Consider the following 55,924-nt stretch of genomic DNA (forward strand, 5'->3'; position numbering starts at 1 on the left):
TCTCCGTCCCGGACCGTCGCGGGCCCGGCGGCGGGGCAACCTGCAAAAACTTACCGGCTTCGTTCCGCTCCGTCAACTTCGCGTTGATCGGGGCCTCGTGGAGCTGGTGCCGGGCGCGCGACAACTCCCGTCGGTTGGCCTTGCGGCCCGAGGAGGGAGTCGCTCACCGCGACGAGAAGAACGTTAGCAGTGGTCCGGTCAGGAGCCAAAATCGGGTGGGGTGCTAGCCCGGAGCGGGGCGGCCGGGCGGTACACGGACACCGTCCGCTCCCCCGTCGACCAGAACCGCCAGGGCCGCTCAGCGGCGGCCCGCAGGCCCACGCGGGGACCGGTCGAGACGTGGTCGGGCGGCGTACCGGGCGTCAGCGTGATCGGCCCCCGGGCCAGGTCCGTGCCGTCGTGGTCCAACCGGATGCCGAGGGCGTTGCACAGGCGGGCCGGGCCGCGCGCCAGGTCGCGGTCGGAGGAGCCGAGCCGGCGTTCGCGCGCAATCTCGATGCCGTCGACGATCTCTCCGGCGCGCAGCAGGACGGCGCTCGCGGTCCCTTCCTCGCCGCAGACGACGTTGCAGCAGACGTGCATCCCGTAGGTGAAGTAGCAGTAGAGGTGGCCGGCCGGGCCGAACATCGTCGCGTTGCGCTTGGTCCTCCCGCGGAAGGCGTGGGAGCCCGGGTCGTGCGCGCCGTCGTACGCCTCCACCTCGGTGAGGCGGACGGCGACGTCGCCGTGCCGGAGGATCGCACCCAGCAGCAGCGGGGCGACCTCCAGCACGGGGCCGGCGAGGAGACGGCTGAGGTCAGGCGAGCCGGGCACGGTGTCCGTCGACGCGGGCGGTGAGCTCGGCGAGCTGCTCGCGGACCCGGACGGGCGCGGTGCCGCCGCGGCCGTCGCGGGAGGCGACCGAGCCCTCGACGGTGAGCACCTCACGGACGCCGGGCGTCAGCGCCGGGGAGATCTCGGCGAACTGCTCGTCGGTCAGCTGGTCGAGCTCGATGCCGAGCTCCTCGCAGCGGCGCACGCACGCGCCGGCCAGCTCGTGGGCGATGCGGAACGGGACACCCTCGCGGACGAGCCACTCGGCGATGTCGGTCGCGAGCGAGAAGCCCTGCGGCGCGAGCTCGCCCATCCGCGCGGTGTCGAAGGTGAGCGTGGCGACCATGCCGGTGAACGCCGGGAGCAGCACCTCGAGGGTGTCGACGGAGTCGAAGACCGGCTCCTTGTCCTCCTGGAGATCGCGGTTGTACGCGAGCGGGAGCGCCTTGAGCGTGGCGAGCAGGCCCGCGAGGTTGCCGATCAGGCGACCGGCCTTCCCGCGCGCGAGCTCGGCGATGTCGGGGTTCTTCTTCTGCGGCATGATGCTCGACCCCGTCGACCAGGAGTCGTGCAGCGTCACGAACCCGAACTCGCGGGTCGACCAGAGGATGACCTCCTCCGCGATCCGGCTGACGTCCACGCCGATCTGGGCGGCGACGAAGGCGAACTCGGCGACGAAGTCGCGGGACGCCGTGCCGTCGATGGAGTTCGCGCTCGAGCCCGTGAACCCGAGCTCTTCGGCGACCCCCTCCGGGTCGAGGCCGAGGCTGGAGCCGGCGAGGGCACCGGAGCCGTACGGCGAGTCGGCGGCCACTCGCGCGTCCCAGTCCTCCAGCCGGTCGACGTCGCGCAGCAGCGCCCAGCAGTGCGCCTGGAGGTGGTGTGCGAGCAGGACCGGCTGGGCGTGCTGGAGGTGGGTGCGGCCGGGCATGATCGCGTCGCCGGCTTCGCGGGCCTGGCCGGCGAGCGCCTCGACGAGGTCGAGCACCTGGTCGGCGACGATCGCGGCGTGGTCGCGCAGGAACACCTTGAACAGCGTGGCGATCTGGTCGTTGCGGCTCCGGCCGGCGCGGATCCGGCCGCCCACGTCGGCGCCGACCTCCTCGACCAGCAGCCGCTCGAGCGCGCCGTGCACGTCCTCGTCGGTCGGGTCCGGGACGAGCTCGCCGGCGGCGTACCGCTCCCCCAGCGCCTCCAGGCCGCGCAGCAGCTCGGCGTGGTCCGCGTCGGTGAGCAGGCCGGCGCTGTGCAGGGCGTTGGCGTGGGCGCGCGAGCCCGCGAGGTCGTAGGGCGTCAGCCGCCAGTCGAAGTGGGTCGATCGCGAGAGCTCGTCGAGCTCGGGCGAGGGGCCGCCCGCGAAGCGACCGCCCCACAGCTTGCCGGTGTTGGTGCTCACTGCTGTCCTCTCACGGCGGTGATGGCGCTGGTCATGATGTCAGGCAGGCCCGGCGGCCGGACCGGGACGCCGTCAAGCGCCGCGGGCCGCCACCAACCCGCGCCGAGGACGGTGCCGACCTCCTCCGGCTCGAGTCCCTCGAAGCTGATCTCGACGGTCCGGTCCAGCGGCACCGCGAAGTAGGTGTGGTCGCCGACGTAGTCGACGCCGGCCCAGGAGTAGGCCTGGTGGTCCTGGAAGACCGGGCCGATCAGGGCGGCGGCGTCCGTCCTGATCCCCGCCTCCTCCCACAGCTCCCGGACCGCGGCCGCCCGCAGGGACTCGTGCGGCTCGGCGGCGCCACCGATGCTCGACCAGTAGGGCACACCCGGGTAGGCGGGGTCCTGCTCCTCCAGGAGCAGGACCGCACCGTCCGGGCTGACCGGCAGCACACGCGCGGTCGCGCGAGGGGTCGGAGCCATCAGTCGGTGCCGAACTCCATCGCGGCGTGGTCGAGCGCGATCTCGTCCTCGGTCTTCGCGGCCGGGTTCGCGGCGATCCGGTCGGCGCCTCCGGCCTCCAGCTCGCCGTAGAGCGTGCCGTGCTCGACGAGCACCTGGCCCTGGTCGAGCGGCTGCGCGGCGTACTGCTCGAGCTTGGCACGCGAGTCGGCGATGTCCAGGTTGCGCATGGTCAGCTGGCCGATCCGGTCCAGCGGGCCGAAGGCGGCGTTCTCGGTGCGCTCCATCGAGAGCTTGTCGGGGTGGTAGGAGAACGCCGGGCCCTCGGTGCGCAGGATCGTGTAGTCCTCGCCGCGCCGCAGCCGCAGCGTGACCTCGCCGGTGACCAGGGAGGCGATCCAGCGCTGGATCGACTCGCGCAGCATCAGCGCCTGCGGGTCCAGCCAGCGGCCCTGGTAGAGCAGGACGCCGAGCCGGCGGCCCTCCGCGTGGTAGCTGGCGATGGTGTCCTCGTTGTGGATCGCGTTGAGCAGCCGCTCGTACGCCGCCCACAGCAGCGCCATGCCCGGCGCCTCGTAGATGCCGCGGGACTTGGCCTCGATGATCCGGTTCTCGATCTGGTCGGACATGCCCAGGCCGTGCCGGCCGCCGATGGCGTTGGCCTCGTGGACCAGCGCGACCGGGTCGCTGAACGTCTGGCCGTTGATGGAGACCGGGCGCCCCTCGCGGAACGCGATGGTGACGTCCTCGGTCGCGATCTCCACGGCCGGGTCCCAGAACTTCACGCCCATGATCGGCTCGACGGTCTCCAGCGAGACGTCGAGGTGCTCGAGGGTCTTGGCCTCGTGGGTGGCGCCCCAGATGTTCGCGTCGGTGGAGTACGCCTTCTCCTGGGAGTCGCGGTAGGGCAGGTCGTGCTCGGTGAGCCACTGGCTCATCTCGGCGCGGCCGCCGAGCTCGGTGACGAAGTCGTGGTCGAGCCACGGCTTGTAGATGCGCAGGTCGGGGTTCGCGAGCAGGCCGTAGCGGTAGAACCGCTCGATGTCGTTGCCCTTGAACGTCGACCCGTCGCCCCAGATGTCCACGCCGTCCTCGTGCATGGCGCGGACCAGCATGGTGCCGGTCACCGCGCGGCCGAGCGGCGTGGTGTTGAAGTACGCGCGACCGCCGGAGCGGATGTGGAAGGCGCCGCACGCCATCGCGGCGAGGCCCTCCTCGACCAGCTGGCGGCGGCAGTCGACGGCGCGGGCGATCTCGGCGCCGTACTGCTGCGCGCGGTCGGGTACGCCGGAGATGTCGGGCTCGTCGTACTGGCCGATGTCGGCGGTGTAGGTGCACGGGATCGCGCCCTTGTCGCGCATCCACGCCACGGCCACCGAGGTGTCCAGCCCTCCCGAGAACGCGATGCCGACGCGTTCGCCGACGGGGAGGGACGTCAGGACCTTGCTCACTGGGGTTCTTCCTTCGTGTTCGTGTGGTGGGAGTCGGCCAGGGCGAGGAACCGCCGGGCGAGGTCGTCGCCGCCCATCGGCTCGCGGCCGATCACCAGGACCGTGTCGTCCCCGGCGATGGTGCCGAGGATCTCGGGGAACTCTGCCTTGTCGAAGGCGGAGGCGAGGAACTGGGCGGCGCCCGGCGGGGTCCGCAGCACGACCAGGTTGGCGCTGGCGTCGGCGCTCACGAGGAGCTCCCCGCACAGCCGGGCCAGCCGGGCCTGGGCGGCGGCCGTCTCGACGGGCGCCGCCGGTCGTCGGTCGCCGCCCTCGGCGGGCACGGCGTAGATGAGGGCGCCCGAGGGCGCGCGGACCTTGATGGCGTCGAGCTCGACCAGGTCGCGCGAGAGCGTGGCCTGGGTGACCCGCATGTCGCTCTCGGCGAGCAGCTCGGCCAGGTCGGACTGGGAGCGCACCTCGCGGTGGGTGACCAGCTCGACGATGCGCTGGTGGCGGGCGCTCTTGGTGCCGGGTCGCTGCACGGTGTTCATCGGTGCGCCTCCTCCAGCAAGAACGTGAGGATCGCCTTCTGGGCGTGCCGACGGTTCTCGGCCTCGTCCCAGACCACGCTCTGGATGCCGTCGATGACCTCGGCGTCGACCTCCTTGCCGCGGTAGGCCGGCAGGCAGTGCAGCGCGATCGCGTCGGGCTTCGCTCGGTCGAAGAGGGAGGACGTCAGCGCGAACGGCCCGAACACCTGCTCGCGCGAAGCGGCCTCCTCCTCCTTGCCCATCGAGACCCAGGTATCCGTGACGACCACGTCGGCGCCGGCGACGGCGGCGACCGGGTCCGAGCCGACGCTGGCCGAGCCACCAGTCCTGGCGGCGATCGCGGCCGCGCGCTCGACCATATCGGTCTCGGGCAGGTAGTCCGCCGGGGAGGCGATCCGGACGTGCATGCCGGCGGTCGCCCCGGCGAGCAGCCAGGAGTTGCCCATGTTGGAGGCGCCGTCGCCGACGAAGGTCGCGGTCAGGCCGGCGAGCTGCGGCTTGTGCTCCCGGATCGTGAGCAGGTCGGCGAGCAGCTGGCAGGGGTGGAAGTCGTCGGTCAGCGCGTTGACCACCGGTACGCCGGCGTGCTCAGCCATCTCCTCGAGCCGCGCCTGCGCGTAGGTGCGCCACACGATCATCGAGGCCTGCCGCCCGAGCACGCGGGCCACGTCGTGGACCGACTCCCGGACGCCGATGCCGGCGAGCGCGCCGTCGACGAGCATCGGGAACCCTCCGAGCTCGGCGATGCCGGCGGCGAACGACGCCTGGGTGCGCAGCGTCTGCTTGTCGAAGATCATCGCGACGGTCTTCGGCCCGGCGAGGGGCTTGGCGTCGTACGGTGCACGCTTGAGCTCGGCGGCCAGGTCGAGGACCCGCGCCTGCTCCTCGGGCGTGAGGTCGTCGTCGGCGAGGAAGTGCCGGATCCCGGGGGCGCTCATCAGAAGGCCTCGTCGAGGATCGCGGGCCAGGCGGCCAGGAACGCGTTGGCGTCGTCCTCGGTGAGGACGAGGGGCGGCGCGAGGCGGATCCGCCTCGGCGTCGCGTTGTTGACGATGAAGCCGGCCTGCTGCGCGGCGGCGACGACCTCGGCGGCCTTGTCCTCGGCCAGGTCGAGCCCGATCAGCAGGCCCTCTCCCCTGACCTCGGTCACCCGGGGGTCTGCGGCGAGCCCGTCGCGGAGCTTCTGGCCCAGCACGGTGACGTGCTCGAGCAGGTCCTCGTCCTCGATGGCGCCGATCACGGCGAGGGCGGCCGCGCAGGCGACCGGGTTGCCGCCGAACGTCGTGCCGTGGTTGCCGGGCTGGAGCAGCTCGCCCGCGGCACCGATCCCGATGCAGGCGCCGATCGGGAAGCCGCCGCCGAGGCCCTTGGCCAGCGTGACCAGGTCGGGCCTGACCCCGGTGTGCGCGAACCACTGCCCGGTGCGGCCCATGCCGCACTGGACCTCGTCGAACCACAGCAGCGCGCCGTGGTCGTCCGCGACCGCCCGGGCGGCCGCGAGATAGCCCTCGGGCGCCACGTTGACGCCGGCCTCGCCCTGGATCGGCTCGAGCAGGATCGCCGCGGTCTGGTCGGTCACGGCGGCGGCGAGCGCCTCGGCGTCCCCGAACGGGACGAAGGTGACATGGCCCGGGAGCGGCTCGAACGGAGCGCGGTAGGCCTCCTTCGAGGTCAGCGCCAGGGCGCCCATGGTCCGGCCGTGGAAGGAGTCCTCGGCGACCACGACGTGGGTGCGCCCGGTACGCCGGGTGAGCTTGAACGCGGCCTCGTTGGCCTCGGTCCCGGAGTTGGTGAAGAACACCTTGCCGCCGCCGGCTCCGGCGCCGAGCAGGTCGAGCAGCTTCTCCGCCAGCTCGACCTGGGGCTCGGAGGTGAAGAAGTTCGAGACGTGGCCGAGGGTCTGCAGCTGGTGGGTGACGGCCTCGACCAGCGCCGGGTGGCCGTGGCCGAGCGCGTTGACCGCGATGCCACCGAGCAGGTCGACGTACTCCTTGCCGTCGGCGTCCCACACGTGCGCTCCGGCGCCGCGGGTCAGCACGAGCTTCGGGGGCCCGAAGGTGTTCATGAGGGAGGCGGCGTACCGCTCGTGGAGATCGCTCGCTGCGTTCACTGGGAGTCCCTCGCCTTCCGGGTCTTCGTCTCGACGCCGGGGAGCACCTGGGTGCCGACGCCCTCGTTGGTGAAGAGCTCGAGCAGCACGGCGTGCGGCTCGCGGCCGTCGACGACCGTGGCGCGCGGGACGCCCTGCTCGACGGCCTGGAGGCAGGCGCCCATCTTCGGGATCATCCCGGAGGCCAGCGTGGGCAGGATCTCCGCGAGCGCCTCGGGGCTGATCTCGCCGATGACGTCGTCGGAGTTGCCCCAGTCCAGGAACAGGCCCTCGACGTCGGTGAGCACGAGCAGCTTCTCCGCACCGAGGGCGACCGCGAGGGCCGCGGCGGCGGAGTCGGCGTTGACGTTGTGCACGCGCCCGTGGACGTCGGGGGCGACGCTGGACACGACCGGGATCCGGCCGGCCTCGATCAGGTCGAGGACGGACTCGGGGCGGACGTCGGTCACCTCGCCGACCAGACCGAGGTCGACCTCCTCGCCGTCGACCACGGTGCCGGTGGTCGTGGCGGTGAACAGGCCGGCGTCCTCGCCGGAGCACCCGACCGCCAGGGGGCCGTGCTCGTTGATGAGCCCGACGAGCTCGCGCTGGACCTGGCCGACCAGGACCATCCGGACGACGTCCATCGCCTCGGGCGTGGTGACCCGGAGGCCGCCGCGGAACTCGGACTCGATGCCGAGCCGGTCGAGCATCGTGGAGATCTGCGGGCCGCCGCCGTGGACGACGACCGGCTTGAAGCCAGCGAACCGCAGGAACGCGATGTCCTCGGCGAACGCCTGCTTGAGCGTGTCGTCGGTCATGGCGTTGCCGCCGTACTTCACCACGACGATCTTGCCGTGGTAGCGCTTCAGCCACGGCAGCGCGGCCGCGAGCGTGCGGGCCTTCGCCGGGTCGGGCTTGGACGGGTCGTGGTGGGTGTGCTCGATCGTCATGAGGAGTAGGCGCTGTTCTCGTGGACGTAGGCGTGGGTGAGGTCGTTGGTCCAGATGGTCGCCCGCTCGGACCCGGCTTTGAGGTCGATGGTCACGCTGACCTCGCGCGGCTTGAGGTCGACGGTCGCGGGGTCGGCGTGCGGCGTCGACTGCTTGCAGACCCACACGCCGTTCATCGCCACGTCGAGGTCGGCCGGGTCGAACTGGGCGTCGGTGGTGCCGATGCTGGCCAGGACGCGGCCCCAGTTCGGGTCGTTGCCGAAGACCGCCGCCTTGAAGAGGTTCGACCGGGCGACGCTGCGGCCGACCTGGACCGCCTCGTCCTCGGTCGCCGCGTTGAGCACGGTGATCGCGATCTCGTGGTCGGCGCCCTCGGCGTCCTTGAGCAGCTGCATCGCCAGGTCCGTGCAGGCCTGGGTGAGCGCCGCGGTGAAGTCGTCGAGCGACGGGGTGATGCCGCTGGCGCCGCTGGCCATCACCGTCACGGTGTCGTTGGTCGACATGCAGCCGTCGGAGTCGAGCCGGTCGAAGCTGACCCGGGTCGCCGCCCGCAGGGCCGTGTCGAGGTCGGCGGCCGGGACGACGGCGTCGGTGGTCAGCACGACCAGCATGGTCGCGAGCTGCGGCGCGAGCATGCCCGCGCCCTTGGCCATGCCCCCGATGCTCCAGCCGGCGCCCTCGACGACGACCTGCTTGCTCACCGAGTCGGTGGTCATGATCGCGTGCGCCGCGTCGTCTCCCCCGTCGGCGCTGAGGGCGTCGTACGCCGCCCGGGCTCCGGCGAGGACCTGGCTGCGGTCGTTGGTGAGACCGATGAGGCCGGTCGAGCACACCACGACGTCGATCGCGCCGATGCCGAGCTGGCCGGCGACGGACTCGGCGACCGCGTGGGTGGTCTGGAAGCCCTCCGGGCCGGTGTAGCAGTTGGCGCCGCCGGAGTTCAGGAACACCGCCTTCACGGTGCCGTCCTTGACGACCTCCTGGCTCCAGAGGACGGGGTTGGCCTTGCAGCGGTTGGCGGTGAAGACGCTGGCGGAGTCGAAGGTCGGACCGTCGTTGACGACGAGGGCGACGTCCTTGGCTCCGGTGGACTTCAGGCCGGCGGCGACGCCGGCGGCCCGGAAGCCCTTGGGGGTGGTGGTGCTCATTACGGGGCTACTCCTACGGTCGAGAGGCCCAGCCCTTCGTCGAGGCCGAGCGCGAGGTTCATGCACTGGACGGCAGCGCCGGCGGTGCCCTTGGACAGGTTGTCCACGGCACCGACGGCGACCATTCGTCGTGCGTCCTCGTCGACCGTCACCTGGAGGTGGACGGCGTTGGAGCCGGTGACCGACTTCGTCTGGGGCCACTGGCCCTGCGGGAGCAGGTGGATGAACGGCTCGTCGGCGTAGGCCTTGGCGTAGACCTCGTAGGCGTCGTCGGCGGTCACGCCGTCGCGGACGTTCGCCGTGCAGGTCGCGAGGATGCCGCGCGGCATCGGGACCAGCAGCGGGGTGAAGCTCACCCGGACGGTGCCGGCCGGATCGCCCAGCAGCTGCGAGAGGTTCTGGGTGATCTCGGGGGTGTGCCGGTGGACGCCGCCGACGCCGTAGGCGCTGGCGTTGCCCATGATCTCGCTGCCGAGCAGGTGCGGCTTGGCCGCCTTGCCCGCGCCCGAGGTGCCGGAGGCGGCGACGACGGTGACGTCGGGCTCGACGATGCCCGCGGCGACGGCCGGGGCGAGCGAGAGCGTGGAGACGGTCGGGTAGCAGCCGGGGACCGCGATCCGCGTGGCCGTCCGGAGGATCTCGCGCTGGCCCGGGAGCTCGGGGAGGCCGTAGGGCCAGGTGCCGGCGTGGTCGCCGCCGTAGAACTTCGTCCACGCGGCGCTGTCGGCGAGCCGGAAGTCGGCGCCGCAGTCGATGACGACGGTGCTGGGGTCGGCGTCGCCCAACTGGGCGGCGATCGCCCCCGACTCCCCGTGCGGGAGCGCGAGGAAGACCACATCGTGCCCCCGGAGGGTTTCGAGAGAGGTCTCGTCGAGCACCCTGTCCGCGAGGGGCACGAGGTGCGGCTGCAGGGCCCCGAGCGGCTGGCCCGCGTTGGACGCCCCGGTGAGGGCGCCGATCTCGACGTCGGGGTGGCCGAGGAGCAGGCGCAGGAGCTCACCTCCGGCGTACCCACTGGCTCCGGCGACGGCGATCCTGGTCGACATGTGCATGACTATACATTGCCGTGCATGAGCATGTGACTCGTTTCCCGCGTGTCGGGCCTCACCCGACGGTCCCGACGCTGGCGCGGCTCCCCTCCGATGGGCGACCGGCGGCGCCTGTCGGAGCCGGCGGTCGCCCTTTCGGCGCAATTGCGCGGTTTGGACGACTCCGGCGTGGCTCGGGCTGCCCTTGCGGCGCAATTGCGACGCTTGGGCGCTGGCGGCGCGGCCCGGCGGCGAGGCGGTCGCCCCGCACCTCCGCGGGCCGCCCGTGCCCCGGCGACCACCTGACCGGCCACGGACCCGTCAGGCCCGCTGGACGGCTCCGATCCGTTCGGCGGCGAGCGCGACGGCTGCGTCGCGGGCGGCCGCGGTCTCCTCCTCGGTCAGCGTCCGGTCGGGGGCGCGGAACCGCAGCGCGAAGGCCAGCGACTTGTGGCCGTCGGTCACCTGGTCGCCGGTGTAGACGTCGAAGAGCCGGATCGACTCCAGGAGCTCACCGGCGCCCTCGCGCAGCGCCGCCTCGACCTCGGCCGCGGCCACCGTGTCGGCGACGACGAGCGCGACGTCCTCCTTGGCGAGCGGGTAGGTCGAGAAGTCGGGCCCGGGCGTGACGTCGCGGGCGTGCCGCATCAGCAGGTCGAGGTCGATCTCGACCGCCGCGCTGCGGGCGGGGAGGCCGAACGCCTGGCAGACCTTCGGGTGCAGCTCGCCGGCGTGGCCGAGCTCGGCGTCCCCGACGACGAGCCGGGCACACCGGCCGGGGTGCCACGGCGCCCGGGTCGCGGCGGCCACCTCGACCTCGACCCCGAGCTCGGTGCCGAGGCGACGGACCAGGCCGATCGCGTCCGACCAGCCGGCGTCGCGGCCAGCGCCCCACCAGCCGGCGCGCTCGCGCTCGCCCGCGAGGACGATCGCCAGGTGCAGCGGCTGGTCGGGGATCGCGGCGAACAGCTTCTCGAGCTCGTCGTCGCTCGGGCGCCAGTCGACACCGAAGATCGGCGCGGGGCCGCGGTCGGTCGGGAAGGCCACGCTGCCGGTCTCGAACAGCGACACCGCGGTCGCGCCGCGGGCGACGTTGCGGGCGCCGGCCTTGAGCAGCCCGGGCAGCAGCGTCGTGGTGTACGACGGCTCCTCGCTGGAGAGCGGGTTCGCGAGCCGGACCGTGACGCGGCGGCTGTCGTCGGCCGGCAGGCCGAGCGCGTCGAACGCGGCGTCGCCGACGAACGGGAAGCTCACGACCTCCACGCAGCCCGCGCCCGCGAGGGTGCGTCCCACGCGGCGGCGCAGTCGCTGCTCACGGGTCAGGCCGCGGCCGGCGGCCTCGCGCGGCAGGACCGACGGCACCTGGTCGTAGCCGACGATCCGGGCGACCTCCTCGACCAGGTCGAAGGGGTCGGTCAGGTCGGGGCGCCACGGCGGCGGGACGTAGCCGGCGTCGGTGACCGAGCAGCCGACCGCCAGCAGGTTGGCCTCGGCGGTCTCGGCGGGGATGTCGATGCCGGTGATGCGCGCCGGCAGGTCCAGCGGCATCGCGACGGCCGCCGGCAGGGGGCTCTCCCCCACGACCGTGACGCCGGGGTCGGCCTCGCCACCGCCGTACGTCGTCAGCAGCTCGACCACGCGGTCGGCGGCTGCGGGAGTGATCGTCGGGTCGACACCGCGCTCGTTGCGCTTGCCGGCCTCCGAGCTGATCTTGTGGCGCTTGCCGGTGCGGAACATCGAGGTCGCGTCCCAGTGGGCCGCCTCGACCAGGATGTCGGTGGTGGTCTCCGACATCTCAGTGGTCTCGCCGCCCATGACGCCGCCGAGGCCGATGATTCCGGAGTCGTCGGTGACCACGAGGTCCTCGGGCGAGAGTGCCCGGTCGGTGCCGTCGAGCGTCGTGAGGCGCTCGCCCGCGCGGGCGCGGCGCACCCGGATCGTGCCCTGGAGCTTGTCGGCGTCGTAGCCGTGGATCGGCCGGCCGGTCTCGAGCATCACGTAGTTGGTGACGTCGACGGCCAGCGAGATCGGACGCATGCCGGACTGGGTGAGGCGGCGCGCCATCCAGTCCGGGGTGGCCGCGGTGGGGTCGAAGCCGGTGACCTGGCGGGCCACGAACACGGGGCAGCCGGCCGGGTCGTCGATCTCGACCGGGTAGCCGGCGTCGTTCGGCTCGGGGACGGCGCGCTCCGCCGGGTCGCGGTACGGCGCGTCGTAGGCCAGCGCCGCCTCCCGGGCGACGCCGCGCAGCGAGAGCGCGTAGGCGCGGTCGGGGTTGATCTCGAACTCGATGACCTCCTCGCGGAGGCCGAGCACGTCGAAGGCGTCGTCGCCGGGCTCGCCGGCGTCGGCGGGCAGCACGATGATGCCGTCGTGGTCCTCGCCGAGGCCGAGCTCGCGGGCCGAGCAGATCATGCCCGCGGAGACGTGGCCGTAGGTCTTGCGCGCGGAGATCGCGAAGTTCCCGGGCAACACGCCGCCCGGGAGGATCACGACGACCAGGTCGCCCGGCGCGAAGTTGTGGGCGCCGCAGACGATGCCCTGGGGCTCGCCGGTGCCGTTGGCGTCGCCGACGTCGACGGTGCACCAGTTGATGGTCTTGCCGTTCTTCTGCGGCTCGGGCTCCATCGTGAGCACGCGGCCGACGACCAGCGGGCCGGTGATGTCCGCGCCGGCGCGCTCGATGGCCTCGAGCTTGAGCCCGAGCGCGGTCAGCCGCTGGGCGAGGTCCTCGGTGGTCGTGCCGTCCGGCAGGTCGACGTACTCACGGATCCAGGAGACAGGGGTCTTCACAGGTCACTTCCGAATGCGGTGGTGAAGCGGATGTCGCCCTCGAAGAGCTCGCGCAGGTCCTCGATGCCCTGGCGGAACATCAGGGTCCGGTCGATGCCCATGCCGAACGCGAAGCCGGTGTAGCGCTGGGCGTCGACGCCGCACGCGGTGAGGACGCGCGGGTTCACGACGCCGCAGCCGCCCCACTCGATCCAGCCCTCGCCGCGGCAGGTGCGGCAGGTCGCGCCGTCGAGCACGCCGGCGCCCCGGCATACGAAGCAGACCAGGTCGACCTCGGCGCTGGGCTCGGTGAACGGGAAGTACGACGGGCGGAAGCGCGTGCTGATGCCCTCGCCGAACATCTGGGCGGCGAAGTGGTCGAGCGTGCCCTTCAGGTGCGCCATCGTGATGCCCTCGTCGATGGCCAGGCCCTCGACCTGGTGGAACATCGGGCTGTGCGTGGCGTCGTACTCGTCGGTGCGGAACACGCGGCCCGGGCAGACGACGTAGATCGGCGGCGTGCGGGTGAGCATGGTGCGCGCCTGGACCGGGCTCGTGTGCGTCCGCAGCACGAGGTGGTCCTCGGGCGGGTCGGTCCAGAAGGTGTCCTGCATGGTGCGGGCGGGGTGGTCCGGACCCAGGTTGAGCGCGTCGAAGTTGAGCCACTCGGCCTCGATGACCGGACCCTCGGCGACCTCCCAGCCCATCGCGACGAAGATGTCGGCGATCAGCTCGGAGCCGGTCGTCAGCGGGTGCCGGGCACCGGTGGGCACGCGGTCGGTCGGGAGCGTGACGTCGACGGTCTCCTCGACGAGCATGCGCTCCTCGTGCTCGGCCTCCAGCACCTCCTGGCGCGCGGCGAGCGCCTGGTTGACCGCGCCGCGGGCCTGGCCGATGCGCTGGCCGGCCTCCTTGCGGGCCTGGGGCGGCAGCGCGCCGATCTCGCGGTTCGCGAGCGCCAGCGGCGAGCGGTCGCCGGCGTGCTCGAGGCGGACCTGCTTCAGCTCGGCGAGGTCGCCGGCGCCGGCGATCGCGGCCAGGGCAGCGTCGCGGGCGGCCGCGACCTGCTCGGCCTCGAGCGGCGTGACCTGCACGGGGTCGTAGTCGGTGTTGGGGCCTGACACGGGGACGAGTCTAGGAAGCCTGGCGGTGGCGGCGCGAACCGGTTCACCATCGTCGGCTGTGAGCAGCTCGCCCGGAGAGCCGGATCGCGCCTCCGAGCGGCTGACAACGGACCCGGAGCACCAGCTCCCGAGGGGTCGATGCCCTGGAGTACAGACCGGATCCATCACCAGCGGCGACCCGCCACGCCAGGTCGCCCGGGCCAGGGTGAGGGTCGCGGTGGGCGCTGGTGGTGCCGATGAGCTTCGTGCTGGTCGCGACGGTCAGGGCCCAGGAGGGCCGGCTGTACCACTCCCCGCCTCGAGCTCGGATGCGGGCAGCGTCACCGTCAGCCGGGCTCCCCCGCCGTCGGCGCCGCCGACCGTGACGGTCCCGCCTTGCGCGTCGACCAGGCCGTTCACCAGGTAGAGACCGAGACCGGAGCCGCCGCTGTGGCCGGACTTCCAGAACTTCGTGAAGACCCGCCTCCGCAGGTCCGGGGCGATGCCGTCGCCCTCGTCCTCGACGACCAGCTGCAACCCGGGCGCGACCGGCGCGAGCGTGAGCCGGACCGTGCCCGACCCGTGCCGGACCGCGTTCTCGACCAGGTTGGTCACGACCTGCACGAACTTGTCCGGGTCGACCGTGATCTGGGGCAGGGGCCCGGTCACCTCGACCAGGATCGGACGGCTGGTGCTCGCCCCGACCGACTCGACCACCCGGCGTACGAGCACCTCGGCGTCGACCGGGCGCGGGTGCATCTGGAGGCGGCCGGTGTCGATGCGCGCGACGTCGAGCAGCTCGGCGATCAACCGGCTGAGCCGGTCCGCGTCGGCGCTGACGGTGGTGAGCATCAGCCGCTTCTGCTCGTCGTTGAGCTTGTCCCACCGCGCGAGCAGGGCCTGCACGAAGCCCTTCACCCCGGTCAGGGGCGAGCGCAGCTCGTGCGCGACGGTGGCGACCAGGTCGGAGCGCTCGCGGTCGAGCCGGGCCCGACCGCGGCCGGAGCGGATGCTGACCGCGACCTGGTCGACCGGCTGGTCGAGTGCCGGGCGGTGCAGCCGGGCGACCACGAGAACCTCGGTGCCGTCGGGCAGCAGCCAGGACTGCTCGGGCACGGCCGTGCGTGTCGCGAGCCCCTCGTAGGGGCAGTTGGTCGAGCACCAGTCGCGGCCGTCGATGTCCCGGAGCGCGAGCACGTCGGCCAGCGGCCGGCCGACGGCGTCCTCGACGCCGAGGATCCGGGCGGCCACGGTGTTGATCGCGGTGACGGTGCCGCCGGGGCCGGCGATGACGGCGCCGTCCGCGAGTGCGTCCAGGCCGTCCACGCGGATCACCCTAGCGGCGGTGGACGCGGGCGGAGGCGTAGAGGCAGAGCGCGGCGGCGGTGGAGAGGTTGAGGCTCTCGGCGCGGCCGTGGATCGGGATGCGGACCCGGTGGTCGGCGAGGTCGGCGAGCTCGGGTGGGAGGCCCCACGCCTCGTTGCCGAACAGCCACGCGGTGGGCGCGGCGAGCAGGTCGTCGACGTGGTCGAGGTCGACCTCACCGTCGCCGTCGGCGGCCAGCACCTGCAGGCCCGCGGCCTGGAGCGTGCGTACAGCGGTGGCCGGGTCGGGCTCGAGCACGACCGGGAGGTGGAACAGGCTGCCGACGCTGGCGCGGACCGTCTTGGGGTTGTACGGGTCGACCGAGTGGCCGGCCAGCACGACGGCGTCGGCGCCGGCCGCGTCGGCGCAGCGGATGACCGTGCCGGCGTTGCCGGGGTCGCGGACGTCGGCGCAGAGGGCGACGAGCCGCGGCGCGGGCGGCACCTCGCCGTCCAGGAACCGGCAGACCGCGACCACACCCGCGGGGTTCACGCTGTCGCTGAGCGACGCGAGCGCGCGCTCGTCGACGAGGGTCCAGGCCGGGGCGGCGTCCGCCAGGTCGGCGTACTGCTCGGTCGCGGCGGGGGTCGCGAAGACCTCGACCACGCAGTCCTGTCCCGAACCCAGGACGGCCTCGAGGGCGCCCTCGACGGCCTTCGGGCCGTCGGCAAGGAAGAGCCGCCGCTCGGAGCGTTCCGAGCGGCGGCTGAGCTTCCGGCTCTCCTTGACGCGGGCGTTGCCCGCGGTCAGTGGAGTGTTCAGGCCGAGGCCTCGGCCTTGGGCGCGTTGACGTCCTCGGGCAGGGCGGCCTTGGCGGTCTCGACGAGCGCGTTGAACGCGGCGATGTCGTTGACGGCCAGGTCGGCGAGGATCTTGCGGTCGACCTCGACACCGGCCAGGCTCAGGCCCTGGATGAACCGGTTGTAGGTCAGGCCCTGCGCACGCGCGGCGGCGTTGATGCGCTGGATCCAGAGGCGACGGAAGTTGCCCTTGTTCTTGCGGCGGTCGTTGTAGCTGTAGACCAGGGAGTGGGTGACCTGCTCCTTGGCCTTGCGGTAGAGCCGCGAGCGCTGGCCGCGGTAACCGCTGGCGCGCTCGAGGACGACCCGGCGCTTCTTCTGGGCGTTCACTGCCCGCTTGACGCGTGCCACTGTCTTACTCCTTGTTGCTTGTCACAGATGGGGGTGCGGGCGAGGGTCAGAGACCCAGCATCTTCTTCGCGCGCGGGACGTCGGCCTTGGCCACCTCGACCGTGCCGGTCATCCGGCGGGTCACCTTAGAGGGCTTCTTCTCCAGGTTGTGACGCTTGCCGGCCTTCTCGCGCAGGATCTTGCCCGAGCCGGTCACGCGGAAGCGCTTGCTCGCACCGGAGTGCGTCTTGTTCTTCGGCATCTTGATATCTCTCTGTCTCGTCCTGCTGCGACCACGGCAGGGGCGACTCCCGGTCATCCCCCACCGCGTCGGTGTGGTCTCAGGCCTCGATCTCAGGGTCGAGGTTCTCGGAGCGGCGGCGCTCCTTCTTCTGGGCGACGGGCCCAGCCGCGTGCGCGGCGTCCCGCTCGGCCTGCTCGCTGGCCACGGCCGCGGCGCGCTCGGCGGCCTTGGCCTCCTTCTCGGCCTGCTGGTCGACCTTGGCGTCGGCCTTCTTCTTGTGGGGGCCGAGCACCATGATCATGTTGCGGCCGTCCTGCTTGGGGGCCGACTCGACGAAGCCCAGGTCCGTCACGTCCTCGGCGAGCCGCTGGAGCAGCCGGAAGCCCAGCTCGGGCCGGTGCTGCTCACGACCGCGGAACATGATCGTGATCTTGACCTTGTCGCCGGCGCGCAGGAACCGGACGACGTGACCCTTCTTGGTCTCGTAGTCGTGCGCGTCGATCTTCGGACGAAGCTTCATCTCCTTGATGATCACGTTCGTCTGGTTGCGACGTGCCTCACGGGCCTTCTGCGCGTTCTCGTACTTGAACTTGCCGTAGTCCATGAGCTTGCAGACGGGCGGCTTGCCCTGCGGCGCGATCTCGACGAGGTCGAGGTCCGCCTCCTGGGCCAGCTTGAGGGCCTGCTCCGTGGGGACGATGCCCACGGTCTCCCCGTTGGGTCCAACAAGCCGGACCTCGGGAACCCGGATCCGCTCGTTGATACGCAGCTCGGTGCTGATGTGTCCTCCTGGTGGCAATGTGGCCGGACTCCTGGTGCGGATCCGGCTCCCCCGAGGGCTCCGGAACGACAAAAGGCTTCCGCTGACAGAGCAAGCGGAAGCCAGTCCGACGTCTCCCCCCCACGGGGGCACGCCACCTAGGGAGGCTCTCTCGTGCACAGCGTGTGTGCACAGGCGTGCGAGCCTCTCCAAACCGGAACCCGACGACCTGTGGTGCAGGGCGGTCGATGCGGGTGGGAGGCATCGTGCTCGCCTCCGCTTGCGGATCTGCTCCGGCACGGGTGCCGGAACTGATCGGTCAACGCTAGAGACTAGCCGAAGATTCCCCGTCAGCCGAATCGTCAGCCGAATCGTCAGCCGAATCGTCAGCCGAATCGTCAGCGCGGTCCTCCGGCCGGATCCAGGCGGCCTGGTCCCCCACCCGGACGAGCGTCCAGCCGGCCGCGAGGCGTTCGAGGTCCTCCCCCTCGACCACGAACCGCACCGGTCCGGCCACGTCGACGACCAGCGCCGCCGCGCCGTCCTGGAGCGCCGAGCGGGCGGCGAGCGCGGTCGTCGCGGGCACGGGACGGCCCTCGGGGTTCCACGCCGTGAGCGTGGCCGTGCCGGTGAAGGCGAGCAGCGCCAGGCGGCCGTCGGCGCCCTGGAGGAGCACGGTCGCCATGTCGCTCGACTTGTCGTGGGCGAGCCCCTGCTCGTCGTACTCCACCTCGCCGAGGACGGCCACGACCGGTACGAGGAGCCGACTGTGCGCGAGCACGGCCAGGGCCTCGGCGTACGTCGCCCGCCCGGAGGCCCAGGCGGCGAGCACCTCGGCCAGGGCGGCCGGGGCGGAGCCGTCGTCGCCGGCGTACCCCGGGTCGGGGATGACGCGGTTCTCGCCGGGCTCGATCACGGCCCCATTGTCGCGGTGTCGTCGCACTCCCGGCCAATCGGGCGTGTGGGACTCTGGAGGGGTGGACGACGCAGCCTGGGCAGCCCTGACGCTCAGCCTCACCGTGCTGGGCGGGATCTGGACGTGGATCTCGTTCCGGCGCCGCGGGCTGGTCGCCGGCGCGCGCGCCCTCGGGTTCACGCTGCTGCCGCTCGCGACGTACCTGACCAAGACCCTGCAGATGTTCACCGAGATCGGGCAGGCGATCGGGAGCTGGGCGACCCGTCTGGTGTTCAGCCCGGTCGTGTGGGCCGGCTTCCTGCTCGGCGGCGCGGGGATCGTGCTCATCGTCGGGTCCGGCATGGTGCGCTCGCGCCGGCTCCGGACCGCGCCGGAAGGGTCCGCCCGGGAGCTCCCGCGGGGCGAGGGCGTCGGCAGCCGCCCGGCCATCGGCACCGACTCCGAGGAGGACGAGATCGAGGCCATCCTGCGCAAACGGGGCATTCGTTGAGCTCGAGCACGTCCGTGGACCGCAACCACCTGTGGTCCCGCCTGAACGACGCCGTCGCGAAGCAGGGCGTGCCGCTGCCGACCCCGGTCTTCGTGGTCGACCTCGACGCGTTCGACGCCAACGCCGACGACCTCGTGCGCCGCGCGCACGGCAAGCCGGTCCGGGTCGCGTCCAAGTCGCTGCGGGTGCCCGCGTTGATCGAGCGGGCGCTCGCCCACCCCGGCTTCGCGGGGGTCCTCGGCTTCACCCTGCGTGAGGCGCTGTGGCTGCACGAGCAGCGGATCTGCGACGACATCGTGATCGCCTACCCGACCGTCGACCGCGGGGCGCTCGCCGACCTGCTCGCCTCACCCGAGGCAGCGGCGGCGATCACGCTCATGGTCGACTCGGTCGCCCATCTCGACGTCGTCGACTCCGTGCGGTTCGGGCCCGACGTCGAGGTCCGCGTCGCCGTCGACGTCGACGCTGGCCTCCAGGTCGGCGGCAGGCACGTCGGCCCGAAGCGCTCGCCCCTGCTCGACACCGGCGACGTGCTCGCGCTCGCGCGGGAGATCGACCGTCGCCCGGGTTTCCGGCTGGTCGGCGCGATGACCTACGAGGGCCAGGTCGCCGGCCTCCAGGACGCGGTCCCGACCGCGCGGGCGAGGTCCGCCATCCTGCGCCGGGTCAAGGCGCTGTCGGTGACCCAGCTGCGGGTGCGCCGCCGGCAGGTCGCCGCTGCGCTGGCGACCGTGGCCGAGCTCGAGTTCTGGAACGGCGGCGGCTCGGGCTCGGTCGAGTCGACCGCCTCGGACCCGGTGGTCACCGAGGTCGCCGCCGGGTCGGGGCTGCTCGTGCCGACGCTGTTCGACCACTACCGCTCCTTCGACCCGCGACCGGCGTCGTACTTCGGCCTGCCGGTCACGCGGAAGCCGACGCCGGAGATGGCGACCGTGCACGGTGGCGGGCTGGTGGCCTCCGGCCCCATCGGTCCCGACCGGCTCCCGACGCCGTGGGCCCCGGTCGGCCTCCACCTCACCGGCCTGGAGGGCGCCGGCGAGGTGCAGACCCCGCTGACCGGTCCGTCGGCGGCGAAGCTCGAGATCGGCGACCTGGTGTGGTTCCGCTCCGGCAAGTCCGGCGAGGTCATCGAGCACGCGACGACCGTGCACCTGCTCGCGGGCGACGCGTTCGAGGCGTCGGTCCCGAGCTACCGCGGCTGTGGTCAGTCCTTCTGACGCCTCCCGGGTGCTCGAGCTCGCGGGCTCGCGGCCCCCGACGCTCGGCACCGGACGACTGATCTGTGTCGACGGGCCGTCGGGATCGGGCAAGACCACGCTGGCCGAGGCGCTGGAGGCGCCCGTGGTGCACATGGACGAGCTGATCGAGGGCTGGTCGGGGCTCCGCACCGTCGACGCCCAGCTGGAGGGGCTGCTGCGCCCGCTCGCGGCCGGCGAGCCGGGTCGCTACCGTCGCTACGACTGGCACGCCGGGGCGTACGCCGAGGTGGTGACCGTGGCGCCCGCACCGCTGCTGGTGCTCGAGGGCGTGGGCGCGGGGTCGCTCGTCGTCGCCGACCTGATGACCACGCTGGTCTGGATCGAGGCGCCGCTGGACGTGCGGATGGCGCGCGGGATCGAGCGGGACGGCGAGGCGTTCGCGCCGCACTGGGAGGCATGGGCGGCCGAGGAGGTCGAGCACTTCGCCCGGCACGGGACGCGCGAGCGGGCGGACCTCCTGCTGCGGTCCTAGGGTTCGGCCCGCGATCCGGATCGCGCCCTTAGGGTGCTCCCATGCTTCCCCCGTCCGGCGACCAGTTCGAGATCAGCGCAGGTGGCTACCGCGCCGTCGTCACCGAGAGCGGGGGCGCCCTGCGGGTGCTCGAGCACGACGGCGTACCGCTGGTGGACGGGTTCGCCGAGGACGAGATGGCGCCGGGCGGGCGCGGCCAGTTGCTGGTGCCGTGGCGGCCCAACCGGATCCGCGACGGCGCCTACTCCTTCGACGGCCGCGACCTCCAGCTGCCGCTGACCGAGCCGTCGCTGCACAACGCCTCGCACGGCCTCGCCCGGTGGGCGGCCTGGTCGCTGGAGGAGCACACGGCCGCCTCGGTGGCGCTGACCTACCGGCTGATGGCGCAGACCGGCTACCCGTGGACGCTCGACCTGCGGGTCGTCTACGACCTCTCGGCCGACGGCCTGACCGTCACGCAGTCGGCGACGAACCTGGCCGGCTCCCCCGCGCCGTACGCGAGCGGGGCGCATCCGTACCTCTCCGTCGGCGCCGGTACGGTCGACGGGTGGGAGCTCACGCTGCCCGCGTCGACGCGGTCGCTGGTCGATGAGCGGCTGCTGCCGATGGGCCGGGAGTCGGTGGAGGGCACGGACTTCGACTTCCGGATCGCCCGGCCGGTCAGGTCGGTGGGCTTCAACGACGCGTTCACCGACCTGGTCCGGGACGACGACGGCGTCGCGACCGTGCTGCTGAGCTCGCCGGAGGACGGCCGCTCGGTCGCGCTGTGGGTCGACGAGCACCACGGCTGGCTCCAGGTGTTCAGCGCCGACGACGTGCCCGGGACCGCCCGGCGGTCGCTGGCGGTGGAGCCGATGACCGCGCAGGCCGACGCGTTCCGCTCCGGCGAGGACCTGGTCGCGATCGCGCCGGGCGACGACTTCGCCGCCTCCTGGGGCATCCGCGTGGCGGGCTAGGGCGTGTCTCCTAAGTTGCGAGCCAGATGGTGATGGCGCGTAGTACGACGGCACCTCGGTAGGTCGTGGCGAGCTTGTCGTAGCGGGTGGCGATGCCTCGCCATTGCTTGTGGTCGTTGAAGGATCGCTCGATCACGTTGCGGCCCTTGTACGCCTCCGCGTCGAGTGCCGGCGGCCTGCCGCCGGCCGAGCCGCGTCGCTTGCGATGCGCGATCTGGTCTGAGGGCTGCGGGATCACGGCCTTGATCCCACGGCTGCGTAGCGCGGCGCGGTTTCCCCGCGAGGAGTAGGCCTTGTCCCCGATGACCGCGGCCGGGCGAGTGCGCGGTCGACCGCGACCGATCCGGTCCACGGCGAGCTGGGCCAGCAGCGGCTGCAGCATCGTGGAGTCGCCGGCCTGACCGGCGGTGAGAGCGATGGCGAGCGGGCGGCCGTGGCCATCAACGAGCTGGTGGATCTTGGTCGACAACCCTCCGCGGGAGCGTCCGATCGCATGGTCGAGCGGCTCGACCCCCGGAACCAGATTCTTGTAGTTCGACTCAGCCCCCTGTGCGGGCCGCGGCTCGCGCGGCACGTGCCGCCCGAGAGTCACCGACCGGCTGCTCGACACGCCGCGCGTTGGTGGCGTGCTGGTGAGCGCGGTTGATCGTGGAATCCACGCTGACCATCCAGTCGATCTCGCCCGCCGCATCGGCCTCGGCCAACAGGCGAGCGTGGATCTTGTCCCACGTGCCGTCGGTCGAGAACCGGTGGTGTCGCTTCCAGATCGTCTGCCACGGACCGAACGAGGCCGGCAGATCACGCCACGCGATCCCCGTGCGGAAGCGGTAGATCACGCCCTCGACCACCTGGCGGTGGTCACGAAACGGCCGCGACTTCACCCCATCCGAAGACGGCATCAACGACGCGATCCGCTCCCACTGAGCATCGCTAAGGACCCGTTCACGAGACATGCACTCACCAAATCAGCTAATCACCGCTGAACTAGGGAGACACGCCCTAGTCCCCCCGGGACCGCCGCGCGGTCCGGTAGGCGGGCTCGCGCAGGCGGGTGACCCAGGAGTACTGGCGCAGGCCCGGCACCTGGTTCAGGACCGGGTCGAAGTCGATGCGGGCGTCGCTGGGCCGGCCGAGGTAGAGCGTGCCGAACTCGTGCCACGGCCGCGCCGGGTGGGACCACGACAGGCGGTACTCGTCCGGGCCGACGCTGTCGGCGCCCAGCACGATCGGCCCGCTGTCCCCGGCGTACGGCAGCAGCGTCGTCAGCGGTCTTCCGTCGGGCTGCCGGCTCGCGGTCAGGACGTGCCGGGTGACGCGGCCGGCGCCCGTGCTCGCGAGGAGCACGTCGGCGGGGCCGTTCTCGCCGTGCACGCGCAGCGCCAGCCCGTGGATGTCCGGGAGCCGGTCGGGCAGGCCGATCGCCCGGGAGAGCCGGACCTCGACCGGGTCCTCCCCCGGCTCGTCGAGCCACGCGACGCCGCTGCGGGGGCCGCGCCCGTGCCGCTCGAGCCGGCCGACCCGGACCTCCCCGTCGGGGTGCAGCGGCTTGGCGGCCGGCCGCAGCGCCGCGAGGGCTCCCGCGGCGGTGGCCAGGACACGTCCGCCGGCGCCGGCGACCACGGTGAGTGCGCTCATGGGTCCCGGGTACCCGGTGCGGTCCCGGTCGAACGTCGGGGTGGTGGCGTGGTGGGCTGGGGTGGGTCGCCGCCGATTCATCAGCTGATTCATCAGCCGATTCATCACGGTAGGTGGGCGAATCGTCACTCCCCTGCCTGGGCATGGCGAGGGGAGTGCGGACTCACCTGCCTACCGTGATGAATCGGCACGGGCGGCGACGAGCCACAGCGGAGCCTCAGGCCGACCGGGCCGCCACGACCGCACGCAGCTCGCGCGCGGACTGCTTGGCCCGCGAGCCGTCGGAGCCCTGGATGCCCATGGCGGCCACGGTCGAGCCGTCGGCGAGGTCGAGGGTGACCCAGGGGGCGCCCGGCGGCAGGTGCACCCCGACCACCTGGGCGTAGTCGTACTTCCGCCTGCGGTATCCGTTGACCACGACCAGCCGCTCGGGCTCGGCGACCACACGGGAGCGCATGAGCGCGAACCCGAGCAAGGCGCCGACCAGGGCGATCGCGAGGACCGTGCCGCGCTGGAGCCAGCCGAACCGGGCCTGGGTCTCCGCGTCGAAGCCCAGCCAGGTCACGACGACGATCAGCGCCAGGCCCAGGCCGAGCACCGTCCCGGCCATGCGGACGCCGAACGGGCGCCACGTGTGCGGGAGCGTCACGGGATCAGAGGCGGCAGGCATGGATGTCCGTCACCAGGATGCCGCGGGCGCCGATGTCGAAGAGCTCGTCCATCAGCCGCTGGGCGCCGGCGCGCGGCACCATCGCGCGCACCGCCGACCAGCCCTCGCGATGGAGCGGGGCCACGGTCGGGCTCTCGATGCCCGGCGTGAGGCGGACGGCGTCGGCCACGCGGTCGGTCGGGATGTCGTAGTCCATCATCACGTAGCTGCGCGCCACGAGGACGCCCTCGAGGCGACGCTTGAAGACCTCGAAGCCGTCCGGGACCGCGCCGCTGCGGGTGACCAGCACCGCCTCGGAGTCGAGGATCGTCTCGCCGAAGGTCTCCAGCCCGGCCTGGCGCAGCGTGCCGCCCGTCTCGACGACGTCGGCGATCACATCGGCGACGCCGAGCTGGATGCTCGTCTCGACCGCGCCGTCGAGGCGGGTGACGGTCGCGTCGATGCCGCGCTCCTCGAGGAAGGCCCGGACCACGCCGACGTAGGACGTCGCGATGCGGAGCCCCGTGAGCTGCGACAGGTCGGTGTAGACGCCGCTGGGACCGGCGAAGCGGAACCGGCTGCGGCCGAAGCCGAGGCCCATCACCTCGTCGGCCTTGGCGCCGGAGTCGGTGAGCAGGTCGCGGCCGGTGATGCCGACGTCGAGGGTGCCCTCGCCGACGTACAGCGCGATGTCGCGCGGGCGCAGGTAGAAGAACTCGACGCCGTTCTCGGTGTCGATCAGCGTGAGCTGCTTGGAGTCCTCGCGCTGCCGGTAGCCGGCCTCGCGGAGGATCTCGGAGGCCGAGAGGGAGAGCGAGCCCTTGTTCGGGACCGCGATGCGGAGCAGTGCCATCTGGTGCTTCCTAGAGGTGGGCGTAGACGTCGTCGAGCTCGATGCCGCTGGCCAGCATGAGGACCTGGGCGTGGTAGAGCAGCTGGCTGATCTCCTCGGCCGTCCGCTCCGGGCCCTCGTGCACGGCGGCCATCCAGGACTCGGCGGCCTCCTCGACCAGCTTCTTCCCGGTGGCATGGACGCCGGCGTCGAGCTGGCGCACGGTGCCGGATCCCTCGGGACGGGACCGCGCCTTCTCGCTCAGCTCGGCCCAGAGCTCGTCGAACGTCTTCACGGCCTCAACCCTACGGCGTACGGCTCCGCAGCTTCGCCAGGGTCCGGGCGGTGAGCAGCGCGGCGGACGTCGCCTCGTAGCCCTTGTCCTCCTTGGACCCCTCGAGTCCGGCGCGGTCGAGGGCCTGCGCGTCGTCGTCGCAGGTGAGCACCCCGAAGCCGACCGCGACCGTGTGGTCGAGGGCGACCCGGGTCAGGCCGTCGGTGGCGGCGTTGCAGACGTACTCGAAGTGCGGGGTGCCGCCGCGGACCACGACGCCGAGGGCGACGACGGCGTCGTACCCCTGCGCGGCGAGCGCGGCCGCGACGACCGGCAGCTCGAAGGTGCCGGGGACCCGGACGGTCTCGGCGGTCGCGTTGAAGGCGGCCAGCGCGCGCTGGGTGCCGGCGAGCAGTCCGTCCATGACCGGGGTGTGCCAGCTGGCCGCGACCACCGCGACCTTGAGGCCGCTGGCGTCGAAGGTCTCGGCGTCGGGTGCTCCGTGTCCGGCCATGTCAGGCTCCGTTCTGGGTGAGATCGTCGTTCAGGTGGGGCAGGTCGTGCCCCATCCGGTCCCGCTTGGTCAGCAGGTACGCGATGTTGTGGTCGTTGGGGTGCGGCGTCAGCGGGACCCGGGTGGCGACGTGCACGCCGAAGTCCTCGAGGTTGTCGACCTTGTCGGGGTTGTTGGTCATCAGCCGGACGCTGGTCACGCCGAGGTCGCGCAGGACCTGGGTGGCGGTGCCGTAGTGCCGCGCGTCGGCGGGCAGGCCGAGGTCCAGGTTGGCGTCGACGGTGTCCCGGCCACCGTCCTGGAGCTGGTAGGCCTGGAGCTTCGCGACCAGGCCGATGCCGCGGCCCTCGTGACCGCGGAGGTAGACCACCACGCCGCGGCCCTCCTCGACCACGCGCGCGAGTGCCTCGTCGAGCTGCGGACCGCAGTCGCAACGGTGGCTGCCGAAGACGTCGCCGGTCAGGCACTCGGAGTGCACGCGGGTGAGGACCGGGTCCGGGCCGGACACGTCGCCGTAGACGAGCGCGATGTGCTCGGAGTCGTCGACCGTGATGCGATAGCCGTACGCCGTGAAGTCGCCGTGCTTCGTGGGCAGCCGGGTCTCGGCGACCCGCTCGACGAGGGTCTCGTGGCGGCGGCGGTAGCGAACCAGGTCGTCGATGGAGATCATCGCGAGCCCGTGCTCGTCGGCGAACTCCCGCAGCTCGGGCGCCCGCTTCATCGTGCCGTCGTCGTTGACGACCTCGACCAGCACGCCGGCCGGGGTCAGGCCCGCGAGCTTGGCCAGGTCGACGGCCGCCTCGGTGTGGCCGCGGCGGACCAGCACTCCGCCCTCGCGGTAGCGCAGGGGGAAGACGTGCCCGGGCCGGGTGATCTCCCACGGCTCGGTGGCGGAGTCGGCCAGGACCCGGGCGGTGTGCGCGCGGTCGGCGGCCGAGATGCCGGTGCTGACCCCGTCGCGGGCGTCGACCGAGATCGTGTACGCCGTGCGCAGCTTGTCCTTGTTGTGCGGGGTCATCAGCGGGATCTCGAGCCGGTCGAGCATGTCGGCGGGCATCGGGACGCAGATCACGCCGCTGCTGTGCCGGATCGTGAACGCCATCAGCTCGGGCGTCGCCTTGCTGGCGGCGAAGATGATGTCGCCCTCGTTCTCGCGGGTCTCGTCGTCGACCACGACGACCGCCTTGCCCGCGGCGATGTCGGCGATCGCGCGCTCGACCGTGTCGAGGCGGATCGAGTCCTGCACGCTCATGCGCGTACTCGCTTCGCTCCGTGCGCGCATGAGGCACATGGCACGCAGTGTTGGATGATTCGCTCGCTTCGCTCGCTCATGCTGCTGCTCCTTCGTGCGCCGCCGGGGCGGACATGGCCGTGCGGCGCTCGACGCGCCACCAGGTGAGGAATCCGACGACGCAGAAGCCGCCGTAGAACAGGTACATCGCGGCCGTCGGGTGGTAACCGGCCTGGATCAGCGTGCCGTGCAGGAGCCAGTCGAGCATCAGGCGCTCCCCTCCCGGTAGGCCAAGAGCTTCTCCACGTGCTTGGCGATGACGTCGACCTCGAGGTTGACCCGCTCCCCCGGCTGCCGGGAGCCGAGCGTGGTGCGGGCCAGGGTCTCGGGGATCAGGCTGACCATGAACGACTCGTCCCGGGCCTCGACGACGGTGAGGCTGACGCCGTCCACGGTGATCGAGCCCTTGTCGACGAGGTAGCGGGTGAGCCCGGCCGGCAGCGCGATCTCGACGACCTCCCAGTGCTCGCTGGGGATCCGGCTCACGACGGTGCCGACGCCGTCGACGTGGCCCTGGACGATGTGACCGCCGAGCCGGGTGTGGGCCGTGACCGCGCGCTCCAGGTTGACGGTGTCACCGGCCTGCACGCCGTACAGGCTGGTCTTGTCGAGCGTCTCCTGCATGACGTCCGCGGTCCAGGTGTCGGCGGTGCGCTCGGCGACCGTGAGGCAGCAGCCGTTGACGGCGATCGAGTCACCGAGGCCGGCGTCCTCGAGCACGGTGGCCGCGCGGACGGTGAGCCGGATGGCGTCGCCCTGGTCCTCGACCGCCGCGACGGTGCCGAGCTCCTCGACGATTCCGGTGAACATGGTCAGTTGCCTCGTTTCGGGGTGTCGGGGGCGAGGGTGAGGCGCACGTTGTGCTCTTCGTCGTGTTCCGGGTCGTCGAGGAGGGTGACGTCGACGACGCGGGGACGGAGCGCCTCGGAGATCGTGGTGATGCCGAGGTCGGCGACGGCGCTGCGGCCGGCGCCGAGCAGCATGGGAGCGACGTAGGCGACGATCTGGTCGACCAGGCCGGCCCGGAGGTACGCCGCCGCCAGGGTCGGGCCGCCCTCGAGGAAGACGTGACGGCGACCGAGCGCGAACAGCTGCTCCAGGGCGGCCTGCGGGTCGCGGGTGCGCAGGTGGACGGTCTCCGCGTCCTCGTTGAGGACGCGCCGGCCGGGGTCGAGGTCGCGCTCCCCCATCACCGCGCGCAGCGGCTGGTGCGCGAGCGGCTGGTCGTGGTCGTCGCGGACGGTCAGCAGCGGATCGTCGACGGCCACCGTGTTCGTGCCGACGAGCATCACGTCGCAGGTCGCGCGGAGCCGGTGGGTGTCGCGCCGGGCGGCCGGCGAGCTCACCCAGCGGCTGGTCCCGTCGGCGGCGGCGCTGCGACCGTCGAGCGTGGTGGCGAACTTCCACGTGACGAACGGGCGTCCGTGCTCGAGGCCGAAGGTCCAGAACCGGTTCAGGAGCCCCGACTCGTCCGCGAGGAGGCCGGACTCGACGTCGACGCCCGCTGCGCGGAGGGTGCCGGCGCCGCCGGCGGCCTCCGGGTTGGGGTCGGGCTGGGCGTACACCACGCGGCGGACGCCGGCCGCGACCAGTGCCTCCGCGCACGGGCCGGTGCGGCCGTGGTGGTTGCACGGCTCGAGCGTGACGACGGCGGTGGTGCCGCGGGCCTGCTCTCCGGCCTGCGCGAGGGCGTCGGCCTCGGCGTGCGGCGTACCGGCGCCGCGGTGGAAGCCCTCGGCCACGATGGCGCCGGCGTCGTCGAGGAGGACGCAGCCGACGCGCGGGTTCGGGCCCAGCGGGACGCCCGGGGTCGCCGCGAGCACGAGGGCGCGCCGCATCGCGGCCTGCTCGGCCGGTGTGCTGCTCCCCGTGGTCCCGGTGGTCCCCGTGGTCACTGTCGCTGGCCCCTCGTGTCCGGTCGCGGACTCCGGGGCTGGACGGTGCGTTCACGTACGGGGTACGTGACGTCACCTGCGTGCGCTTCCCATCCGGACTTTGACCGTCGGTCCAGGAGTTCCACCTGGTCAACCGGTCACTGGCGGTGACCGGGTCGCGGACTTCCGAGCGAAGCGAGGAAGCTTCGAACGGTTCACCGCCGGTTCGGAGTTACACCGACCCCAGAGCACGCGAGTTCTACAACTCGTCGGGTCGAGTCTGCCACAGACGTCCCGACCCGGGTCGCGTGAGTCCGGTCACGGAGACGTGTCGGAGGCTCAGCTCAGGTCGTCGTTCAGGTCGTCGCGGCCTGGGCGCGAGCGCGCAGCTCGGCCACCATGCGGTCCGGGTCGTCGGCGGAGTAGACCGCCGAGCCGGCCACGAACACGTCGGCACCGGCCTCCGCGCAGCGCTCGATGGTCTCCAGGCTCACGCCGCCGTCGACCTGGAGCCACGTCTCGACGCCGTGCTTGTCCATCAGCTCGCGGGCGCGGCGGATCTTGGGCAGGCACAGGTCGAGGAACTTCTGTCCGCCGAAGCCGGGCTCGACCGTCATCACCAGCACCATGTCGAGCTCGGGCAGGAGGTCCTCGTAGGGGTCGATCGGCGTCGCGGGCTTGAGCGCCATCGAAGCCCGGGCGCCGTGAGCACGGATCTCGCGGGCCAGCCGGACCGGCGCCTTCGCGGCCTCGACGTGGAAGGTCACCGAGCCGCAGCCCGCCTCGACGTACGCGAGCGCGTTGCGGTCGGCGTCCTCGATCATCAGGTGGGCGTCGAGCGGCACGTCGGTGCTCCGTGCGAGCGCCTCGACCATCGTCGGGCCGAAGGTGAGGTTCGGGACGAAGTGGTTGTCCATGACGTCGACGTGCACCCAGTCCGCGCTGCCGATCCGCGCGACCTCCTCGCCGAGGCGCGCGAAGTCGGCGTTGAGGATGCTCGGGGTGATCTGGATGTGGCCCACGGACGGTCAGTCTAGGGGTGCGAGGAGGCCGTCCTCGACGAGTTCGAGGGACAGTGTGCGATAGCCCACCTCATCGAACAGCACGGTCAGCCGGTCCTCCTCGACATCGGTCACGACGCCGGTGCCGAACTCCTCGTGGCGCACCTTGTCCTGCACGGCGTACGGCGCGTACGCGCGGTCGACCGGGTCGGGCGCGGCGCCCGCCCGGCAGGTGTCGCACACGCCGCAGCGGTGCTCGAGCCGCTCCCCGAAGTAGCCGACGAGGAACTCCGCGCGGCAGCGGTCGGTCTCGGCGTAGGCCCGGACCATCTCCACCCGCGAGCGCTCCAGCATGCGGTGGGACTCGGCGAGCTCGAGGACGCCGTCGACCGGCTCGGCGTCCGGGCGGGACTGGCGCACCAGCTCGAGCAGGTTGAGCATGCGCCCGGTCTTGCGCGGGCCCATGCCGGTCGCGTCGGCGACCGCGCGGGGCTCGGTGCCGGCCTCCTCGGTGGCGGCGACGACGGCCTGCACGTCCTTTCGCTTCGGCACGCCGGCGCTGAAGAACCGGCCGAGGCCGAGGTCCTCGGGCCGGTAGTGCAGCGTGCAGGTCGCCGGCTCGCCGTCGCGGCCGGCCCGGCCGACCTCCTGGTAGTAGGTGTCGAGGGACTCCGGAGCCTGGGCGTGCAGCACCCAGCGGATGTCGGGCTTGTCGATGCCCATGCCGAACGCCGAGGTCGCGACCACGACGTCCTGCTCCCCCGTCATGAACGCCTCGTGCGCCTGCGCGCGGCGTCGGTGGCCGAGTCCGGCGTGGTAGACGGTCGCCCGGCGTCCGCGCTCGACGAGCTCGGCGGCGTACTCCTCGGCCGCGGGGCGGGTGCGGCAGTAGACGATGCCGGAGCACTCGCCGGCGACGGCGGCGTCGAGCACGGCCGAGCGTTGGTCGGCGGCGTCGACGTGGCGGACCACCCGGGGCCGGCCGACCCCCTCGAGCAGGTCGCCGAGCCGGAAGTAGTCGGGCCGGAAGTCGTGCCCCCAGGCCGACACGCAGTGCGCCTCGTCGACCGCGACCAGGCTCGGCCTCAGCTCCGCGACGCGGTCGCGGACCTCGGGGTTGGCGAGCTGCTCGGGTGCGAGGAAGAGGAACTCCAGGCTCCCGGCGGCCGCGGCCTCGAGGACCTCGCGCCGCGCGGACTCGGACTCCGCCGAGCTGATCCGGCCCGCGCGGACGCCGGCGCCGGAGGACTCGATGCTCTCGATCTGGTCCTGTTGGAGCGCGAGCAGCGGCGAGACCACGAGCGTCGGGCCGTCGATGAGCAGCCCGGCGAGCTGGTAGACCAGCGACTTCCCCGAGCCGGTCGGCGCGATCAGCAGCACGTCGTGACCGTCGAGGAGGGCGGCGGTCGCCTCCGCCTGTCCGGGCAGCAGGGACTCGTGCCCGAAGGCCTCCCGGGCGCGGTCGCGGACGGTGCGGACGAGGTCGGCGCGGCTGGTCACGTCGCGGAGTTCCCCGCGACGGGCCAGCTCAGGCCCGCCCGAGGGGGTGAACGGCCGGGCCCGTCCGCCGTCGAGCGGTCCGCTGCTCAGTCCTCGGGGTCGGCAGGGGGCTCCGCGCCGGCGCGCTCGTCCCGCTCGGCCCACTCCAGCAGCGGGCTGATGTCGAAGACGTGGTCGTCGATGTCGGCGTGCAGGTCGCCGAGCTCGGCGAAGCGCTGCGGCACCGTGAAGATCGTGAAGTCGCGGGGGTCGACGTCGTCGACCTCGTCCCAGCGGATCGGCGTGGAGACGCGGGCGTCGGGCAGGCCGCGGACGGAGTACGCCGCCGCGATGGTGTGGTCGCGGGCGTTCTGGTTGTAGTCCACGAACAGGTGGTGCGGGTCGCGGTCCTTGGTCCACCACGTCGTCGTCACGTCGTCGGGCGCCCGGCGCTCGACCTCGCGGGCGAAGGCCAGGGCCGCTCGGCGTACGTCCTTGAAGCCGTGCTCGGGCTTGATCCGGACGTAGACGTGCATGCCCTTGCTGCCGCTGGTCTTGGGGAAGCCGACCGCGCCGAGCTCGTCGAGCACCTCGTGGGCGACGTGGGCGGCCCGGCGGACGGTCTCGTAGTCGGTCAGCGGGCCGGGGTCGAGGTCGATGCGCCACTCGTCGGGCTTCTCGGTGTCCTCGCGGCGGCTGTTCCAGGGGTGGAACTCGACGGTCGACATCTGCACCGCCCAGATGACCGAGCCGAGCTCGGTGACGCAGAGCTCGTCCGCGGTGCGGTTCCAGCGCGGGAAGGTGAGGCGCACGGTCTCCACCCACGGCGGGGCGCCGGCGGGCAGCCGCTTCTGGTGCACCTTGTCGCCGGCCAGGCCCTTCGGGAACCGGTGCAGCATGCAGGGGCGCTCGAACAGCGCGTTGACGATGCCGGGGCCGACGGCCAGGTAGTACTGGACGAGGTCCAGCTTGGTCGCACCGCTCTCCGGGAAGTAGACGCGGTCCGGGTTGGACACCCGCACGACCCGGTCGTCGACCTCGATCTCCACCGCGGGCGGCTTGGACGGCATGTCGGACACCCTAGGACGTACCTGCAACAGAATCGGGCGGTCGAGGCGTCGAAGGGGTGTGAGGACCGACGAGGCCGAGGAGTTCGCCGAGCTGGTGCGCGCGACCGGCACCCAGATGCACCGTGCGGCGCTGCTGCTGACCGGCGACCACCACCTCGCCGAGGACCTGACCCAGACTGCGTTCGCCAAGGTGTTCGCGTCGTGGAGGCGGGTGTTGCGTGCCGACAACCCGGTGGCCTACACCCGGACGACGCTGCTCAACACCTTCCTGTCGCACCGGCGGCTACGGCGTACCTCCGAGGTGCCGTCGGGCGCCGCGACCGCCGCCGAGGGCGCGGCGCCCCAGCACGACCCGACGGCCCGGATGGACCTGCTCGCGGCGCTGGCGACGCTCTCGCCGCAGGACCGGGCGGTGCTGGTGCTCCGCTACTGGGAGGACCGCAGCGTCGCGGACACCGCGCGCGACCTCGGCCTCACCGAGACCGCGGTGCGCACCCGATCCCGACGCGCGCTGGAGCGGCTCCGCCCAGTCGTCGGCGCCGACCTCACCGAGAGGACACCCTCATGACCGACCCGACGCCGTTCGGCACCGCCCTGCACGAGCGGGTGCGCGACGAGCACCCCGACCTCGACCGGCTGGTCCGCTCCTCGACCGCGGCCGGCACCCGGCTCCGTCGGCGGCGCCAGGCGGGACTCGCCCTCGCCGCGGCCGCCGGTGTGGCCGTGGTCGCCGTGGGCGTGGCCGCCCTCCAGGGCCCGGGCCGTACGACGAGCGACGGGCTGCCGATCGCCACCCAGCCGACCTCCGCGCCCGTCACGGAGCCCGACACGGCCCAGGACCGCAGCACGCCGTCCGGGCGGGAGAGCGAGCTCGAGAAGCTGTCCGCCGACGCCAGCCGGCAGGCCCAGCTGTTGGGCGCACCCGTCCGCGTCACGGCCGAGGGCTGGGAGTGCGACCAGCCCGCGGACGAGAAGTACACCTGCAGCAAGGTGGGCGCCTTCGTCGTGGTGAACTGGCGCGACGCTGCGAGCCACGACGACTACCTCGACCCGGGCAAGGCCGACGTCCTCGACGGCGTGCACACCTTCGTCAGCGACGTCCACGGCCAGCTGTTCGCGACGGTCGCGCCCGCGCAGGGGACCACGCAGGCCGAGGTGGACGAGGTCGGCGCGAGCCTGCTCTGGGTGGCGGGCTGAGCTACGCGGTCTTCCGCAGCAGCGCCATGAACATGGCGTCGGTGCCGTGGCGGTGCGGCCACAGCTGGATCGTGCCGTCGATGGGCCCGGCGCAGTCGGGGACGTCGGGCAGCAGCGGCCGGGCGTCCTCGAGCCGGACGTCGCGTCGGCCGTCGAGCACCGACCCCACCACGCCGTTGGTCTCGGCGAGCACCGGGGAGCAGGTCGCGTAGAGGACGACGCCGCCCGGGCGGACCAGGTCGAGCGCGGCGGAGACGAGGCGCCGCTGGAGCAGCACCAGGGCGAGCAGGTCGTCGGCCCGCCGGCGCCAGCGCGCCTCCGGGCGGCGGCGCAGCGCACCGAGGCCGGTGCAGGGGGCGTCGACGAGGACGCGGTCGAAGGCGTCGTGGCGGTACGGCGGCGCGGTGCCGTCGCCCGTGACGATCCCCGCGACGCCGTCGGCCCCGCGCAGCGCGCGCCCGACCAGCCCGGCGCGGTGCTCCTGGCGCTCGTTGGCGACCAGCCGGGCGCCCCGCTGGGCGGCGAGCGCGGCGAGCAGGGCCGCCTTGCCGCCGGGCCCGGCGCAGAGGTCGAGCCAGGTCTGGTCCCGCCCCTCGAGGGGCGCCGCGGCGAGCGTGGCCGCGACCAGCTGCGAGCCCTCGTCCTGGACACCGGCGCGGCCCTCGGCCACGGCCGGGACCCCGCCCGGGTCGCCACCCGGCAGGATCACGCCGTACGGCGAGTAGGGGGTGGGCTCCCCCGGCAGCTCGTCCCGGGTCGACCGCCCGGGCCGGGCGACGAGGGTGACCTTGGGCGGCTCGTTGTCGGCCGCGAGCAGTGCGAAGAGCTCGTCCGGTCCGACGGCCGAGCGCAGCTCGTCGACCACCCAGCGCGGGTGGCTGTAGGCGATCTCCGCGTAGCGGGTCGGCGCGGTGCCCGGGTCCGGGGTCACCCGGTCGACCCAGGACTCCAGGTCCTGCTGGGCGACCTTGCGGAGCACGGCGTTGGCGAAGCCGCCCGCTCCCGAGCTGCTCCGCGCCCGGACCAGGTCGACGGTGGTGCTGATCGCGGCGTGGGTCGGGACGCGCATCGAGAGGAGCTGGTGCGTGCCGAGGCGGAGCGCGTCGAGCACCTTCGCCTCGACCTTGCTCAGCGGCCGGTCGATGCAGGCGGCCAGGATGGCGTCGTACGTCCCCCGCCTGCGGATGGTCCCCGAGGCGAGCTCGGTGGCGAACCCAGCGTCACGACCCGTGAGCTGGTGCTGGCGCAGCACCGCGGGCAGCACGAGGTTGGTGTAGGCGCCGTCGACCCGGACGGCCTTGAGGACGTCGAGCGCGGCCAGGCGCACCGGGTCCACCGGCGGACGGGAGCCGGGCCGCCCCCTGCGCGGTTCAGTCATCCCACGCGGGCTTCCTCGGTTCCCGAGAAGCTGACCGCGTACTCATGCATCCGACCGTATAGAACTGCGGTTCACCCCGCACGAGAACTCACCCCGAAGCTCGCACCGGTTTCGACGCGGGCGCCGCGGGCCCAGTCGGCGGCGGGCATCTGCTTCCGCCCGTTCGGCTTGACCTCACCGAGGCGTACGGCGGTGGTGCCGGTGCCGACCAGCACCTCGGACTTCCCGACCGCGAGCTCGCCCGGGGGCAGCACCGTGTCGGTGAGCGCGACCGGGCCGAGCTTGAACCGCTCCCCCTCCCAGGTCGTCCAGGCACCGGGCGCCGGCGTGCACGCGCGGACCTGCCGGTCGACGTGGACCGCCGGGTGGCGCCAGTCGACCTCGGCGTCCGCGACCTCCACCTTGGGGGCGAACGAGACGCCCTCGGCCTGCTGCGGGCGGGCTTCGAGCGAGCCGTCCTCGATCCCGTCCATGGTGGCGACCAGCAGGCCCGCGCCGCCCTCGGCGAGCCGGGCCAGCAGCGTGCCGGCGGTGTCGTCGGGGCGGATCCGCTCGGTCATGATGCCGAACACCGGGCCGGCGTCGAGCTCCTTGACGATGCGGAACGTGGTCGCCGCGGTGACCTCGTCCCCCGCCCAGATCGAGTGCTGGACCGGGGCGGCGCCGCGCCAGTGCGGGAGCGCGGAGAAGTGCAGGTTCACCCAGCCGTGCGGCGGGATGTCGAGCGCGGACTGCGGCAGCAGGGCACCGTAGGCGACCACCGGGCAGCAGTCCGGCTCCAGCGCGCGCAGCCGCTCCTGGAACTCCGGGTCGCGCGGGTGGTCCGGCTTCAGCACGGGGATCCCGAGCTCCTCGGCGCGCTGGGCGACCGGGCTCGCGACGAGCCTGCGGCCCCGGCCGGCGGGCGCGTCCGGACGCGTCACCACGCCGACCACGTCGTGGTCGGAGGCGACCAGGGCGTCGAGCGACGGAACGGCGACCTCGGGGGTGCCGGCGAGGACGAGGCGCATCAGCGCGGGCCCTCCGTCCCCTGGCCGTCGCGAGCGGCGCATCCGCGGGATGCCTCGCCAGGCGGAGGAAGGAGGCGGGACGGAGTCCCGGCGACTGACGACAACGCAGCGAGGCGCCCGCGGGGCGGCGCGCAGCAGGTCATGGGGGCGGTGGGTCCGCGCATCAGAATGCGCGACCGAGCGTGGGGTGCGGGGAGACCTTGACCGTCGGCTGCTCCAGGCCGAACCACTCGGACTCGCGGATCGCCCTCATCGCCGCCTTGCGTGCGTCGGCGTCGAGCCGGTCGATGAACAGCACGCCGTCGAGGTGGTCGGTCTCGTGCTGGATCGCGCGGGCCAGCAGGTCGCTGCCCTCGATCACCACCGGCTCGCCGTGCACGTCGAAGCCGCGGGCGACGACCAGCCGGGCACGCTTGCAGTCGAAGCTGAGCTCCGGGATCGACAGGCAGCCCTCGGGGCCGTCCTGGATCTCCTCGCCGAGGTCGAGCGTGGGGTTCACCAGGTGGCCCACCTCACCGTCGACGTTCCAGGTGAAGACCCGCAGGCCGACGCCGATCTGCGGCGCGGCCAGGCCGGCGCCGGGCGCCTCCAGCATCGTGTCCGTGAGGTCCTCGACGAGTCGCCGCAGCTCCTTGTCGAAGTCGACGACCTCGAGAGCGGGCTTGCGGAGGATCGGGTCCCCGAACAGGCGGATCGGCTGGATGGCCACGGTCTCATCCTAGTGAGGGTCGCCTCAGCCGGGTCACAGGGTCGGCGGGTCGACCTGGATGCGGACCGCGTCGAGCTTGCGGCTCGACCGCACCCGCTGGAGCTCGCCCAGCGCGGCGGACAGGCCGGCGCCGAACTGGCGCGGCACCCGGACCACGACACGGGACTCCTCGCCTCCCGATGCGTCGAGGTCAACGGGTCCCAGCACCTCGGCGCCCTCCGGTGCCGCGAGGAGCGTGACGGCGTCGTCGACGGCGCCCGGCTCGCCGGTGATCGTGGCCAGCCGGCTCGCGGGCGGCAGGTGGGCCTCCATCCGCTGGCCGGTCTCGCGGGCGGCGTACCCGGCGGCGTCCCAGCGCACCAGCGCCTGGAGCGCCGGGTGGGCGGGGTCGCCGACGGCCACGACCCGGCCACCGGGACGGGCCAGCGCGGCGGCGTTCAGCCAGCGGCGCAGCGCCTCCTCCTCCGCGCGCAGGTCGACGCGCGAGAGCAGCAGCCAGGTGTCGAGCAGCACGACGGCGGCGTACCCGCCCACGGCCACGGGCTCGGCCCCCGGCGTGGCCACCACGACGTGCGGCTCGGCGCCGGTGGTGGCGAGCACCCGCTCCCCGGAGCTCTGGCGGACGGTGACGCCGGGGAACGCGCGGCCGAGCTCCTCGGCCGTGCGCGCGTCGCCGAGCACCGGGGCCCGCAGCCCCCGATGGCCGCACTCCGCGCAGGCCCAGTCCTCGGCGACCGTGCCGCACCAGCGGCAGGCCGGCGGCGTCGTCGGTCCGGTGAGCGCCAGTGGGCCCTGGCAGGCCGCGCAGCGGGCGGGGGTGCGGCAGCGCTCGCAGGCCAGCGAGGTGACGTAGCCCAGCCGCGGGGTCTGCACCAGCACGGGGCCGGCGGCCAGCGCGTCGCGGACGGCCTGGTGGACCTCGGTCGGGATGCGGCCGCCGTGCGAGCGGGCACCGGCCTCCCCCACGATCGCCACGGTGACCCGGCGCCGCGTCGCCCGATCGGCGACCAGCTCGCGGGCCCAGCCGGTGCGGAGGAGGTACTCGCCCTCGACGGTCCGCGCGAACCCGCCCACCAGCGCGGCGGCGCCCTCGCGCTCGGCCCGCAGCAGCAGCGTCTCGCGGGTGTGGGGGTAGGGCGCGCGCGGCTCGGCGTGGAGGTCGTCGCCGTCGTCCCAGACGACCACGAGCCCGAGGTCGTGGACGGGCGCGAAGCTCGCCCCGCGGGTACCGACCACGACCCGGCGGGAGCCGCGGCTCACCGCGAGGAAGTCGGCGTAGCGCCGCGCCGGGCCGGCGTCGGCCGTGAGCGCCACGTGCTGGTCCGCACCGAGGACGACGGCAAGGGCTGCATCCACCCGCGCGACGTCCTTGCCGTCCGGGACGCACACCAGCGCGCCCCGGCCGCTCGCGACGGTCGCGGCGACGGCGTGCGCGACCAGCAGCGCCCAGTCGGTCGCCGGCCCCGCCGACCAGACCGCCCGCGGACTGCCGCCGCCGGCGAGGTGCCGGAGGTACGCCGCCGCCGGCTCGTGACCCGCCCAGGCCCCCTCGGCGGCGGCGGGGTCCCACGCCGCGGGACCCGGGGCGGGCGGGCTCGGCTGCTGCTCGGTGGTGGCGTGGCGTGCGGGAACCGCGAGCCGCAGGACGTCGGAGCGCGTGCCGGCGTACCGCTCGGCGAGCTCGCCGGCCAGCGCGGCCACCTGGGGCGCGAGGACCGGCTCCGGGCTGACCACCCGGCGCAGCGGGGCGAGCCGGCCGGCGTGGTCGGACGCGGCGGCCCGCTCGAGCAGGAACCCGTCGACGTCCTGCCCGGCGAACCGCACCTTCACCCGGGCGCCCGGCTGGGCGGCGTCGGCCATCGAGGCCGGGACCGCGTAGTCGAAGGTGCGGTCGAGGTGGGCCAGCGGCACGTCCACGAGCACCCGGGCGACGGGATCGACCTCCGCCGGCGCGGCCTGGGCGGCCTTGCGGGCCTTGGTCTCGCGGGCGCGCGCCTGGGACGCCTTGACCTGCTGACGGACCAGCCCGGGCAGGAGCTCGGGCTGGTCGTCGGGCAGGTCGGTCACGGGCGCAGTTCTACCAGCGGCCGCCGACGCCCGGGTGACCGCAGGGACTCACGCCCCGGCGGCCGCCTTCAGCGCGTCCGCGCGGTCGGTGCGCTCCCAGGTGAACTCCGGGAGCTCGCGGCCGAAGTGGCCGTACGCCGCGGTCTTGGCGTAGATCGGGCGCAGCAGGTCGAGGTCGCGGATGATCGCGGCCGGGCGCAGGTCGAAGACCTCGAGCACGGCCTGCTGGATCTGCTCGTCCGGGACGGTGCCGGTGCCGAAGGTCTCCACGAAGACGCCGACGGGCTGCGCCTTGCCGATCGCGTAGGCGACCTGGACCTCGCAGCGCCGCGCCAGGCCGGCGGCGACGACGTTCTTGGCCACCCAGCGCATCGCGTACGCCGCCGAGCGGTCGACCTTCGACGGGTCCTTGCCCGAGAACGCACCGCCGCCGTGGCGGGCCATGCCGCCGTAGGTGTCGACGATGATCTTGCGGCCGGTGAGGCCGGCGTCGCCCATGGGCCCGCCGACCACGAAGCGGCCGGTCGGGTTCACGAGCAGCCGGTAGCCCTCCGACGGCAGGTCGAAGGTGGCCAGCACCGGGTCGATGACGTGCTTCTTCACGTCGGCCTCGAGGGTGTCGAGCTCGGTGTCGTCGTCGTGCTGGGAGGAGAGGACGACGGTGTCGACGCGCACGGGGCGGTTGTCCTCGTCGTACTCGATGGTGACCTGGGTCTTCCCGTCCGGGCGCAGGTAGGGCAGCGTGCCGTCCTTGCGCACGGCGGTGAGCTGCTCGGCCAGGCGCTGGGCGATCACGATCGGGAGCGGCATGAGCACGTCGGTGTCGTCGCAGGCGTAGCCGAACATCAGGCCCTGGTCGCCCGCGCCCTGCTTGTCCATGGCGTCCACGGAGCCGGTGCGGCTCTCGTGGCCGGTGTCGACGCCCTGCGCGATGTCGCCGGACTGGCCGCCGATCGCGACCATGACGCCGCAGGAGTGGCCGTCGAAGCCCTTGACGGAGGAGTCGTAGCCGATCGCGAGGATCCGGTCACGGACCTTCTGCTTGATGTCGACGTAGCCGCTGGTCGTCACCTCGCCGGCGACCACGACGAGGCCGGTCGTGAGCAGCGTCTCGACCGCGACCCGGCTGTGCGGGTCCTGCTCGAGCATGGCGTCGAGCACCGAGTCGCTGATCTGGTCGGCGATCTTGTCGGGGTGACCCTCGGTCACAGACTCCGAGGTGAACAGGCGTCCGGTCATGCGCACACCCTAACCAGAGAGAAGTCGTCGGGTTACTTCGTCCCAGATGACATGCGCGAGAGCGCCCTTCGAGCCGCGCGGGACCTCGACGGCCGCGCCGTCCGCCGCCAGGATGACGGCCTCGTTCTCGGGACTGCCGAACACCGCTCCCCCGCTGACGTCGTTGACGACCAGCAGGTCGCAGCCCTTGCGGGCGAGCTTGGCGCGGGCCAGGTCGAGCACCGTGCCGGTGTCGTCGCCCGTCTCCGCCGCGAAGCCCACGATCACCTGGCCCTCCCGGGCCCGCTGGGTGCTGATCTCGTGGAGGATGTCGGGGTTCTGGACCAGCGTGATCGGCGGCGCGGAGCCGTCGGCGGCCTTCTTGATCTTGGTGCCGCTCGGGTCGGTGGGCCGGAAGTCCGCCGGCGCCGCGGCCATGACCACCGCGTCGGCGACCGCGGCCGCGGTGACGACCGCGTCGCGCAGCTGGCCGGTCGTCTCCACGCGCACGACCTTCACGCCGGCCGGGTCGGGCAGCGCGACGTTGGCGGCCACCAGCGTGACCTCGGCGCCCCGGGCGGCGGCCGCCCGGGCCAGGGCGTAGCCCTGGAGGCCCGAGGAGCGGTTGCCGAGGAAGCGGACCGGGTCGAGGTACTCGCGGGTGCCGCCCGCGGAGACCACGACGTGGCGGCCGGCGAGGTCGAGCTCACCGGTCGTGCCGCGGGCGAGCACCTCGCGGCAGGCGTCGAAGATCTCCACCGGCTCGGGCAGGCGGCCCTTGCCGGTGTCCTTGCCGGTGAGCCGGCCCTCGGCCGGCTCGATGACCAGGCACCCGCGCTCGCGCAGCGTGGCGACGTTCGCCTGGGTGGCGGGGTGCTCCCACATCTCGGTGTGCATCGCCGGGGCGAAGACGACCGGGCAGCGGGCGGTCAGCAGGGTGTTGGTGAGCAGGTCGTCGGCCAGGCCGTGCGCGGCCTTGGCCAGCACGTCGGCGGTCGCCGGGGCGACCACGACCAGGTCGGCCGCCTGGCCGATCCGGACGTGCGGCACCTCGTGGACGTTGCTCCACACGTCGGTGGCCACCGGCTTGCCGGAGAGCGCCGACCAGGTCGGGGCGCCGACGAACTCCAGCGCCGCGGCGGTCGGCACGACGGTCACGTCGTGGCCGGACTCGGTGAACTGGCGGAGCAGCTCGCAGGCCTTGTACGCCGCGATGCCGCCGGAGACCCCGAGGACGACCCTGGTCAGGGGGGTGGCCCCGTCGCTCAGGCGTCGCCCGCGTCGGCGGCGGCGGCCTGCGCGGCGGCCTCCTCGGCGGCGAGCTCGGCCGGGTCGATGTCCTCGCAGGTGAGCAGGTCGTCGTTGATCTCGCGGAGCGCGATCGAGAGCGGCTTCTCCTGGACGTGGGTGTCGACCAGCGGGCCGACGTACTCCAGCAGGCCCTCGCCGAGCTGGGAGTAGTACGCGTTGATCTGCCGGGCGCGCTTGGCGCTGTAGAGGACCAGCTTGTACTTGCTGTCGGTCTTCGTCAGCAGGTCGTCGATCGAGGGGTTGGTCACGCCCTCAGCGGCGATGGTGGGTCCGGACACAGCACTTGCCTCACAGATCTGTTGGGGATGTCATCAAGGCTACCAACTCCTCGGCTGCCGCATGAACTTCGTGGTTGACGATGGTGACGTCGAACTCGGCCTCGGCGGCCAGCTCCTCCCGCGCGGTGAGGAGTCTGCGCTCCCGCTCCTCCTCCGACTCGGTGCCGCGGCCGACCAGGCGGCGTACCAGCTCCTCCCACGACGGCGGCTTGAGGAAGACGAACAGCGCCTCGGGCATGGTCTCGCGCACCTGCCGGGCGCCCTGGAGGTCGATCTCGAGCATCGCGGGACGGCCCGAGGCGAGGGCGAGGTCGACCGGCTGGCGCGGCGTGCCGTACCGGGCGGCCCGGTGGACCACGGCCCACTCCAGCAGGTTGCCCTCGGCGACCATGGTGTCGAACTCCTCGTCGGAGACGAACCAGTAGTGGACGCCGTTCTCCTCGCCGGGGCGCGGCTCGCGGGTGGTCGCGGAGACCGAGATCCAGACCTCGGGATGGGTCCGGCGCACCTCGGCGGCGACGGTGCCCTTGCCGACCGCGGTGGGCCCGGCGAGGACGACGAGACGGGAACGGCGTTCGTGCTGCGCGTCAGTCACGCGCGGCGAACTCCTTCTCGAGCGCGGCGACCTGCTTGGCGCCGAGCCCGCGGACGCGGCGGCTCTCGGCGATGCCGAGCTTCTCCATCAGCTGGCGGGCGCGGACCTTGCCCAGGCCCGGCATCGACTGGAGCAGGTCCACGACCCGCATCTTGCCGATGACCTCGTTCTCCTGGCCCTCCGCGAGGACGTCCGAGATCGACGCACCGGAGTTCTTCAGCCGGTTCTTCACCTCGGCCCGCTCCCGCCGGGAGGCGGCGGCCTTCTCGAGGGCCGCCTGGCGCTGTTCGGGGGTGAGCGGGGGCAGAGCCACGTGCTGGTCCTTGCTTCCGGGTGTCGCCGGGGCGCTGCTCGCCCGGCCGGGTGGGAGGTCAATCTAGTCAGAACCCGTGGGGGCCAGCAATCGAGGGTCGTGACGTGGAATCGAGGGGTCGTTGCGTCGCGGGCCGGCGGTGCGTCAGCCACCGTTTCGGCTCGGCAATCGGTGGCTGACGCACCGCCGGCCGGGCCTCACAGGGTCAGGGGCGTCCGGCACACGTCCCGGGCGTGCTGGTCGAGGTCCTGGAGGGCGCGCACCGTGGTGCCGCTGCCGAGCTGCTCGGCCGCGGCGTCGATCGCGGCCCTCTCCTCGTCGGAGAGGTCCGCGGGCGGGTCGTCGCGGTCGTAGGTCGCCGGGTCGACGTCGGCGTCATCGAGCGCGTCGCGCAGCGCCTCGATCCGGCCGACGACCTGCTGCCACTCGTCGGAGATGTCGCCGGGGGCGTCGTCCTGGAGCTCCTCGAAGACGGCCAGGGCCCGCAGGAGCGCGTCCGGCTCACCGCTGCCGACGATGTCCGAGAGCTCCTGCTGGTGGTCCTTGACGGTCTCGCAGTAGGCGTCCTGCTCCGACCCACCGCACGCGACGAGCAGGGGGACGACCAGGGCCGCGGCCAGCGCGGTCCTCACGCGCGCATCTCGGCGTTCATGTCGACCACGGCCTGGCGCATCCGCGCCGGGTCCTGGTGACGCAGGATGTCGCGCGAGGAGCTCGGGAGGACGGCGGCCGCGGAGCCGAAGAGCCGGCGGATGTCGTGGATCGTGCCGCCCTGCGCGCCGAACCCGGGCGCCAGGACCGGGCCGTTGAAGGCCAGGTCCTCGTCCGTGGCCCCGATGGTCGCCCCGACGACCGCCCCGAACGAGCCCAGCGGCGACGCGTCGGCGTTCAGCCTGCGCAGGTGGTCGAGCATGACGCCCGCGACGGTGCCGCCCTCGGCCGCGTGGGCGTGCTGGACCTCCGGGCCCTCCTTGTTGGAGGTCAGCGCGAGCACGAACAGTCCCGCGTCGTGGCGGCGGGCGGTCTCCACGAACGGGTCGAGCGCGCCGAAGCCGAGGAACGGGCTGACCGTGATCGCGTCGGCGGCCAGGGGCGACGCCGGGTCGAGGTAGGCGTCGGCGTAGGCCTGGCTGGTGGAGCCGATGTCGCCGCGCTTGACGTCGAGCAGCACGAGCACCCCCGCAGCGCGGGACTGCGCGACCACCCGCTCGAGGACCGCGATCCCGCCGCTGCCGAAGCGCTCGAAGAACGCCGACTGCGGCTTCACGACCGAGGCCACCGGAGCGACCGCCTCGACCGCGGTCAGGCAGAAGCGCTCGAGCCCGCGGAGGTCGTCGCCGACCCCCCAGTCGCGCAGCAGCGCGGCGTGCGGGTCGATGCCGACGCACAGGGGGCCGCGGTCGGCGATCGCGGCGTGCAGGCGGGCTCCGAAGCTCGTCCGGGGTCCCCGCGGAAGCGCACCGCTCCCGCGCGGAGCGCCGCTCCGGTGCGGTTCCGTGGGGTGAGGTGTCATGCGGGCTCCTGGGTGAGTGCGGCCGCCAGGCGGGCGGCGGTGGTGGGGTCGTGGAGCTGGGCGGTGCCGACCTGGACGGCGACGGCGCCGGCGTCGAGGAAGGACCGGGCGTCCTCGACGGTGGCGATGCCACCGCTGCCCACGACCTCGGCCTCGGGCAGCGCGGCGCGGACCTCGGTCACGCAGCGCAGGGCGACCGGGCGGATCGCGGGACCGGACAGCCCGGCCGGGCGCCCGTCGGGCAGCGCGGCGGGGAGGGCGTCGGCGACGACGAGGGCCGCCGCCCCGGCATCGAGTACGGCGCGCGCCGTCTCGACCACGCGCAGCAGGTCGGGGCGCAGCTTGGCGAGCACGGGCAGGCCGCGCGGGAGGTCGCGCTGAATCGCGGAGACGACGCTGGCGGCCTGGAACGGCTCACCGGAGACGGCCACCTCGATCGCGGCGAGGCCCGGCGCGCGGCCGACGCGACGCGCCAGCTCGGCGTACTCCCCCAGGCTGCGGCCGGCGAGGGAGACGATCACGCGGGTTCCGGAGCGGGCCAGCCAGGGCAGCTCGGTGGCGAGGAACGGCTCCAGGCCGGGGCTCGGGCCCTCGGCGTGCAGCAACCCGGACGGCGTCTCGCCCACGCGAGGCGCGACCGCGCCCGGACGGGCGTCGAGCGTGACCGAGCGGGTGACGAAGCCGCCGAGCGCGTCGAGCGACACCCAGGGCTCCAGCTCGCGGCCGGTGCCGCCGCAGCCCGCGGCGACGAGCACGGGGCTGGCGAGGGTCAGGCCGGCGAGGGTGCTCATGCGAGCTCACCCCAGCGCACCCGGTCGCCGCGGACGACCGGCCCCTCGGTGCAGGCGCGCACGGTGCGGGCGATGCCGTCCTCGCCGACGACCGGCAGCGGGCAGCCGTGGCAGAGCCCGGTCGCGCACGGCTGAGGCAGGGCCAGGGCGGTCTGGCTCCAGGCGCCGTGGTCCTCGGCGGCCTGGGCGACGGAGTGGAGCGTGTCGGCCGGGCCGGCGGCGTACACGACCTCGGCCTCGGCCCGGCGCAGCGTCTCCTCGATGACGTCGGCGGGCCGGCCCTTGATGCCGACGGAGCCGTCGGCGGTGACGACCGTGACCGCGCGGGCGGAGCGCCGGGCCTCGAGCGCGGACAGCAGGTGCGCCTCGTCGCGCCCGGCGACGACCAGCGTGACCGCGCAATTGCGCTCGCGGAGCCGCTCGGCGAGCGGGAACAGCGGCGCGGCCGACCAGTCCTCCCCCACGAGCACGCAGGAGACCGGCTCCTTGGGCAGCGCGAACGGCCGCCCGAGCGGGCCGGTGACGGGGAGCTTCGCGCCCGGCTTGATCCCGGCCAGCCAGGCGCCGCCCGGACCGGTCGGCTCGACGACCAGCTGGACGGCGGCGCCGTAGCCGCCGACGGTGCGGACCTTGTGGATCCAGTACGAGCGGCGGGCCAGCCGCGCGGAGTCGGCGAGCGTGACCGCGAGGTGGTTGCCGGGGCGGAATCGCTCCGGCACACCGGGGGCCACCAGCGTCAGGTGCTGGTAGGCGCCGACCCGCTTGGAGTCGAGCAGCTCCCCGGTGACGTGCAGGGTCATCCCTGCACGCCCCTCACGGTCCGGCGCGGCCAGAGCGGGCCCTCGTAGACGAATGCGGTGTAGCCCTGGAGCAGGGTCGCGCCGGCGTCGAGACTGGCCCGCGCGTCCGCGGCCGTGGTGATGCCCCCGACGCCGATCAGCGTGAGGTCGGGCCCGACGCGCTGCCGCAGGAGACGCAGTACGCCGAGGGACCGCTCGGTCAGCGGCCGGCCGGACACGCCGCCGGCACCGATCTCCTCGACCTGCGCGGCCGGGGTCCGGAGTCCGGCGCGGGAGATCGTGGTGTTGGTGGCGATGATGCCGTCGAGGCCGACCGCCAGCGCCAGGTCCGCCACGCCCAGCACGTCGTCGTCGGCCAGGTCGGGCGCGATCTTCACCAGAAGCGGCACCCGCCGGTCGTCCAGCTCGGCGATCCGCTGGACCGAGGTGAGGATCGGCTCGAGCTTCTCGACCGCCTGGAGGTTGCGCAGGCCGGGCGTGTTCGGCGAGCTGACGTTGACCACGAGATAGTCGGCGTGCGGCGCCAGCAGCCGCGCGGACTTCTCGTAGTCGCGGACCGCCTCCTCCTCCGGCACGACCTTGCTCTTGCCGATGTTCACGCCGAGCACCGGGCGTCCCCCGGGTCCGGCAGGGCGGCGGCCGCGGGCGGCCAGCCGGGCGGCGACGACCTCCGCCCCGTCGTTGTTGAAGCCCATCCGGTTGATGACCGCGCGGTCGTCGGGGAGCCGGAACAGCCGCGGCTGCGGGTTGCCCGGCTGCGCCTCGCCGGTGACCGTCCCGATCTCCACGTGGCCGAACCCGAGCGCCCCGAGACCGTCGATGCCGACCGCGTTCTTGTCGAACCCGGCCGCCAGGCCCAGCACGTTGGGGAAGGTCAGCCCGAGGGCGCGCACCGGCGTCCCCGGCGCCCTGCCGAGAGGTGGCAGCAGCGCCGCCGCCGGTCGCGCGGCCCGGATCGCCCGGAACGCGCCGTGGTGCGCCCGCTCCGGGTCGGTCCGCGTGAGGACGTGGTCGAAGAGCGCGCGGTAGATCAACGGCGGGCCCAGTCCTGCAGGGACCGCACGCCGATCTCCTCGCGCCGGATCGCCTCGATGCCCTGCACGGCGGCCCCCAGCCCCTGCACCGTGGTGATGCACGGGATGTTCGCCATCACCGCGGCCGTGCGGATCTCGTAGCCGTCCGCTCGGCTGGAGGACCCGCTGGCCGACCCGTTCGGGGTGTTGATCACCAGGTCGATCTCGCCGTCCAGGATCATCTGCACGGTGGTCGGCTCGCCGTCCGGGCCGGCGCCCTCGTACTGCTTGCGCACGACCGCGGCCTGCACTCCGTTGCGGCGCAGCACCTCGGCGGTGCCCTGGGTCGCGAGGATCTCGAAGCCGAGCTCGGCGAGCACCTTGATCGGGAAGACCATGTGGCGCTTGTCGCGGTTCGCCATGCTCACGAACACCCGGCCGCTGGTCGGGAGCGGGCCGAACGCACCGGCCTGCGCCTTCGCGAAGGCGGTGCCGAAGTCGCCGTCGAAGCCCATCACCTCACCGGTGGACTTCATCTCCGGACCGAGCACCGTGTCGACCTGCTTGCCGTCCGGCGTGCGGAACCGGTTGAACGGCATCACGGCCTCCTTGACCGCGATCGGCTGGTCGGCCGGCAGGTCGCCGCCGTCGCCGGTCGCGGGCAGCAGGCCGCCGGCCCGCAGCGAGGCGATCGACTCCCCCAGCATGACCCGGGCGGCCGCCTTGGCCAGCGGGGTCGCGGTCGCCTTGGACACGAACGGCACGGTCCGGCTGGCGCGCGGGTTCGCCTCGAGCACGTAGAGCACGTCGGAGCCGAGCGCGAACTGGATGTTGAGCAGCCCGCGCACGCCGACGCCGCGGGCGATCGACTCGGTCGCCGCCCGGATCCGGGCGATCTCGGCCGCGCCGAGCGTGATCGGCGGCAGCGCGCACGACGAGTCGCCGGAGTGGATGCCGGCCTCCTCGATGTGCTCCATCACGCCGCCGAGGAAGAGCTCCTCGCCGTCGTACAGCGCGTCCACGTCGATCTCGACCGCGTCGTCGATGAACCGGTCGACCAGCACCGGGTGGGACGGCCCGATCTCGGTCGAGCGCGCGATGTAGTCCTCGAGCGCGGCGTCGTCGTACACGATCTGCATGCCGCGCCCGCCCAGGACGTACGACGGGCGCACCATCACCGGGTAGCCGATCTCGGCCGCGATCCGCTGCGCGTCCGGGTAGCTGGTCGCCATGCCGTACTTCGGTGCCGGCAGGCCGGCGTCGGCGAGCACGGCGCCGAACGCGCCGCGCTCCTCGGCGAGGTGGATCGCCTCGGGCGAGGTGCCGACGACGGTCACGCCGTTGTCCTTGAGGCCCTGGGCGAGCCCGAGCGGCGTCTGCCCGCCCAGCGAGCAGATCACGCCCGCGACCGGGCCGGCCTGCTCCTCGGCGTGCACGATCTCGAGCACGTCCTCGAGCGTCAGCGGCTCGAAGTAGAGGCGGTCGGAGGTGTCGTAGTCGGTCGACACCGTCTCCGGGTTGCAGTTGACCATGATCGTCTCGTAGCCGGCCTCGGACAGGGTGAGCGAGGCGTGCACGCACGAGTAGTCGAACTCGATGCCCTGGCCGATCCGGTTCGGCCCGGAGCCCAGGATGATCACGGCCGGCTTCTCGCGCGGGGCGACCTCGGTCTCCTCGTCGTAGGAGGAGTAGTGGTACGGCGTGGCCGCCGCGAACTCGGCCGCGCACGTGTCGACGGTCTTGTAGACCGGGCGGATGCCGAGGGCGTGCCGCACGCCGCGGACGACGTCGGCGGTCATGCCGCGGATCTTGCCGATCTGCACGTCGGAGAAGCCGTGCCGCTTGGCCCTGCGCAGCAGCTCCGGGGTCAGCTCGGGCGCCGCGGTCACCGCGGCCGCGACCTCGTTGATCAGCATCAGCTGGTCGACGAACCACGGGTCGATGCCGGTCGCGTCGAAGATCTCCTCGGGCGTCGCGCCGGCGCGGATCGCGTCCATGACCTTCTTCAGGCGGCCGTCGTGCGGGGTGCGGATCTCCTCCAGGAGCCCGGCCTTGTCGAGGTCGACCCACTCCTGGTGCCAGTCGAAGAGCGCGTCCTTGCTCTCCAGCGAGCGCAGCGCCTTCTGGAGCGCCTCGGTGAAGTTGCGGCCGATGGCCATCGCCTCGCCCACCGACTTCATGTGGGTCGTCAGCGTCGGGTCGGCGCCCGGGAACTTCTCGAACGCGAAGCGCGGCACCTTCACGACCACGTAGTCGAGCGTCGGCTCGAAGGAGGCCGGGGTCTCCTGGGTGATGTCGTTCGGGATCTCGTCGAGGGTATAGCCGATCGCGACCTTGGCCGCGATCTTGGCGATCGGGAAGCCGGTCGCCTTCGACGCCAGCGCGCTGGAGCGGGAGACCCGGGGGTTCATCTCGATCACGATGACCCGGCCGTCGGCCGGGTTGACGGCGTACTGGATGTTGCAGCCGCCGGTGTCGACGCCGACCTCGCGGATGATGCCGATGGCCAGGTCGCGCAGGTGCTGGTACTCGCGGTCGGTGAGCGTCATGGCCGGCGCGACCGTGATCGAGTCGCCGGTGTGCACGCCCATCGGGTCCAGGTTCTCGATCGAGCAGACGATGACGACGTTGTCGGCCTGGTCGCGCATCACCTCCAGCTCGTACTCCTTCCACCCGATGATCGACTCCTCGATCAGCACCTCGGTGGTCGGGCTGGCGGCCAGGCCGGCGCCGGCGATGCGCGCGAGGTCGCCCTCGTCGTAGGCGATGCCGGAGCCGGTGCCGCCCATGGTGAACGACGGGCGGACGACGACCGGGTAGCCGAGCTCGGCCACGGCCTTCTCGCAGTCCTCGAGCGTGTGGCAGACGAAGCTCTTGGCGACCTCGCCGCCGACCTTGTGCACGATCGCGTTGAACAGCTCGCGGTTCTCGCCGCGGTGGATCGCGTCGAAGGAGGCGCCGATCATCTCGACGCCGTACTTCTCCAGCACCCCGCGCTCGTGCAGCGCGATGGCGGCGTTGAGCGCGGTCTGGCCGCCCAGCGTCGGCAGCAGCGCGTCGGGCCGCTCCTGGGCGATCACCTTCTCGACGAAGTCGGGCGTGATCGGCTCGACGTAGGTCGCGTCGGCGAACTCCGGGTCGGTCATGATCGTCGCCGGGTTGGAGTTCACCAGGATCACCCGCAGGCCCTCGGCCTTGAGCACCCGGCAGGCCTGCGTGCCCGAGTAGTCGAACTCGCAGGCCTGGCCGATGATGATCGGCCCGGAGCCGATCACCATCACGGACTTGATGTCATCGCGCTTCGGCATCAGGCGTCCTCTCCTGCGGTGTCGGTCTGGCGCAATTGCGTCGGTTGCGCAGGTTCAGCGGTCGACTCGGTGCGCTTCCCGCGCAATTGCGTCGGATGGTCACCGGACATCAGGTCCACGAACCGGTCGAAGAGATAGGCCGCGTCGTGCGGGCCGGCGGCGGCCTCGGGGTGGTACTGCACCGAGAAGCCCGTGAGCCTGCCGTCCTCGTCGCGGAGCTCGAGGCCCTCGACCACGTCGTCGTTGAGGCACACGTGGCTCACGCTGGCCTCGCCGTACGGCGTGGTGGTGCTGCCCTCGAGCGGCGCGTCGACCGCGAACCCATGGTTGTGGGCGGTGACCTCGACCTTGCCGGTCGTGCGGTCCATCACCGGCTGGTTGATGCCGCGGTGGCCGTACTTGAGCTTGTAGGTGCCGAACCCGAGCGCCCGGCCGAACAGCTGGTTGCCGAAGCAGATGCCGAAGTACGGGATCCCCTCGCCCAGCGCGCCCTGGAGCACCTCGATCTGGTGGGTGGTCGCGGCCGGGTCGCCGGGGCCGTTGGAGTAGAACAGCCCGTCCGGCGAGACCGCCCGGATCTCGTCCAGGCTCGCGGTGGCGGGCAGCACGTGCACCTCGATGCCGCGCTCGGCCATCCGGTGCGGGGTCATCGACTTGATGCCGAGGTCGAGCGCAGCGACGGTGAGCCGCTTCTCGCCGACCGCGGGCACGACGTACGCCTCCGGGGTGGAGACCTCCGAGGCGAGCTCGGTGCCGGACATCTCGCCGGCGGCCTTCACCCGGTCCAGCAGCGCGGACGGGTCGGTCTCGGTCGTGGAGATGCCGACGCGCATCGCGCCGCGCTCGCGGAGGTGGCGGGTGAGCGCGCGGGTGTCGATGCCGGAGATGCCGACGACGCCCTGCTCGCGCAGCTCGTCGTCGAGGCTGCGGTTGCTCCGCCAGCTCGACGCCCGCCGGGCGGGGTCACGGACGACGTAGCCCGCGACCCAGATCTTCCGGCTCTCGGGGTCCTCGTCGTTGATGCCGGTGTTGCCGACGTGCGGCGCGGTCATCACGACGACCTGGCGGTGGTACGACGGGTCGGTGAGGGTCTCCTGGTAGCCGGTCATGCCGGTGTTGAAGACCGCCTCGCCGAAGGTCTCCCCCTCGGCGCCGTACGACTCGCCGTGGAAGGTGCGGCCGTCCTCGAGGACGAGGATCGCGGGCCTGCTGGTGGCATGCAGGGGCACGCCCTACCTCCTTCTCCGCCTCACGGGACGGATCGTTAAAGGATGTCGAAGCTGGGCCCGAGCCTATCAGCGACCCTCCAGGCACGAGCCCAGCCACCCGAGTGCGTCCACGGTGTGGTCGTTCCAGAACACCCGGGTGTGGCCGCCCTCCGCGTACGTCACGGGTTCCGGGGCGGCGGGCAGCCGCTCGACGACCGCGCGGACGTCGTCGTAGAAGCTGTCGTCGGTCCCGCACCACACCCCGAGCCGGAGTCGTTCCAGCGCGGAGAGGTCGGTCAGCGCCGGGTCCGTCGACGACACGGCCGGGCTGAAGAGCGCGACCGCGCGAGCCCACTCCGGGTGCTGGAGGGAGAACCGGAGCGCGCCGTACCCGCCGCGCGACCAGCCCCAGAGCGCGCACCGGGTGGCGTCGTACCCACGATCGGCCAACCACCGCGGCAGCTCCTCGCGCAGCATGGCGAACGGGTCCGACCCCGCAACCGGCACCCACCCCGAGGGACCGTCGTCGGTCCCGGCCAGCACGAACGGCTCCGCCCCTCCGTCCACCGCAGCGGTCACGAACCGGGGCAGACCGAAGTCCCGGAAGTCCGACACCGACGCGCTGGCGCCGTGCAGCACCACCACCACCGGGAGGCCCGCACCGTCGCCGTACCCGGCAGGAACGGAGCTGAACAGGGCGAGGCGGGTCCCCATCGCCGCGGAGGTGACGCTCTCCAGCCGCACCCGGCCCTCGGCGGCGTCCGGGATGTACGGGTCAGGCAGCAGGCCGAGCCCGCGACGCACCGACCAGGGCATCGCCTCCCACCCGACGGCGCCGGCGACGCCGGCGGCCGCGACTCCGGCGGTCCCGGCCAGGAGCCGACGCCGGCTGAGGCGAGGGCTCACGGATCGTGGCTCCGGCCGGTCCGCCCGACGCCCAGGGCGAGCAGACCCGCCAGGAGGGCGACCGTCGCCAGCCGCGCATCGTCGGCCAGGAGCAGGTCCGACATGTGCGGGCCGACCGAGGCCAGCGAGGCACAACCGGCGACCGCGGCCAGGACGACCGTCGCCGGGACCCACTCCAGCCAGGCCGACGCGACGATCGCGAGTCCCCAGGGCCCCGCGTAGAGCAGCCCGACCGCTCCCCAGGTGGTGACCGCGCGCTCGTGGCCGTCCAGCATCAGGAGGGGGAGCAACGAGGTGACCGCCACGCCCGCCACCAGCAGCACGGACCGTGCCCGCGGGGCCTTCCGACCGATCACCCGGTCGAGGACCAGCTGGGCCACCGCCACCCCCACCGCGACCAACGCGGTCGCGGCCAGCAGCACCGCCAGGGCCTGGAGGACCCGGGTCTCCCCGGGATAGCCGCCCATTCCCTGCGCCGGCTTCCAGTGCCGCGCGGCGACGGCTCCGGTGCCGGTCAGCTGCGCCGCGGCGACCAGTGCGACGCCTGCGGCACCGCTGCGCCACCTCCGGCCGGCCGGACCGTCAGGGGCCACGACCAGGACCGCACCGGCCGCAGCGACGGCGGCGACGAGCAGCCAGGTCCACCAGGGGTAGATCGTCTGGCCGCTCGCGTAGCGCCACCGGGTCAGCGGGACCGAGGGCCAGTTCAGCACCGCGCCGATGAGCACGGCGCAGCCCACCAGCGCCAAGCCGCGCACGCCGAGCCACCGCACCTGCGAGCCCATGGTGCGCACGCTAGGGGCGCGGTCCGGCGCCGACCTTCCGACGGGGCGGTTCTCCCCCATCGGGGGTACGCCGCTGCGCCGTCAGGCGAGCTTGCCGTCGAGCACGGTCGCCTTGCCGCGGAGGAACGTCGCGACCACGCGGCCCGGCAGCTCCATGCCGGCGTACGGCGTGTTGCGGCTCAGGCTCGCGGACTCCACCGGGTCGACCGTGCGGCGCGCGGCAGGGTCGTAGAGCACGACGTTGGCGGGCTCACCGGCCTCGACCGGGCGGCCGTGCTGGTCGGAGATCCGGCCGATCCGCGCCGGGGCGTAGGACATCCGCTCGGCGACCGCCGCCCAGTCAAGCAGGCCGGTGTCGACCATGGTCTGCTGCACGATCGAGAGCGCGGTCTCGAGGCCGAGCATGCCGAACGCGGCGGCCGCCCACTCGCAGTCCTTGTCCTCGTGCGGGTGCGGCGCGTGGTCGGTGGCGACGATGTCGATGGTGCCGTCGGCCAGGCCGGCCTTGACCGCCTCGACGTCGGCGGCCGTGCGCAGCGGCGGGTTGACCTTGTAGATCGGGTCGTAGGTGGCGGCGAGCTCGTCGGTGAGCAGCAGGTGGTGCGGGCAGGCCTCGGCGGTGACGTCGACGCCCTTGCTCTTGGCCCACCGCACGATGTCGACCGACCCGGCGGTGCTGAGGTGGCAGACGTGCAGGCGGGACCCGACGTGCTCGGCGAGCAGGACGTCGCGGGCGATGATCGCCTCCTCGGCGACCGCCGGCCAGCCGGCCAGCCCGAGGCGGCCGGACAGCTCGCCCTCGTTCATCTGCGCGGCCTCGGTCAGCCGCGGCTCCTGGGCGTGCTGGGCGACGACGCCGTCGAACGCCTTGACGTACTCCAGCGCCCGGCGCATCAGCACCGCGTCGCTCACGCACTTGCCGTCGTCGGAGAACACCCGGACCCGGGCCGCGGAGTCGGCCATCGCGCCGAGCTCGGCGAGCCGTTCGCCCTGGAGGCCGACCGTGACCGCGCCGACCGGGAACACGTCGCAGTAGCCGGCCTCGCGGCCCAGCCGCCAGACCTGCTCGACGACGCCCGCGGTGTCGGCCACCGGCTCGGTGTTGGCCATCGCGTGCACCGCGGTGAAGCCGCCCATCGCGGCCGCCCGGGTGCCGGTCTCGACCGTCTCGGCGTCCTCCCGGCCGGGCTCGCGCAGGTGGGTGTGCAGGTCGACCAGGCCGGGCAGCGCGATCAGGCCGCTGGCGTCGATCACCTCGGCGCCCGCCTCGTCGGCCCCGGCGTGGATCACGCCGTCCTTCAGCAGCAGGTCCGTCGGCGTACCCCCGAGGACGGAGACGTTCTTGATCAGGTAGGTCGTCATCAGGTGTCGCTCTCGTTTCCACCGAGGAGGAGGTACAGGACGGCCATCCGCACGGCGACGCCGTTGGTGACCTGCTCGACGATCACGGACCGCTGGCTGTCGGCCACGTCCGCGGTGATCTCCATGCCGCGGACCATCGGCCCCGGGTGCATGACGATCGTGTGGTCCTGGAGCGTGGCCATCCGGCGGCCGTCGAGCCCGTAGCGGCGGGAGTACTCGCGCGCGGTCGGGAAGAACCCGCCGTTCATCCGCTCGGCCTGGACGCGCAGCATCATCACCGCGTCGGCCTTCGGGATGACCGCGTCGAGGTCGTAGGACGTCTCGACCGGCCAGGTGTCGATGCCGACCGGCAGCAGCGTCGGCGGGGCGACCAGGGTGACCTCGGCGCCGAGCGTGTGCAGCAGCAGCGCGTTGGACCGGGCGACCCGGCTGTGCAGCACGTCGCCGACGATCGCGATCCGGCGGCCGTCGAGGCTGGGCTTGCTCCCGGGGCTGAGGTGGCGGGTCATCGTGAACGCGTCGAGCAGCGCCTGGGTCGGGTGCTCGTGGGTGCCGTCGCCGGCGTTGACCACGCTGGAGCGGACCCAGCCGGAGTGCGCGAGCCGGTGCGGGGCGCCGCTGGCGCCGTGCCGGACGACGACCGCGTCGGCGCCCATCGCCTCGAGCGTGAGCGCTGTGTCCTTGAGGCTCTCGCCCTTGGAGAGGCTCGAGCCCTTCGCGGCGAAGTTGATGACGTCCGCGCTGAGCCGCTTGGCCGCGGCCTCGAACGAGATGCGCGTGCGGGTGGAGTCCTCGAAGAAGAGGTTCACCACGGTGCGGCCGCGCAGCGCGGGCAGCTTCTTGATCGGCCGGTCGGCGAGCTCGCGGAGCTCGGCGGCGGTCCGCAGGACCAGCTCGGCGTCGTCGCGGCTCAGGTCGCCGGCGCTGAGGAGGTGACGCTTCATGCGCTCACCCCCTGGATGGTCACGGCGTCGACCTCGTCGACGGCGGCCAGGGTGACCTTGACCCGCTCGACCAGCGAGGTCGGGAGGTTCTTGCCGACGAAGTCGGCGCGGATCGGCAGCTCGCGGTGGCCGCGGTCGACCAGGACCGCCAGGCGCACCGCCTTGGGCCGGCCGATGTCGTTGAGGGCGTCCAGCGCCGCGCGGATGGTGCGGCCCGAGAACAGCACGTCGTCGACGAGGACGACCGTGCGGTCGTCGATCCCGCCAGGCGGGATCTCGGTCGGCAGCAGCGCGCGGGCCGGCTTCATCCGCAGGTCGTCGCGGTACATCGTGACGTCGAGCGAGCCGACCGGCACGTCGTACCCCTCGACGGCGGCGATGCGCTCGGCGATCCGCTTGGCCAGCGGCACGCCGCGGCTCGGGATGCCGAGGAGGACGAGATCCGCGCCGCCCTTGTTGCGCTCGAGGATCTCGTGGGAGATGCGGGTCAGGGCCCGGGAGATGTCGCGCTCGTCGAGGACGACGCGAGCGTGTTCGTCAGGGTGCGCAGGCAAGAGCCTCGGACCTCCTTCTCCGCCTCACGGGACGGCTCGTTAAAGGATGTCGGTTCCGGTGGTCACCCTACCCCGCGACCGGCCGCTCCCCAGGACCGGCTCGGCGGTTTTCTCGGTGGCTGGACGAAACGCCGAGTCGGCGCCAGTTACCGGTAACTGGCGCCGACTCGGCGTGAGCAGGGAGTGAATTCACGCCGACTCGACGTCGAGGAGGACCTTGCCGATCGCCCCGCCCTCCACCGCGTCGTGGGCGGCGGCGGTCTGCTCGAGCGGGAAGTGGTGCAGGGGTACGCCGGCGTCCTCGCCCACCCGCAGGGCGCCGGCGGCGATCGCGGCACTGACGTCCTCGACCGCCGCGCGGACGAGGCCGCCGTCGAGCGTGTAGAGGATGAGGAACTGGAAGCGGAGGTTCTTCCCGAAGGCCGCCCGCAACGGCATGGTCAGTTCGTCGCCGCCGTTGTTGGCGTAGATGCTGACCAGGCCGTGCACCTTCACGACCTCCAGGTCGAGGGCGACGTTCTGCGCCGGGGCGACCTCGACCGCGATGTCGACGCCGTCGGGGGCGATCTCCCTGATCGCCGCGGCGGCGTCCTGCTCGCGGTAGTTCACGACGTGGTGGGCGCCGGCCCGCCGGGCCAGCTCGGCCTTCTCCTCGCTGCTGACGGTGGTGACCACCGTGGCGCCGGACCAGCGGGCGAGCTGGATCGCGGCGTTGCCGACCGCACC

Annotated in this window: 58 protein-coding genes, 1 pseudogene and 1 riboswitch (1 of these 60 cut by a window edge); of the genes and pseudogenes, 6 read left to right on the forward strand and 53 right to left on the reverse strand. The window is 73.1% G+C overall.

Features of this window, described 5'->3' with window-relative positions; all coding sequences use genetic code 11:
* Positions 1–198: 198 nt before the first annotated feature.
* The 18 genes from ACYQ0U_RS11990 to ACYQ0U_RS12075 all read right to left on the reverse strand — a co-directional run bounded on the left by ACYQ0U_RS11990 (position 199) and on the right by ACYQ0U_RS12075 (position 18,142).
* The gene (locus ACYQ0U_RS11990) at positions 199–813 is read right to left on the reverse strand and encodes a DNA-3-methyladenine glycosylase (RefSeq protein ID WP_459973091.1); all 615 of its coding nucleotides are present in this window, start codon (positions 811–813) and stop codon (positions 199–201) included.
* Positions 797–2,209 (reverse strand): argininosuccinate lyase, encoded by a 1,413-nt coding sequence (argH, locus tag ACYQ0U_RS11995; RefSeq protein ID WP_459973093.1) that lies wholly within the window; start codon positions 2,207–2,209, stop codon positions 797–799. Before argH ends, ACYQ0U_RS11990 begins: the two co-directional genes overlap by 17 nt.
* Complete coding sequence (locus ACYQ0U_RS12000) at positions 2,206–2,670, reverse strand: NUDIX hydrolase (protein ID WP_459973096.1); 465 nt, start codon at positions 2,668–2,670, stop codon at positions 2,206–2,208. Before ACYQ0U_RS12000 ends, argH begins: the two co-directional genes overlap by 4 nt.
* Positions 2,670–4,100: an argininosuccinate synthase gene (gene argG / locus ACYQ0U_RS12005; protein ID WP_459973099.1), complete on the reverse strand. Its 1,431-nt coding sequence runs from the start codon at positions 4,098–4,100 to the stop codon at positions 2,670–2,672. The genes ACYQ0U_RS12000 and argG overlap by 1 nt, the downstream gene beginning before the upstream one ends.
* On the reverse strand, positions 4,097–4,633 hold the full coding sequence (locus ACYQ0U_RS12010; RefSeq protein ID WP_459973101.1) for an arginine repressor: 537 nt from the start codon (positions 4,631–4,633) through the stop codon (positions 4,097–4,099). The genes argG and ACYQ0U_RS12010 overlap by 4 nt, the downstream gene beginning before the upstream one ends.
* On the reverse strand, positions 4,630–5,571 hold the full coding sequence (gene argF, locus ACYQ0U_RS12015) for an ornithine carbamoyltransferase (RefSeq protein WP_459973103.1): 942 nt from the start codon (positions 5,569–5,571) through the stop codon (positions 4,630–4,632). The genes ACYQ0U_RS12010 and argF overlap by 4 nt, the downstream gene beginning before the upstream one ends.
* Complete coding sequence (locus ACYQ0U_RS12020) at positions 5,571–6,743, reverse strand: acetylornithine transaminase (protein ID WP_459973105.1); 1,173 nt, start codon at positions 6,741–6,743, stop codon at positions 5,571–5,573. The genes argF and ACYQ0U_RS12020 overlap by 1 nt, the downstream gene beginning before the upstream one ends.
* Positions 6,740–7,675, reverse strand: coding sequence for an acetylglutamate kinase (gene argB, locus ACYQ0U_RS12025; protein ID WP_459973107.1), 936 nt, complete (start codon positions 7,673–7,675; stop codon positions 6,740–6,742). Before argB ends, ACYQ0U_RS12020 begins: the two co-directional genes overlap by 4 nt.
* Positions 7,672–8,823: a bifunctional glutamate N-acetyltransferase/amino-acid acetyltransferase ArgJ gene (gene argJ / locus ACYQ0U_RS12030; RefSeq protein ID WP_459973109.1), complete on the reverse strand. Its 1,152-nt coding sequence runs from the start codon at positions 8,821–8,823 to the stop codon at positions 7,672–7,674. The genes argB and argJ overlap by 4 nt, the downstream gene beginning before the upstream one ends.
* Positions 8,823–9,875: an N-acetyl-gamma-glutamyl-phosphate reductase gene (argC, locus tag ACYQ0U_RS12035; protein ID WP_459973111.1), complete on the reverse strand. Its 1,053-nt coding sequence runs from the start codon at positions 9,873–9,875 to the stop codon at positions 8,823–8,825. The genes argJ and argC overlap by 1 nt, the downstream gene beginning before the upstream one ends.
* Before the next feature lie 297 nt (positions 9,876–10,172).
* A complete protein-coding gene (gene pheT, locus ACYQ0U_RS12040; RefSeq protein ID WP_459973113.1) occupies positions 10,173–12,644 on the reverse strand; it encodes a phenylalanine--tRNA ligase subunit beta in 2,472 nt (823 codons plus the stop codon).
* Positions 12,641–13,747, reverse strand: a complete 1,107-nt coding sequence (pheS, locus tag ACYQ0U_RS12045; protein ID WP_459973115.1) for a phenylalanine--tRNA ligase subunit alpha — start codon at positions 13,745–13,747, stop codon at positions 12,641–12,643. Before pheS ends, pheT begins: the two co-directional genes overlap by 4 nt.
* A gap of 261 nt (positions 13,748–14,008) precedes the next feature.
* On the reverse strand, positions 14,009–15,052 hold the full coding sequence (locus ACYQ0U_RS12050; protein ID WP_459973118.1) for a sensor histidine kinase: 1,044 nt from the start codon (positions 15,050–15,052) through the stop codon (positions 14,009–14,011).
* Positions 15,053–15,062: 10 nt separating this feature from the next.
* A complete protein-coding gene (locus tag ACYQ0U_RS12055) occupies positions 15,063–15,854 on the reverse strand; it encodes a TrmH family RNA methyltransferase (protein WP_459973323.1) in 792 nt (263 codons plus the stop codon).
* Complete coding sequence (gene rplT / locus ACYQ0U_RS12060; RefSeq protein ID WP_459973120.1) at positions 15,851–16,243, reverse strand: 50S ribosomal protein L20; 393 nt, start codon at positions 16,241–16,243, stop codon at positions 15,851–15,853. Before rplT ends, ACYQ0U_RS12055 begins: the two co-directional genes overlap by 4 nt.
* Positions 16,244–16,289: 46 nt before the next feature.
* A complete protein-coding gene (gene rpmI, locus ACYQ0U_RS12065; protein ID WP_028636711.1) occupies positions 16,290–16,484 on the reverse strand; it encodes a 50S ribosomal protein L35 in 195 nt (64 codons plus the stop codon).
* Between the two features lie 79 nt (positions 16,485–16,563).
* Positions 16,564–17,289: a translation initiation factor IF-3 gene (gene infC / locus ACYQ0U_RS12070; RefSeq protein ID WP_459973325.1), complete on the reverse strand. Its 726-nt coding sequence runs from the start codon at positions 17,287–17,289 to the stop codon at positions 16,564–16,566.
* Between the two features lie 262 nt (positions 17,290–17,551).
* Positions 17,552–18,142 (reverse strand): SseB family protein, encoded by a 591-nt coding sequence (locus tag ACYQ0U_RS12075; protein ID WP_459973123.1) that lies wholly within the window; start codon positions 18,140–18,142, stop codon positions 17,552–17,554.
* A 61-nt stretch (positions 18,143–18,203) separates the two neighbouring features.
* On the opposite strand from ACYQ0U_RS12075, the gene ACYQ0U_RS12080 reads away from it, so the two are divergent.
* Genes ACYQ0U_RS12080 through ACYQ0U_RS12095 form a run of 4 tightly spaced genes read left to right on the forward strand, consistent with a single transcriptional unit; the run spans position 18,204 to position 21,319 of the window.
* Positions 18,204–18,632 (forward strand): hypothetical protein, encoded by a 429-nt coding sequence (locus tag ACYQ0U_RS12080; protein ID WP_459973125.1) that lies wholly within the window; start codon positions 18,204–18,206, stop codon positions 18,630–18,632.
* Positions 18,629–19,849, forward strand: coding sequence for an amino acid deaminase/aldolase (locus tag ACYQ0U_RS12085; protein ID WP_459973127.1), 1,221 nt, complete (start codon positions 18,629–18,631; stop codon positions 19,847–19,849). Before ACYQ0U_RS12080 ends, ACYQ0U_RS12085 begins: the two co-directional genes overlap by 4 nt.
* Before the next feature lie 10 nt (positions 19,850–19,859).
* A complete protein-coding gene (locus tag ACYQ0U_RS12090; protein WP_459973129.1) occupies positions 19,860–20,363 on the forward strand; it encodes a uridine kinase family protein in 504 nt (167 codons plus the stop codon).
* A gap of 41 nt (positions 20,364–20,404) precedes the next feature.
* Positions 20,405–21,319 (forward strand): aldose 1-epimerase family protein, encoded by a 915-nt coding sequence (locus ACYQ0U_RS12095; protein WP_459973131.1) that lies wholly within the window; start codon positions 20,405–20,407, stop codon positions 21,317–21,319.
* A gap of 10 nt (positions 21,320–21,329) precedes the next feature.
* Here the strand turns inward: ACYQ0U_RS12095 and ACYQ0U_RS12100 are convergent.
* The 13 genes and pseudogenes from ACYQ0U_RS12100 to ligD form a co-directional block, all read right to left on the reverse strand.
* Positions 21,330–22,272, reverse strand: a pseudogene (locus ACYQ0U_RS12100) (IS5 family transposase).
* 46 nt (positions 22,273–22,318) lie between these two features.
* On the reverse strand, positions 22,319–22,954 hold the full coding sequence (locus ACYQ0U_RS12105) for a hypothetical protein (protein WP_459973133.1): 636 nt from the start codon (positions 22,952–22,954) through the stop codon (positions 22,319–22,321).
* A 217-nt stretch (positions 22,955–23,171) separates the two neighbouring features.
* Positions 23,172–23,603, reverse strand: a complete 432-nt coding sequence (locus ACYQ0U_RS12110; RefSeq protein ID WP_459973135.1) for a PH domain-containing protein — start codon at positions 23,601–23,603, stop codon at positions 23,172–23,174.
* A 4-nt stretch (positions 23,604–23,607) separates the two neighbouring features.
* On the reverse strand, positions 23,608–24,456 hold the full coding sequence (gene hisG, locus ACYQ0U_RS12115; RefSeq protein WP_459973137.1) for an ATP phosphoribosyltransferase: 849 nt from the start codon (positions 24,454–24,456) through the stop codon (positions 23,608–23,610).
* A 10-nt stretch (positions 24,457–24,466) separates the two neighbouring features.
* Positions 24,467–24,730, reverse strand: coding sequence for a phosphoribosyl-ATP diphosphatase (locus ACYQ0U_RS12120; protein ID WP_459973139.1), 264 nt, complete (start codon positions 24,728–24,730; stop codon positions 24,467–24,469).
* A gap of 10 nt (positions 24,731–24,740) precedes the next feature.
* Positions 24,741–25,223: a 6,7-dimethyl-8-ribityllumazine synthase gene (gene ribH, locus ACYQ0U_RS12125; RefSeq protein ID WP_459973141.1), complete on the reverse strand. Its 483-nt coding sequence runs from the start codon at positions 25,221–25,223 to the stop codon at positions 24,741–24,743.
* A gap of 1 nt (position 25,224) precedes the next feature.
* The gene (locus tag ACYQ0U_RS12130) at positions 25,225–26,475 is read right to left on the reverse strand and encodes a bifunctional 3,4-dihydroxy-2-butanone-4-phosphate synthase/GTP cyclohydrolase II (protein ID WP_459973144.1); all 1,251 of its coding nucleotides are present in this window, start codon (positions 26,473–26,475) and stop codon (positions 25,225–25,227) included.
* A 76-nt stretch (positions 26,476–26,551) separates the two neighbouring features.
* Positions 26,552–26,722, reverse strand: coding sequence for a hypothetical protein (locus ACYQ0U_RS12135; RefSeq protein WP_459973146.1), 171 nt, complete (start codon positions 26,720–26,722; stop codon positions 26,552–26,554).
* Positions 26,722–27,324 carry a riboflavin synthase gene (locus tag ACYQ0U_RS12140; RefSeq protein ID WP_459973149.1) on the reverse strand — a complete coding sequence of 201 codons (603 nt, stop codon included), beginning with the start codon at positions 27,322–27,324 and terminating at the stop codon, positions 26,722–26,724. The genes ACYQ0U_RS12135 and ACYQ0U_RS12140 overlap by 1 nt, the downstream gene beginning before the upstream one ends.
* Positions 27,325–27,326: 2 nt before the next feature.
* Positions 27,327–28,352 (reverse strand): bifunctional diaminohydroxyphosphoribosylaminopyrimidine deaminase/5-amino-6-(5-phosphoribosylamino)uracil reductase RibD, encoded by a 1,026-nt coding sequence (gene ribD, locus ACYQ0U_RS12145; RefSeq protein WP_459973327.1) that lies wholly within the window; start codon positions 28,350–28,352, stop codon positions 27,327–27,329.
* A 133-nt stretch (positions 28,353–28,485) separates the two neighbouring features.
* Positions 28,486–28,644: riboswitch (FMN riboswitch) on the reverse strand.
* 100 nt (positions 28,645–28,744) lie between these two features.
* Entirely contained in the window at positions 28,745–29,410 is a 666-nt protein-coding gene (rpe, locus tag ACYQ0U_RS12150) for a ribulose-phosphate 3-epimerase (protein ID WP_459973151.1), read from the reverse strand.
* 6 nt (positions 29,411–29,416) lie between these two features.
* Entirely contained in the window at positions 29,417–30,889 is a 1,473-nt protein-coding gene (locus ACYQ0U_RS12155; protein ID WP_459973153.1) for a RecQ family ATP-dependent DNA helicase, read from the reverse strand.
* 86 nt (positions 30,890–30,975) lie between these two features.
* A complete protein-coding gene (ligD, locus tag ACYQ0U_RS12160; protein ID WP_459973155.1) occupies positions 30,976–31,938 on the reverse strand; it encodes a non-homologous end-joining DNA ligase in 963 nt (320 codons plus the stop codon).
* Between the two features lie 58 nt (positions 31,939–31,996).
* Between ligD and ACYQ0U_RS12165 the strand changes: the two genes are divergently transcribed.
* Both ACYQ0U_RS12165 and ACYQ0U_RS12170 read left to right on the forward strand, forming a co-directional pair.
* Positions 31,997–32,506: a SigE family RNA polymerase sigma factor gene (locus ACYQ0U_RS12165; RefSeq protein ID WP_459973157.1), complete on the forward strand. Its 510-nt coding sequence runs from the start codon at positions 31,997–31,999 to the stop codon at positions 32,504–32,506.
* Positions 32,503–33,135 (forward strand): hypothetical protein, encoded by a 633-nt coding sequence (locus ACYQ0U_RS12170; RefSeq protein WP_459973159.1) that lies wholly within the window; start codon positions 32,503–32,505, stop codon positions 33,133–33,135. The genes ACYQ0U_RS12165 and ACYQ0U_RS12170 overlap by 4 nt, the downstream gene beginning before the upstream one ends.
* 1 nt (position 33,136) lies before the next feature.
* Here the strand turns inward: ACYQ0U_RS12170 and ACYQ0U_RS12175 are convergent, their stop codons facing one another.
* The 22 genes from ACYQ0U_RS12175 to ACYQ0U_RS12280 all read right to left on the reverse strand — a co-directional run.
* A complete protein-coding gene (locus ACYQ0U_RS12175) occupies positions 33,137–34,513 on the reverse strand; it encodes an RsmB/NOP family class I SAM-dependent RNA methyltransferase (RefSeq protein WP_459973161.1) in 1,377 nt (458 codons plus the stop codon).
* A gap of 71 nt (positions 34,514–34,584) precedes the next feature.
* Positions 34,585–35,523 (reverse strand): methionyl-tRNA formyltransferase, encoded by a 939-nt coding sequence (fmt, locus tag ACYQ0U_RS12180; protein WP_459973163.1) that lies wholly within the window; start codon positions 35,521–35,523, stop codon positions 34,585–34,587.
* Positions 35,524–35,686: 163 nt separating this feature from the next.
* A complete protein-coding gene (gene def, locus ACYQ0U_RS12185; protein WP_459973165.1) occupies positions 35,687–36,232 on the reverse strand; it encodes a peptide deformylase in 546 nt (181 codons plus the stop codon).
* A gap of 33 nt (positions 36,233–36,265) precedes the next feature.
* A complete protein-coding gene (locus tag ACYQ0U_RS12190) occupies positions 36,266–38,299 on the reverse strand; it encodes a primosomal protein N' (RefSeq protein WP_459973167.1) in 2,034 nt (677 codons plus the stop codon).
* A gap of 48 nt (positions 38,300–38,347) precedes the next feature.
* A complete protein-coding gene (gene metK / locus ACYQ0U_RS12195; RefSeq protein WP_459973169.1) occupies positions 38,348–39,538 on the reverse strand; it encodes a methionine adenosyltransferase in 1,191 nt (396 codons plus the stop codon).
* A gap of 9 nt (positions 39,539–39,547) precedes the next feature.
* Positions 39,548–40,765, reverse strand: coding sequence for a bifunctional phosphopantothenoylcysteine decarboxylase/phosphopantothenate--cysteine ligase CoaBC (gene coaBC, locus ACYQ0U_RS12200; protein WP_459973329.1), 1,218 nt, complete (start codon positions 40,763–40,765; stop codon positions 39,548–39,550).
* A gap of 17 nt (positions 40,766–40,782) precedes the next feature.
* Entirely contained in the window at positions 40,783–41,106 is a 324-nt protein-coding gene (rpoZ, locus tag ACYQ0U_RS12205) for a DNA-directed RNA polymerase subunit omega (RefSeq protein ID WP_459973171.1), read from the reverse strand.
* A gap of 10 nt (positions 41,107–41,116) precedes the next feature.
* Positions 41,117–41,701, reverse strand: coding sequence for a guanylate kinase (gene gmk / locus ACYQ0U_RS12210; RefSeq protein WP_459973173.1), 585 nt, complete (start codon positions 41,699–41,701; stop codon positions 41,117–41,119).
* Positions 41,694–42,014 (reverse strand): integration host factor, actinobacterial type, encoded by a 321-nt coding sequence (gene mihF, locus ACYQ0U_RS12215; RefSeq protein WP_459973175.1) that lies wholly within the window; start codon positions 42,012–42,014, stop codon positions 41,694–41,696. The genes gmk and mihF overlap by 8 nt, the downstream gene beginning before the upstream one ends.
* 197 nt (positions 42,015–42,211) lie before the next feature.
* Positions 42,212–42,646 (reverse strand): hypothetical protein, encoded by a 435-nt coding sequence (locus ACYQ0U_RS12220; protein WP_459973177.1) that lies wholly within the window; start codon positions 42,644–42,646, stop codon positions 42,212–42,214.
* Positions 42,643–43,527: an orotidine-5'-phosphate decarboxylase gene (pyrF, locus tag ACYQ0U_RS12225; protein WP_459973179.1), complete on the reverse strand. Its 885-nt coding sequence runs from the start codon at positions 43,525–43,527 to the stop codon at positions 42,643–42,645. The genes ACYQ0U_RS12220 and pyrF overlap by 4 nt, the downstream gene beginning before the upstream one ends.
* Complete coding sequence (locus ACYQ0U_RS12230; protein WP_459973181.1) at positions 43,524–44,318, reverse strand: tRNA-dihydrouridine synthase; 795 nt, start codon at positions 44,316–44,318, stop codon at positions 43,524–43,526. The genes pyrF and ACYQ0U_RS12230 overlap by 4 nt, the downstream gene beginning before the upstream one ends.
* Positions 44,315–45,118 carry an iron-sulfur cluster-binding protein gene (locus tag ACYQ0U_RS12235; RefSeq protein WP_459973183.1) on the reverse strand — a complete coding sequence of 268 codons (804 nt, stop codon included), beginning with the start codon at positions 45,116–45,118 and terminating at the stop codon, positions 44,315–44,317. Before ACYQ0U_RS12235 ends, ACYQ0U_RS12230 begins: the two co-directional genes overlap by 4 nt.
* Entirely contained in the window at positions 45,115–46,152 is a 1,038-nt protein-coding gene (locus ACYQ0U_RS12240) for a quinone-dependent dihydroorotate dehydrogenase (RefSeq protein ID WP_459973184.1), read from the reverse strand. The genes ACYQ0U_RS12235 and ACYQ0U_RS12240 overlap by 4 nt, the downstream gene beginning before the upstream one ends.
* Positions 46,149–49,439, reverse strand: coding sequence for a carbamoyl-phosphate synthase large subunit (gene carB, locus ACYQ0U_RS12245; RefSeq protein ID WP_459973186.1), 3,291 nt, complete (start codon positions 49,437–49,439; stop codon positions 46,149–46,151). Before carB ends, ACYQ0U_RS12240 begins: the two co-directional genes overlap by 4 nt.
* Complete coding sequence (gene carA, locus ACYQ0U_RS12250) at positions 49,439–50,668, reverse strand: glutamine-hydrolyzing carbamoyl-phosphate synthase small subunit (protein WP_459973188.1); 1,230 nt, start codon at positions 50,666–50,668, stop codon at positions 49,439–49,441. Before carA ends, carB begins: the two co-directional genes overlap by 1 nt.
* A gap of 66 nt (positions 50,669–50,734) precedes the next feature.
* Positions 50,735–51,553, reverse strand: a complete 819-nt coding sequence (locus ACYQ0U_RS12255) for an alpha/beta hydrolase (RefSeq protein ID WP_459973190.1) — start codon at positions 51,551–51,553, stop codon at positions 50,735–50,737.
* The gene (locus ACYQ0U_RS12260; RefSeq protein ID WP_459973192.1) at positions 51,550–52,338 is read right to left on the reverse strand and encodes a hypothetical protein; all 789 of its coding nucleotides are present in this window, start codon (positions 52,336–52,338) and stop codon (positions 51,550–51,552) included. The genes ACYQ0U_RS12255 and ACYQ0U_RS12260 overlap by 4 nt, the downstream gene beginning before the upstream one ends.
* An 81-nt stretch (positions 52,339–52,419) precedes the next feature.
* Entirely contained in the window at positions 52,420–53,700 is a 1,281-nt protein-coding gene (locus ACYQ0U_RS12265; protein ID WP_459973194.1) for a dihydroorotase, read from the reverse strand.
* Complete coding sequence (locus ACYQ0U_RS12270) at positions 53,700–54,644, reverse strand: aspartate carbamoyltransferase catalytic subunit (protein ID WP_459973196.1); 945 nt, start codon at positions 54,642–54,644, stop codon at positions 53,700–53,702. The genes ACYQ0U_RS12265 and ACYQ0U_RS12270 overlap by 1 nt, the downstream gene beginning before the upstream one ends.
* Positions 54,641–55,198 (reverse strand): bifunctional pyr operon transcriptional regulator/uracil phosphoribosyltransferase PyrR, encoded by a 558-nt coding sequence (gene pyrR / locus ACYQ0U_RS12275; RefSeq protein ID WP_459973198.1) that lies wholly within the window; start codon positions 55,196–55,198, stop codon positions 54,641–54,643. Before pyrR ends, ACYQ0U_RS12270 begins: the two co-directional genes overlap by 4 nt.
* 189 nt (positions 55,199–55,387) lie before the next feature.
* A protein-coding gene (locus ACYQ0U_RS12280) for an NADPH:quinone reductase (RefSeq protein WP_459973201.1) crosses the window boundary here: on the reverse strand, positions 55,388–55,924 show its 3' portion. It continues 480 nt past the right edge of the window; the window shows 537 of its 1,017 coding nt (coding positions 481–1,017); its start codon lies beyond the right edge, outside the window; it ends in the stop codon at positions 55,388–55,390.

This window comes from Nocardioides pyridinolyticus (assembly GCF_054653575.1).

Bases quoted from the DNA above. Each gene is read 5' to 3' on its own strand.
- ACYQ0U_RS12000 (WP_459973096.1), bottom strand. From the start codon at position 2,670: ATGGCTCCGACCCCTCGCGCGACCGCGCGTGTGCTGCCGGTCAGCCCG.
- ACYQ0U_RS12010 (WP_459973101.1), bottom strand. From the start codon at position 4,633: ATGAACACCGTGCAGCGACCCGGCACCAAGAGCGCCCGCCACCAGCGC.
- argF (WP_459973103.1), bottom strand. From the start codon at position 5,571: ATGAGCGCCCCCGGGATCCGGCACTTCCTCGCCGACGACGACCTCACG.
- argB (WP_459973107.1), bottom strand. From the start codon at position 7,675: ATGACGATCGAGCACACCCACCACGACCCGTCCAAGCCCGACCCGGCG.
- argJ (WP_459973109.1), bottom strand. From the start codon at position 8,823: ATGAGCACCACCACCCCCAAGGGCTTCCGGGCCGCCGGCGTCGCCGCC.
- argC (WP_459973111.1), bottom strand. From the start codon at position 9,875: ATGCACATGTCGACCAGGATCGCCGTCGCCGGAGCCAGTGGGTACGCC.
- rpmI (WP_028636711.1), bottom strand. From the start codon at position 16,484: ATGCCGAAGAACAAGACGCACTCCGGTGCGAGCAAGCGCTTCCGCGTG.
- ACYQ0U_RS12095 (WP_459973131.1), top strand. From the start codon at position 20,405: ATGCTTCCCCCGTCCGGCGACCAGTTCGAGATCAGCGCAGGTGGCTAC.
- ACYQ0U_RS12105 (WP_459973133.1), bottom strand. From the start codon at position 22,954: ATGAGCGCACTCACCGTGGTCGCCGGCGCCGGCGGACGTGTCCTGGCC.
- hisG (WP_459973137.1), bottom strand. From the start codon at position 24,456: ATGGCACTGCTCCGCATCGCGGTCCCGAACAAGGGCTCGCTCTCCCTC.
- ribH (WP_459973141.1), bottom strand. From the start codon at position 25,223: ATGGCCGGACACGGAGCACCCGACGCCGAGACCTTCGACGCCAGCGGC.
- ACYQ0U_RS12130 (WP_459973144.1), bottom strand. From the start codon at position 26,475: ATGAGCGTGCAGGACTCGATCCGCCTCGACACGGTCGAGCGCGCGATC.
- ACYQ0U_RS12135 (WP_459973146.1), bottom strand. From the start codon at position 26,722: ATGCTCGACTGGCTCCTGCACGGCACGCTGATCCAGGCCGGTTACCAC.
- ACYQ0U_RS12140 (WP_459973149.1), bottom strand. From the start codon at position 27,324: ATGTTCACCGGAATCGTCGAGGAGCTCGGCACCGTCGCGGCGGTCGAG.
- ribD (WP_459973327.1), bottom strand. From the start codon at position 28,352: ATGCGGCGCGCCCTCGTGCTCGCGGCGACCCCGGGCGTCCCGCTGGGC.
- ligD (WP_459973155.1), bottom strand. From the start codon at position 31,938: ATGCCGTCCAAGCCGCCCGCGGTGGAGATCGAGGTCGACGACCGGGTC.
- ACYQ0U_RS12170 (WP_459973159.1), top strand. From the start codon at position 32,503: ATGACCGACCCGACGCCGTTCGGCACCGCCCTGCACGAGCGGGTGCGC.
- ACYQ0U_RS12175 (WP_459973161.1), bottom strand. From the start codon at position 34,513: ATGACTGAACCGCGCAGGGGGCGGCCCGGCTCCCGTCCGCCGGTGGAC.
- fmt (WP_459973163.1), bottom strand. From the start codon at position 35,523: ATGCGCCTCGTCCTCGCCGGCACCCCCGAGGTCGCCGTTCCGTCGCTC.
- metK (WP_459973169.1), bottom strand. From the start codon at position 39,538: ATGACCGGACGCCTGTTCACCTCGGAGTCTGTGACCGAGGGTCACCCC.
- pyrF (WP_459973179.1), bottom strand. From the start codon at position 43,527: ATGACACCTCACCCCACGGAACCGCACCGGAGCGGCGCTCCGCGCGGG.
- ACYQ0U_RS12230 (WP_459973181.1), bottom strand. From the start codon at position 44,318: ATGAGCACCCTCGCCGGCCTGACCCTCGCCAGCCCCGTGCTCGTCGCC.
- ACYQ0U_RS12235 (WP_459973183.1), bottom strand. From the start codon at position 45,118: ATGACCCTGCACGTCACCGGGGAGCTGCTCGACTCCAAGCGGGTCGGC.
- carB (WP_459973186.1), bottom strand. From the start codon at position 49,439: ATGCCGAAGCGCGATGACATCAAGTCCGTGATGGTGATCGGCTCCGGG.
- ACYQ0U_RS12260 (WP_459973192.1), bottom strand. From the start codon at position 52,338: ATGGGCTCGCAGGTGCGGTGGCTCGGCGTGCGCGGCTTGGCGCTGGTG.
- ACYQ0U_RS12265 (WP_459973194.1), bottom strand. From the start codon at position 53,700: ATGACGACCTACCTGATCAAGAACGTCTCCGTCCTCGGGGGTACGCCG.
- ACYQ0U_RS12270 (WP_459973196.1), bottom strand. From the start codon at position 54,644: ATGAAGCGTCACCTCCTCAGCGCCGGCGACCTGAGCCGCGACGACGCC.